The sequence below is a fragment of the Mesorhizobium sp. WSM4848 genome (assembly GCF_055811375.1).
The window spans coordinates 115,344-173,014 of sequence record NZ_JBVVPX010000008.1; the positions used below are offsets into that span (position 1 = coordinate 115,344).

Annotated in this window: 44 protein-coding genes and 14 pseudogenes (1 of these 58 only partly in view); 25 read left to right on the forward strand and 33 right to left on the reverse strand. The window is 60.9% G+C overall.

What is annotated here, in order from left to right:
* Window positions 1-386: 386 nt before the first annotated feature.
* From AC0L16_RS10710 to AC0L16_RS10720, 3 genes are all read right to left on the reverse strand, one after another.
* Window positions 387-1,340 carry a GDP-L-fucose synthase family protein gene (locus AC0L16_RS10710; protein ID WP_473495403.1) on the reverse strand — a complete coding sequence of 318 codons (954 nt, stop codon included), beginning with the start codon at window positions 1,338-1,340 and terminating at the stop codon, window positions 387-389.
* Between the two features lie 91 nt (window positions 1,341-1,431).
* Window positions 1,432-2,529: a GDP-mannose 4,6-dehydratase gene (gene gmd, locus AC0L16_RS10715; RefSeq protein ID WP_473495404.1), complete on the reverse strand. Its 1,098-nt coding sequence runs from the start codon at window positions 2,527-2,529 to the stop codon at window positions 1,432-1,434.
* Window positions 2,530-2,671: 142 nt separating this feature from the next.
* A complete protein-coding gene (locus tag AC0L16_RS10720; RefSeq protein ID WP_473525493.1) occupies window positions 2,672-3,661 on the reverse strand; it encodes a nodulation protein NodZ in 990 nt (329 codons plus the stop codon).
* A 469-nt stretch (window positions 3,662-4,130) separates the two neighbouring features.
* Between AC0L16_RS10720 and AC0L16_RS10725 the strand changes: the two are divergent.
* Window positions 4,131-4,921 (forward strand): annotated as a pseudogene (locus AC0L16_RS10725) (nicotinate-nucleotide diphosphorylase); the annotation flags it as partial.
* Window positions 4,922-4,931: 10 nt separating this feature from the next.
* On the opposite strand, the gene AC0L16_RS10730 reads toward AC0L16_RS10725, so the two are convergent.
* The 10 genes and pseudogenes from AC0L16_RS10730 to AC0L16_RS10775 form a co-directional block, all read right to left on the reverse strand.
* Complete coding sequence (locus AC0L16_RS10730) at window positions 4,932-5,522, reverse strand: NodA family N-acyltransferase (RefSeq protein WP_473495431.1); 591 nt, start codon at window positions 5,520-5,522, stop codon at window positions 4,932-4,934.
* Between the two features lie 474 nt (window positions 5,523-5,996).
* Complete coding sequence (gene fabG, locus AC0L16_RS10735; RefSeq protein ID WP_473620655.1) at window positions 5,997-6,734, reverse strand: 3-oxoacyl-[acyl-carrier-protein] reductase; 738 nt, start codon at window positions 6,732-6,734, stop codon at window positions 5,997-5,999.
* A 231-nt stretch (window positions 6,735-6,965) separates the two neighbouring features.
* A complete protein-coding gene (locus AC0L16_RS10740; protein WP_473620657.1) occupies window positions 6,966-8,174 on the reverse strand; it encodes a beta-ketoacyl-[acyl-carrier-protein] synthase family protein in 1,209 nt (402 codons plus the stop codon).
* Window positions 8,175-8,456 (reverse strand): acyl carrier protein, encoded by a 282-nt coding sequence (locus AC0L16_RS10745; protein ID WP_473525048.1) that lies wholly within the window; start codon window positions 8,454-8,456, stop codon window positions 8,175-8,177.
* A 1,519-nt stretch (window positions 8,457-9,975) separates the two neighbouring features.
* A pseudogene (locus AC0L16_RS10750) lies at window positions 9,976-10,261 on the reverse strand (ATP-binding protein); the annotation flags it as partial.
* 20 nt (window positions 10,262-10,281) lie between these two features.
* Window positions 10,282-10,755: pseudogene (locus tag AC0L16_RS10755) on the reverse strand (ISL3 family transposase); the annotation flags it as partial.
* 194 nt (window positions 10,756-10,949) lie between these two features.
* Window positions 10,950-12,866 (reverse strand): acyltransferase family protein, encoded by a 1,917-nt coding sequence (locus AC0L16_RS10760; protein WP_473525047.1) that lies wholly within the window; start codon window positions 12,864-12,866, stop codon window positions 10,950-10,952.
* 382 nt (window positions 12,867-13,248) lie between these two features.
* Window positions 13,249-13,605, reverse strand: coding sequence for a TolC family protein (locus AC0L16_RS10765; RefSeq protein ID WP_473620693.1), 357 nt, complete (start codon window positions 13,603-13,605; stop codon window positions 13,249-13,251).
* The gene (locus tag AC0L16_RS10770) at window positions 13,518-13,892 is read right to left on the reverse strand and encodes a hypothetical protein (protein WP_473620658.1); all 375 of its coding nucleotides are present in this window, start codon (window positions 13,890-13,892) and stop codon (window positions 13,518-13,520) included. Before AC0L16_RS10770 ends, AC0L16_RS10765 begins: the two co-directional genes overlap by 88 nt.
* Window positions 13,893-14,436: 544 nt before the next feature.
* A complete protein-coding gene (locus AC0L16_RS10775) occupies window positions 14,437-14,865 on the reverse strand; it encodes an antitoxin Xre-like helix-turn-helix domain-containing protein (RefSeq protein WP_473620659.1) in 429 nt (142 codons plus the stop codon).
* Window positions 14,866-15,610: 745 nt separating this feature from the next.
* Here AC0L16_RS10775 and AC0L16_RS10780 point away from each other — a divergent pair.
* From AC0L16_RS10780 to AC0L16_RS10830, 11 genes and pseudogenes are all read left to right on the forward strand, one after another.
* Complete coding sequence (locus AC0L16_RS10780; RefSeq protein WP_473620661.1) at window positions 15,611-16,744, forward strand: cytochrome P450 family protein; 1,134 nt, start codon at window positions 15,611-15,613, stop codon at window positions 16,742-16,744.
* Window positions 16,745-16,753: 9 nt separating this feature from the next.
* Complete coding sequence (locus tag AC0L16_RS10785) at window positions 16,754-17,956, forward strand: cytochrome P450 (RefSeq protein WP_473525044.1); 1,203 nt, start codon at window positions 16,754-16,756, stop codon at window positions 17,954-17,956.
* A gap of 94 nt (window positions 17,957-18,050) precedes the next feature.
* Complete coding sequence (locus AC0L16_RS10790; RefSeq protein ID WP_473620662.1) at window positions 18,051-19,340, forward strand: cytochrome P450; 1,290 nt, start codon at window positions 18,051-18,053, stop codon at window positions 19,338-19,340.
* 1 nt (window position 19,341) lies between these two features.
* On the forward strand, window positions 19,342-19,650 hold the full coding sequence (locus AC0L16_RS10795; RefSeq protein WP_473620694.1) for a ferredoxin: 309 nt from the start codon (window positions 19,342-19,344) through the stop codon (window positions 19,648-19,650).
* The gene (locus AC0L16_RS10800) at window positions 19,637-20,476 is read left to right on the forward strand and encodes an SDR family oxidoreductase (RefSeq protein ID WP_473620663.1); all 840 of its coding nucleotides are present in this window, start codon (window positions 19,637-19,639) and stop codon (window positions 20,474-20,476) included. The genes AC0L16_RS10795 and AC0L16_RS10800 overlap by 14 nt, the downstream gene beginning before the upstream one ends.
* The gene (locus AC0L16_RS10805) at window positions 20,476-21,819 is read left to right on the forward strand and encodes a cytochrome P450 (RefSeq protein WP_473498262.1); all 1,344 of its coding nucleotides are present in this window, start codon (window positions 20,476-20,478) and stop codon (window positions 21,817-21,819) included. Before AC0L16_RS10800 ends, AC0L16_RS10805 begins: the two co-directional genes overlap by 1 nt.
* Window positions 21,820-21,970: 151 nt before the next feature.
* On the forward strand, window positions 21,971-22,969 hold the full coding sequence (locus tag AC0L16_RS10810) for a polyprenyl synthetase family protein (RefSeq protein ID WP_473498283.1): 999 nt from the start codon (window positions 21,971-21,973) through the stop codon (window positions 22,967-22,969).
* A gap of 304 nt (window positions 22,970-23,273) precedes the next feature.
* Window positions 23,274-24,824, forward strand: coding sequence for a hypothetical protein (locus tag AC0L16_RS10815; RefSeq protein ID WP_473498264.1), 1,551 nt, complete (start codon window positions 23,274-23,276; stop codon window positions 24,822-24,824).
* The gene (locus AC0L16_RS10820) at window positions 24,821-25,708 is read left to right on the forward strand and encodes a terpene synthase family protein (protein WP_473498266.1); all 888 of its coding nucleotides are present in this window, start codon (window positions 24,821-24,823) and stop codon (window positions 25,706-25,708) included. The genes AC0L16_RS10815 and AC0L16_RS10820 overlap by 4 nt, the downstream gene beginning before the upstream one ends.
* A 100-nt stretch (window positions 25,709-25,808) precedes the next feature.
* On the forward strand, window positions 25,809-26,858 hold the full coding sequence (gene fni / locus AC0L16_RS10825; RefSeq protein ID WP_473498268.1) for a type 2 isopentenyl-diphosphate Delta-isomerase: 1,050 nt from the start codon (window positions 25,809-25,811) through the stop codon (window positions 26,856-26,858).
* Between the two features lie 97 nt (window positions 26,859-26,955).
* Window positions 26,956-27,081: pseudogene (locus tag AC0L16_RS10830) on the forward strand (IS5/IS1182 family transposase); the annotation flags it as partial.
* A 186-nt stretch (window positions 27,082-27,267) separates the two neighbouring features.
* Here the strand turns inward: AC0L16_RS10830 and AC0L16_RS10835 are convergent.
* The 7 genes and pseudogenes from AC0L16_RS10835 to AC0L16_RS10865 all read right to left on the reverse strand — a co-directional run bounded on the left by AC0L16_RS10835 (window position 27,268) and on the right by AC0L16_RS10865 (window position 32,729).
* Window positions 27,268-27,510 carry an NAD(P)H-dependent oxidoreductase gene (locus AC0L16_RS10835; RefSeq protein WP_473498270.1) on the reverse strand — a complete coding sequence of 81 codons (243 nt, stop codon included), beginning with the start codon at window positions 27,508-27,510 and terminating at the stop codon, window positions 27,268-27,270.
* A 136-nt stretch (window positions 27,511-27,646) separates the two neighbouring features.
* Window positions 27,647-27,776 (reverse strand): annotated as a pseudogene (locus AC0L16_RS10840) (DNA-binding response regulator); the annotation flags it as partial.
* A 37-nt stretch (window positions 27,777-27,813) separates the two neighbouring features.
* The gene (locus tag AC0L16_RS10845; protein ID WP_473498271.1) at window positions 27,814-28,443 is read right to left on the reverse strand and encodes a 3-oxoacid CoA-transferase subunit B; all 630 of its coding nucleotides are present in this window, start codon (window positions 28,441-28,443) and stop codon (window positions 27,814-27,816) included.
* A gap of 13 nt (window positions 28,444-28,456) precedes the next feature.
* Window positions 28,457-29,155, reverse strand: a complete 699-nt coding sequence (locus AC0L16_RS10850) for a CoA transferase subunit A (RefSeq protein ID WP_473498273.1) — start codon at window positions 29,153-29,155, stop codon at window positions 28,457-28,459.
* A 186-nt stretch (window positions 29,156-29,341) separates the two neighbouring features.
* Entirely contained in the window at window positions 29,342-30,094 is a 753-nt protein-coding gene (locus tag AC0L16_RS10855; RefSeq protein ID WP_473498275.1) for an acetoacetate decarboxylase, read from the reverse strand.
* Between the two features lie 488 nt (window positions 30,095-30,582).
* Entirely contained in the window at window positions 30,583-31,575 is a 993-nt protein-coding gene (gene ligD, locus AC0L16_RS10860; RefSeq protein ID WP_473620665.1) for a non-homologous end-joining DNA ligase, read from the reverse strand.
* 551 nt (window positions 31,576-32,126) lie between these two features.
* Window positions 32,127-32,729: a cold-shock protein gene (locus tag AC0L16_RS10865; protein WP_473498279.1), complete on the reverse strand. Its 603-nt coding sequence runs from the start codon at window positions 32,727-32,729 to the stop codon at window positions 32,127-32,129.
* 151 nt (window positions 32,730-32,880) lie between these two features.
* Here AC0L16_RS10865 and msrA point away from each other — a divergent pair, with 151 nt between their 5' ends.
* On the forward strand, window positions 32,881-33,399 hold the full coding sequence (gene msrA, locus AC0L16_RS10870; RefSeq protein ID WP_473498281.1) for a peptide-methionine (S)-S-oxide reductase MsrA: 519 nt from the start codon (window positions 32,881-32,883) through the stop codon (window positions 33,397-33,399).
* A gap of 274 nt (window positions 33,400-33,673) precedes the next feature.
* Here the strand turns inward: msrA and AC0L16_RS10875 are convergent.
* The 10 genes and pseudogenes from AC0L16_RS10875 to AC0L16_RS10920 all read right to left on the reverse strand — a co-directional run.
* Window positions 33,674-35,302, reverse strand: a pseudogene (locus AC0L16_RS10875) (ISL3 family transposase).
* 297 nt (window positions 35,303-35,599) lie between these two features.
* Window positions 35,600-35,803 (reverse strand): ribbon-helix-helix domain-containing protein, encoded by a 204-nt coding sequence (locus AC0L16_RS10880; RefSeq protein ID WP_473498207.1) that lies wholly within the window; start codon window positions 35,801-35,803, stop codon window positions 35,600-35,602.
* Window positions 35,804-35,813: 10 nt separating this feature from the next.
* Complete coding sequence (locus AC0L16_RS10885; RefSeq protein ID WP_473498183.1) at window positions 35,814-36,620, reverse strand: AcrVA2 family anti-CRISPR protein; 807 nt, start codon at window positions 36,618-36,620, stop codon at window positions 35,814-35,816.
* Window positions 36,621-36,693: 73 nt separating this feature from the next.
* On the reverse strand, window positions 36,694-37,095 hold the full coding sequence (locus AC0L16_RS10890) for a hypothetical protein (RefSeq protein WP_473498184.1): 402 nt from the start codon (window positions 37,093-37,095) through the stop codon (window positions 36,694-36,696).
* A complete protein-coding gene (locus AC0L16_RS10895; RefSeq protein ID WP_473620696.1) occupies window positions 37,092-37,511 on the reverse strand; it encodes an SDR family NAD(P)-dependent oxidoreductase in 420 nt (139 codons plus the stop codon). Before AC0L16_RS10895 ends, AC0L16_RS10890 begins: the two co-directional genes overlap by 4 nt.
* Window positions 37,483-37,599, reverse strand: a pseudogene (locus tag AC0L16_RS10900) (dihydrodipicolinate synthase family protein); the annotation flags it as partial. The gene AC0L16_RS10895 and the pseudogene AC0L16_RS10900, both read right to left, overlap by 29 nt.
* 15 nt (window positions 37,600-37,614) lie before the next feature.
* Window positions 37,615-38,415 carry a YggS family pyridoxal phosphate-dependent enzyme gene (locus AC0L16_RS10905; RefSeq protein WP_473498186.1) on the reverse strand — a complete coding sequence of 267 codons (801 nt, stop codon included), beginning with the start codon at window positions 38,413-38,415 and terminating at the stop codon, window positions 37,615-37,617.
* Window positions 38,416-39,191: 776 nt separating this feature from the next.
* The gene (locus AC0L16_RS10910) at window positions 39,192-41,051 is read right to left on the reverse strand and encodes an ABC transporter ATP-binding protein (protein WP_473620666.1); all 1,860 of its coding nucleotides are present in this window, start codon (window positions 41,049-41,051) and stop codon (window positions 39,192-39,194) included.
* 892 nt (window positions 41,052-41,943) lie between these two features.
* Window positions 41,944-42,066, reverse strand: a pseudogene (locus tag AC0L16_RS10915) (phenazine biosynthesis protein PhzF); the annotation flags it as partial.
* 120 nt (window positions 42,067-42,186) lie between these two features.
* A pseudogene (locus tag AC0L16_RS10920) lies at window positions 42,187-42,428 on the reverse strand (Tn3 family transposase); the annotation flags it as partial.
* Between the two features lie 549 nt (window positions 42,429-42,977).
* On the opposite strand from AC0L16_RS10920, the gene AC0L16_RS10925 reads away from it, so the two are divergent.
* Entirely contained in the window at window positions 42,978-43,220 is a 243-nt protein-coding gene (locus AC0L16_RS10925) for a hypothetical protein (RefSeq protein WP_473620667.1), read from the forward strand.
* Here the strand turns inward: AC0L16_RS10925 and AC0L16_RS10930 are convergent.
* Window positions 43,217-44,143 (reverse strand): LysR family transcriptional regulator, encoded by a 927-nt coding sequence (locus tag AC0L16_RS10930; RefSeq protein ID WP_473620669.1) that lies wholly within the window; start codon window positions 44,141-44,143, stop codon window positions 43,217-43,219. The genes AC0L16_RS10925 and AC0L16_RS10930 overlap by 4 nt on opposite strands.
* Before the next feature lie 116 nt (window positions 44,144-44,259).
* Here AC0L16_RS10930 and AC0L16_RS10935 point away from each other — a divergent pair, with 116 nt between their 5' ends.
* The 7 genes and pseudogenes from AC0L16_RS10935 (at window position 44,260) to AC0L16_RS10965 (ending at window position 50,760) form a co-directional block, all read left to right on the forward strand.
* Window positions 44,260-45,246, forward strand: a complete 987-nt coding sequence (locus AC0L16_RS10935; protein WP_473620671.1) for an NAD(P)H-dependent flavin oxidoreductase — start codon at window positions 44,260-44,262, stop codon at window positions 45,244-45,246.
* 60 nt (window positions 45,247-45,306) lie between these two features.
* Window positions 45,307-46,662: an MFS transporter gene (locus tag AC0L16_RS10940; RefSeq protein ID WP_473458550.1), complete on the forward strand. Its 1,356-nt coding sequence runs from the start codon at window positions 45,307-45,309 to the stop codon at window positions 46,660-46,662.
* Window positions 46,663-46,721: 59 nt separating this feature from the next.
* Window positions 46,722-47,120 (forward strand): tautomerase family protein, encoded by a 399-nt coding sequence (locus AC0L16_RS10945; RefSeq protein ID WP_473620673.1) that lies wholly within the window; start codon window positions 46,722-46,724, stop codon window positions 47,118-47,120.
* 104 nt (window positions 47,121-47,224) lie between these two features.
* Window positions 47,225-48,121 carry an alpha/beta hydrolase family protein gene (locus AC0L16_RS10950; protein ID WP_473620675.1) on the forward strand — a complete coding sequence of 299 codons (897 nt, stop codon included), beginning with the start codon at window positions 47,225-47,227 and terminating at the stop codon, window positions 48,119-48,121.
* Between the two features lie 720 nt (window positions 48,122-48,841).
* Window positions 48,842-48,985 (forward strand): annotated as a pseudogene (locus AC0L16_RS10955) (IS6 family transposase); the annotation flags it as partial.
* A pseudogene (locus AC0L16_RS10960) lies at window positions 48,970-49,517 on the forward strand (transposase); the annotation flags it as partial. The pseudogenes AC0L16_RS10955 and AC0L16_RS10960, both read left to right, overlap by 16 nt.
* Before the next feature lie 430 nt (window positions 49,518-49,947).
* Window positions 49,948-50,760 carry a TIM barrel protein gene (locus AC0L16_RS10965; protein WP_473620676.1) on the forward strand — a complete coding sequence of 271 codons (813 nt, stop codon included), beginning with the start codon at window positions 49,948-49,950 and terminating at the stop codon, window positions 50,758-50,760.
* Window positions 50,761-50,773: 13 nt separating this feature from the next.
* Here AC0L16_RS10965 and AC0L16_RS10970 read toward each other — a convergent pair.
* Both AC0L16_RS10970 and AC0L16_RS10975 read right to left on the reverse strand, forming a co-directional pair.
* A pseudogene (locus AC0L16_RS10970) lies at window positions 50,774-51,102 on the reverse strand (type 2 periplasmic-binding domain-containing protein); the annotation flags it as partial.
* Window positions 51,103-51,579: 477 nt separating this feature from the next.
* On the reverse strand, window positions 51,580-53,739 hold the full coding sequence (locus tag AC0L16_RS10975; RefSeq protein ID WP_473620678.1) for a S46 family peptidase: 2,160 nt from the start codon (window positions 53,737-53,739) through the stop codon (window positions 51,580-51,582).
* Between the two features lie 635 nt (window positions 53,740-54,374).
* Here AC0L16_RS10975 and AC0L16_RS10980 point away from each other — a divergent pair.
* From AC0L16_RS10980 to AC0L16_RS10995, 4 genes and pseudogenes are all read left to right on the forward strand, one after another.
* Window positions 54,375-54,710: pseudogene (locus AC0L16_RS10980) on the forward strand (helix-turn-helix domain-containing protein); the annotation flags it as partial.
* 625 nt (window positions 54,711-55,335) lie between these two features.
* The gene (locus tag AC0L16_RS10985; protein ID WP_473620680.1) at window positions 55,336-56,721 is read left to right on the forward strand and encodes a TolC family outer membrane protein; all 1,386 of its coding nucleotides are present in this window, start codon (window positions 55,336-55,338) and stop codon (window positions 56,719-56,721) included.
* A gap of 294 nt (window positions 56,722-57,015) precedes the next feature.
* Window positions 57,016-57,474: an NUDIX hydrolase gene (locus AC0L16_RS10990; protein ID WP_473620682.1), complete on the forward strand. Its 459-nt coding sequence runs from the start codon at window positions 57,016-57,018 to the stop codon at window positions 57,472-57,474.
* A 170-nt stretch (window positions 57,475-57,644) separates the two neighbouring features.
* Window positions 57,645-57,671: pseudogene (locus AC0L16_RS10995) on the forward strand (IS6 family transposase); its annotated part runs 511 nt beyond the window's last position; the annotation flags it as partial.

Genomic DNA, 57,671 nt, shown 5'->3' on the forward strand with positions numbered 1-57,671 from the left:
TGAAAAGCATACGTCCACGTCCGCCATTACCGCATGCACCGCCTTGGATAAGGCCTGCCCCGAGGCATGGCGGGGCCCCGGTTGGCGTTCGTATCGACGGCAGGTTCCTAAGCAGCGACTCCCGTGAGGTCGAGCAGTTCTAACTGGCGGCTTGAGTCGACGGCGCTCACGCACAGCCGTTCCAGGTGCAGCCCGTTATGCGGCCCTGGGCAAGCTTTTGGGTGGTCCTCAGCACCGCCGGTCGCAGAGAGGTCCGGTTTGCACCGTTAGCACAGGCCAATATTGCGGCCGCCTCGGATGTATGCGTCCCTCTCTTCTGTTTGGCCTGACTGAACAAACTTGCACCCGGTCGGACACGCAGTCCAACCAGGATGCGCGCATCCACATCAAGCCCCATGAAGGCGAAGAAAATCCTCATACGTCGCTTTCAACCCGGCACCAAGAGACGTTTTGGCTTTCCAGCCAAGCTTACGCAAGCGCGTTACGTCCAGTAACTTGCGCGGAGTACCGTCTGGCTTCGTCGTGTCGAATACCAGATTGCCCTCCCAGCAGATCGCCGCCTTGACGAGTTCCGCCACCTCTCGAATTGTGACATCCTCGCCAACGCCAACATTAATCAGGGGCGCAGTGTCGGCGGCTGTCAAGGCGTCAAAATCCGAATCTGGCAGGCCAAGCAGGAACGCAATGGCATCGCCTACATCCGACGAATACATAAACTCTCGCCGAGGGTTTCCGGATCCCCAGACCCCCACCGAGGAGTCGCCGTTTATTTTAGCTTGATGAAAACGGCGTATCAGAGCAGGCAAAACGTGGCATTTTTCGGGGTGATAATTGTCGCCGGGACCATATAAGCTGGTCGGCATCAACGCGAGATAGCGCGTCTGGTACTGCCGGTTAAAAGACCAGCATGATTCGACTCCTGCGATTTTTGCCAAAGCGAAGGGACGATTCGTCGCTTCAAGCGGACCGGTCAGAAGGTATTCCTCCCGTATCGGCTGCGGACAGTCGCGTGGATAGATACATGAGGAGCCAAGAAAAATCATCCGTTCGACGCCGGAAGCGTAAGCGGCATCAAAAACACTGAGTTGGATCGCGAGGTTGTTATGAAGGAAATCGACAGGAGAGCTAGCGTTCGCCAGTATACCACCAACCGTTGCGGCGCACATAATGACGTAATCGGGCCGCTGCGACATGAAGAACCTGCGCGTCTCGGTCCGGTCAAATAGATCCAGTTGGTCGTGAGTACGTGTTATTATCTCATACGATCCTAACGCCTCGAGGGCACTCATTGTGGCGGATCCAACAAGGCCGCGATGGCCTGCCACATAGACTTTCTTCATCTTTTTGTTTCCCATGTGATAACGCTATGGACGCTCCATAAGAAGGCCACCGTAACGCGGACAACAATCCAGCATGGCGCCGCCGTTGTCATCATAACTCTCGTGGACTGTATGAATAATAACCCTGCGTCATCAGCACTGCGTCACGCTCTGCCATGCGCAAGTCTTCCCGAACCATCTCCCTAATCAATTCAATGAAGGAGATTTTTGGCTCCCACCCAAGTTTTTCTTTGGCCTTGCGGGCATCGCCGAGAAGTGTCTCGACTTCTGCAGGACGAAAATAACGGGGATCTACTTTTACGATCAAAGCTCCCGTCTTTGCATCGTATCCCTCTTCATCGACCCCTTCCCCAACCCAACGAACACCAATGCCGAGTTCAGCGGCCGCGACGGTGACAAATTCGCGCACCGAATGTTGCTCACCGCTAGCGATCACAAAGTCTTCAGCTTGCTCCTGCTGCAGCATCAACCACTGCATCTGGACGTAGTCTCGAGCGTGCCCCCAATCGCGACGAGCATCAAGGTTGCCCAAGAATAGAGTCGGCTGCATTCCAAGCTTAATCCGAGCCAGGGCGCGTGTGATTTTACGCGTTACAAATGTTTCTCCGCGCGCGGGTGACTCATGATTAAATAAAATGCCGTTACATGCGTACAAATTGTAAGCTTCTCGATAATTTACGGTGATCCAGTGAGCATACAATTTGGCAACAGCGTAGGGTGATCGGGGGTAGAACGGTGTCGTCTCGGTCTGTGGCGTTTCCTGCACCAGCCCGTAGAGCTCAGACGTCGAGGCTTGGTAGTAGCGCGTATGCTCGACGAGCCCCAGGATCCGAATTGCCTCGAGGATACGCAGCGCACCCAACGCGTCCGAGTTCGCGGTGTATTCTGGTTGTTCAAAGGAGACTGCAACGTGGCTCTGAGCTGCCAGATTGTAAATTTCGTCCGGCTGAACCAGTTGGATGACGCGCGTAAGGCTGGACGAGTCTGTCAAGTCCCCGTGATGAAGTGTAAGATCAACGCCACTTTCATGAGGATCATGATAGAGATGGTCTATACGGCCCGTATTGAAAAGGGACGATCGTCTTTTTATCCCATGCACAGAATAGCCCTTTTCCAAAAGCAATTCTGCGAGGTAGGAACCGTCTTGCCCCGTGACCCCGGTGATTAAAGCGACTTTTTTCTTTGACAAGCTTGAATCCTTTTGATTTTTACGCGCCGAAGAAAATGCTCGCCTGCGGCGGGATTGCGTGGCGAGAAAGGGGCGCATTGGGCAGGGCGAACGGGGCCTCTGCGCGAAGGCAAGGGAGAGTTCGAGCGGGATGCCAACCCCTTCATGGGGCCGGGGAACGGTCGAAAGAGTTATCAATCAAGATCAAACGACGCGGGTCATTCAGATCGAATTCGACAATTCGTGGCACGAAGAGGCGGGCATAGCGGGAGAAGGCGCTAGTCGGAGGAAAGCGAATTACAGTATCGCATCTACCAAGGAGATACATCTCAACGAGAGCGGAAATACCCCCGTCAGTGCCCAGTGCTGCACTGTTTAAAGGGCCGGCCTGATCCGCTTGGAAGCGTTTTGGGACGGTGAAAAGTTCGGGAAATACGCCCGACAAGTGATCAACAACCTGGGCGCTGTCTGTACACAAGAACACCCTTACAGGCCTTGGATGCGGTTGCGCTTTGGCCATACGAATGGCAGTGCATACCTGCTCTAAGGCAACCTTTGGATCAGCCCAGTAAGGTGCGTGATCCATAATATCTCCGCCGTTGCCGTGGCGGACATGGACCCCGATTATGCTGTGCCCGGCAAAGTGTTCCTGGTAGAGCGCTTCAATCCGATCCTCAATTTCGACCCTCGGTCTGATGCTCCGAAATATCGTTCGCTCGGCTTGCTCATCGCAGCGCCACATCAAGCAAGCATCACACACTACCGTGTTGGCTTCACAATCATCCTGGGCTTGGAAAAGATCGTCAAGCTCGTCACGTTCTTGGAAAATCTGTTCATCCGGACGGTACACGCAGTCGATGGATGGCTTGTTCCACCACGACGGGAAGAAGGGACCGGGGAATGAGACGTGGTTGATCTCGTCATCGCAAATGACCCGTACACCACCGATCTCTTCAATTGGCTTGAAGAAAGCCGGAAAGGCATTCGCAAACGGGTTGTCGAGGTAACAAGAGCCGCGCCAATCTATTGCTAAAGCCCGTCCCGTCCGATGTGCGTAGTCCCATGCCGACGCGAGAGACCACAGGCAATCACCGAGACCCTCGCGCCGTCGAGAAACAACGAACCGATCTATCCTTGAGCCATCAACAAGCATTTAAATTGCCTCTTTCCAAAACACCACAAACCTCAGCTTTGCTGCTGCCTTTGAGGCAAGCGCCTGCGCAATTCGGGGGAGCTTGTCGTGCTGCGCCAATGCGATGTAGCTTGCGTCGATCGCGGAAGTGCCTCGCCGCGATGGACACGCGCCTAGGCTGGTATTCGGCGCACGCCAGAAAATGCTCTTCAGAGCCAACGCAAACATCAACGACTTTCCCTAAAGGCTTACATCCTTTGAATTCATTCTATGCAACGTGCCGCAACATCCGTAAAATCGTCTGTTTCGATGAAACGCATCCACGTGATGGATGGCTAGTGGACATGGGTTCCAGGGCGTTGACCTGAACCCTCTCGTTGTGCGTCACTGCTAATCCCAGCGGAACCTTACGGCGGCAGCACGCAGCATGACCCAAGTCAGCCGGCCATGAGCGCGACTGCAACGACGCCATCCGAACGGAGCCGTTGACATGACTTCACTTGCACACTTCCTCAGATCATCATGGAGCCCATCGTGCGCCCCCTGCCGCCCTGCTGGAAGACCTGGGCAGAGCCGGCGATATCACGAGCGATGCAATTATCGCCGCCGATGCAAAGCCACCCTTTCGCTTAACGCGCGCCAAGCGCGGGTGGGTGCGGGGCTCGACCTGTGGCGTTTTCTTTCTTGCTCGGCGATCCAGCAATCGATGTGCAAATCCGGCGGCCGGACGGCAGCGATGTCGAGCAGGTCAAACCAATACGATCGTAAACGGGCCGGCGCGCAGCCTGCTGACGGCCGAGCGGACCGCGCTCAATTTTCTGTGCGGTCTGAGCGGCATTGCTACGGCTACGGCCGCGTTTGTCGAAGCGATATGCGGTCAGGCGCCAATCACCGCTTCGCGCTCGACGACGCGGTGCTCATCAAGGACAACCACATCGCCATTGCCGGCGACATCCGCACCGCAATCGAGCGGGCGCGTAGCGCCACAGGCCACATCGTCAAGATCGAGGTAGAGGTGGACAGGCTGGACCAGTTGGAGAGAGCCCTTACAGTGGGCGTCGACGCCTTGCTCCTCGACAACATGTCGGTCGAGGAGCTTGCGCAGGCTGTGCCTATGTCGGGCGCCGCGCGATCACCGAGGCCTCGGGGCCCGAGTAGCGCGGGCGAGCGCCCCGGCAATTGCGGCGACCGGCGTGGACCTCATATCGTGGCTGGCTTACCCGCAGCGCGCCCATTCTCGACATCGGTCTCGTGCTCGGCGCCGGCGCCATCACCCGGCACTTCAAGATGTTCATAGCTCCGGACCGTTCCGAACGATCAGGGTGCCGGATGGCCACTCGCTCATCGAGCGTCCAATCGGCACAACCACGACGAGCACGTCCTCGACGCGCGTGGGCGGCAGGTCGAGATACACATCTGCGAGAGTGGACCGCACGCGAACGCCCGACACAATCGCCGCCAGGCCGCCTCTGCAGAACCTTTCCATATGGTTCCGCATCGCGTGCCGAACGGTGCCGAAAGCGAATGGAACCCCAAGCTGCTGCATTACTGGATATAGAACGCTCATTGAATGACTGATCCCTTGTCCCTCAAGATCCGGACGCACCCCGTACAACCCCAGGTCGGCCACTAGGAGCTCGACCTCGTCAACCTTGATGAAGCGACGTAGTATCCCGATATGAGCCGCTACGCCGTGCGCGTCGTAGCTGATTGCGCGGAGCTCCGGCCTCGCACCGGCCCAGCTACGGCCGCCTTCGAATGGCTCTGAGTTGAAGGCCCCAGTCGGTCCGTAGGTCTTTCGGAAAAACTCGGAGAGTTCGACATGGTCGGCCTGTTGCAACTCATTTTCCCAGCACAACCTCCACCGCACGTCAGAGCACATGGAAAACCTCATCTTTTGTTGCTATTTTGTTGGGGAAGCGCCTAGCAGGGGGACGCTTGTCGAATCGAGCCGGCTCGATGTAGCTGGCGCACCGAAGAAACTAGCCGCAATGAACATGCGGCCCCGTTGTGTTCCGAGCACACCGGAAGGCGCACACCAGAATAATACTGCTCTGAACCAATGCAAAAATTCGATGACTACCTTTTGGCTTACATCTTTGAAATCTTACTATGCGACGTTCTGCGAAATTGGCAAAATCGTTTCTTTGGATTAATGCATCCAAGCTATAGATAGGAAAAGACACGCGTTTCAAAGAACTTGATCTAAATCTCCGCCCGGCCTTGATCAGGAGGCTTCGACCCGGCCAGTTGCCCGACCGACCCGCTCGTCAGTTGCCAGACCAACCGACTGCTTTGGGTGCGAACCTTCCCCCACTGTTGATAGCCGTCATCGGGCCGCACTGAACTTTTCACGCTAAATCATCGCCATGCCGCCATTGACGTGAATGGTCTGGCCGGTGACATAGGCGGCTTCGTTGGAAGCGAGGTAGGCGACGGCGGAGGCGACTTCGGCGCTGGTGCCCATGCGCCGTGTCGGAATCGCCGCCATGATCGCCTCTTTCTGCTTGTCGTTGAGCTTGTCGGTCATCGCCGATTCGATGAAGCCCGGGGCGACGCAGTTGACGGTGATGTTGCGCGTGGCGATCTCCTGCGCCAGCGACTTGGAAAAGCCGACCATGCCGGCCTTGGAGGCGCAGTAGTTGGTTTGGCCAGGATTGCCGGTGACGGCTACCACAGAGGTGATGTTGATGATGCGGCCATGCCGGCGCCGCATCATCGGATGGGTGAGTTCGCGGGTCAGCCGGAACACGGCGGTCAGATTGACCTCGAGCACCGAATCCCAGTCGGCGTCCGCCATGCGCACGAACAGCCCGTCCTTGGTGATGCCGGCATTGTTGACGAGAATGTCGACGCCTTCGAGATCGGCCTCGACCTTCTGGCCGAGCGCCTTGACCTCGTCGCGATTGGAAAGGTTCGCCGGGAACAGCTTGACCCGGTCGCCGAGCTCGGCCGCCAGCGTTTCCAGCTTCTCGACGCGGGTGCCGTGCAGGCCGACGACAGCGCCTTGCGCATGCAGCACCCTGGCGATAGCCTCGCCGATGCCTCCCGATGCGCCTGTGACGAGCGCCTTGCGGCCGGTCAGATCGAACATTTATCGATTCCCTTTCTAAGACCGGCTTCGCACGGAAGCGGTCACTGGCGCCCTGCGCCTTCCAGACATTATCGGGTACATCTTTGGACAGGTCCTCGAGCCGAACTCGAAGGGTCTCGCTTAACCTTCCGGGTAGCGGTACTGTCCAAGTCGCTTCAACAGTTGAGAATTTTGCAAAAAACGGACCCCGGATACCAGAGATAGAGTTCCTGGAGGCATCTCGTATGGCTTCTACACCTGCTTGAACGCTAGAACTGCATTCATACCGCCCATAGCAAACGCGTTGCTCATCGCCACACGCACCTTACGCTCGCGCGGCACGTTGGGCGTGACATCGAGATCGCAAACGGGATCTGGCTCGCGATAATTGGCGGTCGGCGGCACGATGCCCTCTTGGATCGCCATCACGCAGGCGATCATTTCAAGCGCGCTCGCTGCACCGAGGCAATGCGCGTGGGTGGACTTGGTGGAGGAGATTGACATCGAGTAAGCATGGTGGCCGAAGACGCGCTTGATCGCCGCCGTTTCGGTTTCGTCGTTGGCCTTGGTGCCGGTGCCGTGCGCGTTCAGGTAGTCCACGTCCTCGGGATTCAGCCCGGCATCGGCAAGACAGGCGCGTATCGCTGTTTCCGGGCCTTCGATAGATGGCGCGACTATGTGAAAAGCATCGCCGGAAAAACCGATGCCCGCGACCTCGGCAAGGATCGTAGCGCCGCGCGCGCTTGCGTGCTCATAGCTCTCCAGCACGGCCATCCCCGCGCCCTCGCCCAGCACCACGCCCTTCCTGTCGCCGGAGAAGGGGCGGCAAGTGTCCGGGGCGAGTACGCGCAGTGCTTCCCAGCCCTTCATCACGAGCCAGACGAGTGGCGCGTCACTGCCTCCGGCAACCATAACGTCGGCCCGGCCGAGCTTGATCTGATCCACTGCAGAAGCGATTGCGTGGTTGGCCGACGCGCATGCTGATGCCAAGCCAAAGACCGGACCACGCAGGCCGAGGTTCATGCTGACTTGGCTGGCAGCGGCGCTCGGTAGCACCTTAGGTGCAGTGAGGATGGGAGCACGTCTGCCGTTGTTGAAGTCCAGGACACGATAGCTCCCTTCCATGGCTCCCCAGCCCCAGCCGCAGACGCCCACTGCCGTGCCGAAGCGATGAGCGTTATCTTCATAGAAGGAAAGTCCGGCTTGCCGCATCGCTTCGCGCGCTGCAAGCACCGCGAGCAGGCTGAATCGGTCCATCGAGACGGACTGGCTGCGTTCGATGTCATGGGCGGGTAGCTCCTTGATCTCGGCACCTATATGGCCCTCAAGCCCATGAAGCTCGGGAGTCACGATCGGGCCGATGGCGGAGCGCCCTTCACGCATTCCTGTCCAGATGGAGGCGGCATCAGTGCCCAGGCCGCACAGCCCGCCCAGTCCGGTGATGACGACACGCCGATCCATTCAAGCCGCCCTGCTTAGCAAGCCGCGGACGGCTTCCACCATGTCGCCGACACTTTGGAGATTCGACCACGCCTCGGCCGAATTCATTTCGATCTTGATGCCGTAGGCCTGCTCCACATCCCAGAGGAGATCCGCCAGACCCAGCGAATCGACTCCCAGCGAGGTCAGTTCCGTGGCAGTCGTTATTTCGCCGATGATGGACACACTCTCTCCCTCGCCGCTCTCCGATTCGAGGCGGTTCTTGATCGTGGCAATGATTTCCGTTGTGAGTTGGTCAGCCATTCTGTTCCTTTCATAATAATGCCTTTTGACGTGGGTGCGGCGCCATGCCTCTGCCAGTCACCTCGCGAAAATCGTCCCTGACCAGGCTTGTGCCACTCACCAACAGCAATCGGAGCACGTCTGAGCTCATGGAAAAACTTCTCCTTTCGGGCTCTTTTTTCGCTGTCGTCACACGATATGGGAAGCGGGCGATCAGGGCGTGTGAGGTGCTGTCAATGCGAGATTCCGGAAGATTGATAAAATCGTTTGTTTCGATGAGATGCATCCACCCTGTGGATAGAGAGCCGCGACCGAACTGTGCTGGTAGACACCAAGTCTCATACCGGAAAGGGAGCTCGGCTCCAGTATGTCATTGGCGCGCTCTCGATAAGAGACTATCGCTTCTCCATGGCGCAAGGCCACGTCGTTCCCAGAGGAGCCGGTGGAAAGCAATATGCATCTGATCTTTCGGCTACAAAGCGCGTCATCGCGGCCTCATCCGCCTTGCCGATTTCACCATTCGGACCATAGAATTTGATGCCGTTGCGATCGGCTGGAATGTGCGACCGGTGACCATAAGAGCCGCCGTGCCGTGTCTGCGTGCATATAGTGCCAGGGCAGGCGTAGGTATGGCGCCGCGATCGATCGGCTGGAAACATTTGCGGCCAACGCCGCCATGCAATTGTTGACTATCGCCTGACTGCTGTCAGGTAGGTCGCGGCCTATGAAGACCGAACTATTCGGCTGAACCCGGCTCGAAATTAAACGCCAAGCGAAAGCTTCGGTATAAAGTCCGCTGGCCTTGCCGACCAATTCCGAATCCAAACCTCGAACGCCGCTTGACCCGAATTTCATGACTTCGCTTTGCTGGTGGACAGGCAGGGTGGGTAATGTTGCAGTGGGCTAGTGCTTCTATTGAAAGCGCCATAGTTCTCAGCCACCTGCTGTTCAGATATGTGGTCTCTACAACACGGTAACGGCCGATCAAATTTGCAGAATGATCCAAACAGGAGCTCAGAACGGAAGTTTCTCGCCCACCCAAGGCTGCCAGATTGTAGCGGCCCATATAGCTCGCTCTATCACGAGAGTCGTAAGGCCGCTTCTGAGTTCCGCCGAACAGCAGGGCCTCCACTTGAAGCGCCGGCGTATGTCGCGCAACGCCGCGATTATGGAGACCACGTCGACGCTGGCCGACAATGACGACCGCCTGATCGGTTAGTCACTCGCTGGGTACAGCAGCGATCGGGTAGTTCTGGCGTTTTGACTCACTAGTCTAGATATACTGCATCCGGTCGGAACACATAACCGATCGGCTTTCTGCGCTAAGCTCCAAGCGTGGTCATTAGCGATATCAGCTTGATGGAGATGGCCACGCGCTGCTGAACGGCTGAGGTGAGGCAATCGCGACCTCCAGCATCACCTTGGGCTGTGTCTGCTGCTGGGAAACGGCAAAGCTGATCTCCACGGGCGGAATAGAGCGCGAACGGTGGTTGCCAATGCGACTTGCCTCGAGAACCGACCGACAACAATGCCGTTTGAATTACCCGAGCTCGTGGATCATCACGTCGGGAAGGACCGCCTTGGCGATGTCGCATAAGTGCTGATGATGAGTGATGTAGATGACTTGGCCCACACCGGCCATTTCGCCGAACAGGCGGAGAACTCCTCCGACCTGAGATGGTCGAAGGTTTCCATGATGTCGTCGGCGATGAACGGAACAGCGGGCCTGAGCTTGGCAACTCATAGTATCCGGCCAGGCGTAGAGCGAGGTAGAGCTGGAAACGCGCGCCTTTCGAAAGAGCGTCTGCGACCTTCGATTGGCCATCCTGCTGCGTTGCGATGAGGACCCTTCGGCCTGTCCGTTGCTCCAGGGCAGCTCGATGGCGTTCTTGACGGCATCGATGTCTCTGCGCAAAACACGGGCGATCGGAATGATGTCGGAGTCGATTGCATCGTCGATCCAGGGGTCCAGTGTTTCCGGCCTCTTGCTGCGAAGGATGCCGTTGAAGCGCATCGCCAGGCGTCGCATCTCGGCGAATGCGTCAGATCCCTGCTTCAGGGCATCGACTTTCCTTGCCTGTCGAGGCGTCAGCAGGCCTCTTGGCTTTATGCACAGCGCCGCGGCAACAACTGGCGAAATCGCGTGGCCGGTATCCGGATCTCGAACGGGTCCCAAGCTGAGCGCCATGGAAGGAACGTCATCGACGCGCTCTCTTTCGGCCCGCCGCCAGGCTCCCAGCAGGCGCTCCAGATTGGAGAAGCTGCCGGTGTAGCCGCGCTGCTTGACATCATGAAAAAGATGCCGTCCGCAGCGGCTTCCAGCAGAGAAGCCCGTCGGCGCCGCATCGCCATCGAGCGCGAGAGGCGCCGTGCGGGAACGCGTTCCGCTTGGCAGCCTTGCGGGCCGTCGCCTCGTGATTTCAGGTCGGCGCGGCGGGCGTCCGATTCCTCATGCGCTTTTCATTGCGAGCCACGCGAAAGTGCTCGCGGTTCACTCCGCCTAAAAAATTCGCTCTAACGAGCAGCCCTGATCAGCCTCTCAGCAAGTCTTGTCTTTCGAGCGATGATTTCTGATCCTTCATAGGAAAGATGGCCGCTGTCCCGGTAGAGGAATTTGCCATCGATCTCGGTTCTGCATTTTGTGTCGTCGCAGAGAAAGTCGTGATAAGAGACAACCTCTACGTCAGCTTTCACAGCCACCTGGTTCAAGAGCTCAAGAGTGCGGGATCGCATCCGGCGGTAATCGGTGACATAAATTTCGCAATCACTGTGCCGCCCGAGCATAAGATTTCCCCTCACCTTTCGCTCAAGGCAATCGCCGATATCGAAGCCTGCGACTGGCGGGGGAGCAACTACGACCACTCGCCTGCCCAAAGCGCGAACGGCGTCGACGAGGGACTTGATACCCTCAACGGCTCCATCTACCGAAGTTTCAACTTCCGTGAATGTCCCGTCACGCCTCTTAAGCAGCATGAAGTCTTTTGAATCAGGGGCGTCAAATGGGCTCGAAATGACAACGGTCCTTATCCCCGGCCGATTTTTCAGGATACCCAAAACGCTGTCATTGAAGCGAACACAGTCCTCGGCGAAGGAGGGAGACGCTGCGCGCTTGGAGAAGGCAGCAACGCCGATGGCGGGGAAGCACCCGCTCATTGTGAGCTGAGCCAGGCCGGCCTCTCCGATCGTTTTGGCCAAGCCGGGAACCAGCGCCATGGCAAATGAATCGCCCCAAACCAGCAATTCGGGCCTGCCCGTCGTCTGACAGGCCTCGGGAATGCCCTGGGGAGGCGATCCAGATGTGAGATCACATGCCCTTCCCAGGCCGTAATTGATCCGTCGGCTCTCGGAAAAGCCAACCCTACTTTCGGCTGCGCCAATGTCGACTGACCGTGCGAAGCCAAGAAGAACCGTTGCGGCAACGAGTGCTGAGGCCATCCATCCACGAGATGCGACGAATCCCTGCCGGAACGGCTTTTCCACGAGCCGGTGAAGAACTAAGCTGGCTACAACTGAGAAGGCAACTGCCGCATAGATCGCAAGCGCGGGAGGCTCTGCCAGCCAAGCAGCCCGCACATATACAAGCACCGGCCAATGGACCAGATAGAGCGAGTACGAGATATCCCCGATCCTTGCCATGCTTCGAACCGCCACATTATCCCTGCTGGGCGACAGCAGGAGGATCAGGGTTGCCAAACAAACCAAAGCGGCATCCACGATCGGGTTCTGCGAACTAAGTCCAATGGGAATAAGGAGGACAAGCACGAACGCCGGGACGCGCAGCGCCGCAAACTTGGCCGCCACGCGAGCGCTTGCGGGAAGCAATGCCCCGAGCGAACCAATCGCTATTTCCCAAAAGCGGGTCGGCAAAAGATAAAATGCAGCGTATGGGTGACGAATGGCCACGTAGAGACACAGTGCCAGGCTGGCAATCAGGAGCAAACTAACCGCTGTGAGCCGCCATCTCTTGGGAGCCAAGGCCAAGAAAGCAGGAAGCAGCAGATAACACTGTTCTTCGACAGCGAGCGACCAGAAATGCAGGAGAGGCTTCGTTTCGGCGGATTCGCCGAAATAGTCCGCCTGAGACCAGAGAACGATGTTGCCGGTGAATGTGAGCGCCCCGAGGACCTGACTTCGGAAGTCCCGCAGGCCCACATCCGACAGGAAAAAGGGTGCAGCGATCGTCGTGAGCGCAATGACCACATAGGCCGCGGGCAACAGGCGCTTCGCACGACGATAATAGAATTCCCAATAGCTGAACCGTGACTGCTCAAGCTGGGTCGTGATGAGGCCGGTGATCAGAAAGCCCGAAATTACGAAGAAAATATCAACGCCGAGATAACCAAACGGCGCGATTTGGGTATGATAAAGGACAACCAGCAGGACAGATAGACCCCGCAAGGCCTGGACATCGGCTCGAAAGTCTCGCGTCATAGAAGACCTGATGAAATTCCCGGTTTAATTGGATGAACTGAGGCCTCGCACCATCGATGTGAAAATGGTGCCCTTCTAGAATCATCCGCTGGATCGAATTCGGCCGATCTGCCGCACTCGCCCATAACATAAGTAAGAAAGTTTCCGGCAGCAGGTGTCGGCGTACTTGCTTTCAGTCAATTGTTGTTCTTCTAATGGAGCATGCCCGCTAATTCGTAAAATTGATTAGTTGAATGCCATACATCCAGGCTATGGATCTTTTGCACACGCTCTGATGGCATTCGGCGAGATTGCCGACTGCTTGCCGTCACCGTAAGTTTTTGCCCTCCCACAAAACGTCGAGCCAAAGGCGCCCGCCACGCGCGTTCGCCATAAGACTTCATCACGCTGCATCTGGCTTCCAGTTCGAATGCACGGCTTTGAAGTAGGCGCGGTGGTTGCGCGCCGCGACACTGGCGTCGCGTCGCGTTCTGTTGATCCGCACGAGTGCGGTCTCGACTTCGGCGACCGCGTCCAGCACAGCTGATTTGTAGGCGGCCACCGCCACCTTATATGCGGCTGCCGCGCTGCCCACTGCCGCCCGGCGCGAGCCACCGTCAAAAAGCGGGATCGAGACGGCCGGGCCGAAGGACCAGGGCAGAGAGGTTCCCATCAGCGATGAACTGTCGATCTTGACCGAGCCGCCGAGGCTGAGGCTCGGATAGAGATCGGCTTTTGCCCGCCGATCTCGGCGAGCGATGCAGCGACGTCGAACTCAAGGGCGTCGATGTCGGGGCGCTGCCGTAAGGCGTCGGCAGGCACAGCGGATAGCTTGAGGGTCCTCGGCGTGGGTAACCCGTGCTTGCCCATCGCCAGAATATCGCGGACGTGAGGCTCATCACCGCCGATAAGGCGGGCGAGCGACTTGACGAGAATCTCGCATTCGGCACGCTGGGCGGCCCGTGCCGAGGCCGAGGTAGCAGCACTCGCCCGGCCCAACGCAAGGCCGGCGCTCGACTTAAAGCCGGAGGTTGCGGCCATCTCCATTGCCCGGATCGTCTCGCGCTGCGAGGCTCTCTCGGCCGCGAGATCGAGCTCTGGCCGGCCCTTAGTTGATCCCGACTACCGCCCCAACAGCGTCGACCATCTCTTCGAGCGGTCCTGGGGTCTCGCGATTCCGCTACCGAGGCGCAGCAGCTCGGAGGACCGGTTTACCGGCTGGGCTGCCGCGCCGGCGGCGGCATCGTTCACATGAGGAGTTTCTTGGCGCGCCTGGCGCCCATCGGCAAGGAATAGCGCGAGGCAAGCCGTCGGTGGATGCGCGCCTGCCAAGACCGTACCAGACCAAAAACTCCGCCGTGCGGAGGCGCTCGATGCGCTGGATTCGGTGCTGCCATTCGACCGGCGCGATTATCGAGCGAAAATCCTCACCGCGACGATAGCGCCACACTGCGCCATCTCGCCAAAGAAGGCATCGGCGAGAATTCCCTGCGCGCCCTCGCCTCAGATCTCGGTTACCTCGAACCATGATCTCTGGCTGCGGCGGGCTCATCCCTGCCGGCCGATGCCGGAGGTACATCTTCATCGCCCATCACCTGTGGGATCGCAAAGCGTGAGATCGACGTTTCGCACGGTCGGAAGACGAGACCGCGGCGTTGAGGTCGGCCAAACTGTTTCGTGTCGATGGACCGCACGCGCCGAACACCGTACGCCGGCGTCTGTCCAACTGGTCGACGCTGACCAAATGGCGCGCTCCCGCCGGGACGCGCGCGACGCGGGCCAATCGTGTGCCCTCGTCCGACGAGAGGCGATGTACCGCCTTGCGCCGCTCATAGATCGCCTTGGGGATCAGCCGATATTTGAACTGAGCATCGCCAGGCGCCAGAAGACGCGCAACGCGCTCAAGTGCGCCAATGGGAAGTCCATCCTCGATCAGGGAGATCAGCCCGAAAGGCGACCGCGCCGCCACCTCTTTGACGGGCAGCCCCAACACGTCGGCGACATATCCGAGCGCTAGCATATCGCTCTCCATTCGATTGCATCCGAGTTGAATCCGGACTTCGATCCTGGCGTGGCATGAGATGATGGGCGAGAGATGATGACACTGAAGGAGCCGGGGGAGCTTACGGCGTCAATTTCTATCTCTGCGCCTATGTCTGATGACAGAAGTCTCCATGTTCTTGAGGCTGCTCCGAACCGACTGGACCGACGATGACGTCGGCACCCTCGACATGATCCGGCAGACCGGCAAGTCCAAGAGCTGCATATGGCGTTGGCAGAGCGCTTCGCCGCCGAAGGCGTTAAGGGCTGTTGCGACAAGACGCGGCCCTCGCGTATTGCGGCTCTCGGGCCCGAAGCCCTGCCGAGTGCGGTTCTGATACGCCGTGAGAGGAATCGGATGACGTGCCAGAATTGTGAAATATATTGCGGAAATATGTAATTTTAGAAATCTCAGTAACAAATAAAATTAACATTCTTTTCACTTGAATTTTGGGGTTTGTTATTCAATTAATTAGGGCGCCCGAACCCGGCAAGATCAAGAGGGTTAGTCGAAATCCAATTTTTCTGGTGCTTGTTGAGGGATGAGACGCTACGCATTCGCGCGAAGCTGCAATGATTTTGTAGCTTTATTACATAATGGTTCTTTATGGAGTTGTTTGCATGCGCGTAGAAAACGATCATTGCGATGTGATCGGTGTGTCGGTCGCTCCCACGCAACTTAATAGTCTGTCTGCTGCGATTCTGCAGCAGGGGGGATGGCGCGAGTGTCGCTGCCAGGCAATGTGGTGACCTGGGCGGCAGGCCGTCCCCAGACGCTCAGGCGGATGTTTTCCGACCAGCGTTTCAACAGGGACTGGCGACAGTGGCGGGCGCTGCAGGACGGCGAGTTTCCCGAGGATCATCCGCTGATCGGGATGTGCAAAGTGGACAACATGGTCACGGCGCATGGCGCCGATCACCGGCGCTTGCGCGGCCTGCTGTCCAGGAGCTTCGCGCCCAATCGTATCGCCTTGCTGGCGCCACGGATCGAACAATGCGTCGATCGACTCCTGGCCGAGATGGCGCAGCGCGGCGGCAGTGCCGATCTGATGTGCGAGTTCGCCGTTCCGCTGCCCACCAACGTGATCGCCGAACTGTTCGGTTTGCCGGACGAACAGCGCGAGGAGATCGTCGCGCTCACCTACAGCCGGGCCAACACCTCCGCCACAGCCGCAGAGGTGCGACAGACGCGGCAGCGCATCCCGGAGTTCTTCCGTCGCCTGATCGCGCTCAAGCGGGGCCAGCTCGGCGACGATCTGGCTTCGGCCCTGATCGTCGCGCGCGACAACGGCGAGCTCGTTTCCGACAGCGAGCTCATCGACATGCTGTTCATGGTGCTCTCTGCGGGCTTCGTGACCACCACCGGCGTCATCGACAATGGCGTGCTGGCATTGCTGACGCATCCGCAGCAACTGCACCTGGTGCGCAGCGGCCAAGTTCCGTGGTCACAGGCGATCGAGGAGATCCTGCGCTGGGGCAGCGCAGTGGCCAATCTGCCGTTCCGCTATGCCACCCAGGACGTGGAGATCGACGGATGCATGGTCCGCGGCGGCGACGCCGTCCTGATGGCGTTCCATGCGGCGAACCGGGACGAAAGGCCTTCGGTCCCGGCGCCGACAGGTTCGATGTCACCCGGCGGCACAACCCGCACCTCTCGTTCGGCGAGGGGCCGCATTCCTGCCTGGTCGCTGAGCTGGCGCGCCTGGAATTGCGCTGCGCCTTCCCCGCGCTGTTCGGGCGGCTGGAGGATCTGGCGCTTACCATCGCCGCGGAGGACGTCGTCTACATGCCGTCTTACGTCATTCGCTGCCCGCAGCGTCTGCCGGTCACCTTCCGCCCGTCCATCGCTTAGAGAGTGAAGTGCCACCATGTCCGAACAACCCCTGCCGAAGCTGCCGATGTGGCGCGTCGATCACATCGAGCCCTCGCCCGAGATGTTGGCGCTATGCGCCAATGGTCCGATCCACCGCGTGCGGTTCCCGTCCGGGCACGAAGGCTGGTGGGTGACAGGCTACGACGAGGCCAAGGCGGTACTGTCCGACGCGGCATTCCGGCCCGCGGGAATGCCGCCGGCGGCATTCACCCCGGATTCGGTGATTCTCGGTTCGCCGGGGTGGCTGGTCTCGCACGAGGGGGGCGAGCATGCCCGGTTACGCACGATCGTGGCGCCGGCTTTCAGCAACCGCAGGGTGAAGCTGCTCGCGCAGCAGGTCGAGGCGATCGCCGCGCAGTTGTTCGAGACGCTGGCGGCCCAGCCCCAGCCCGCCGACCTGCGGCGCCACCTCTCCTTTCCGCTTCCAGCCATGGTCACCAGCGCGCTGATGGGCGTGCTCTACGAGGATCACGCCTTTTTCGCCGGGCTGTCCGACAAGGTGATGACACACCAGCATGAAAGCGGCCCGCGCACCGCGTCGCGCCTGGCCTGGGAAGAACTGCGCGCCTACATTCGCGGCAAGATGCGGGACAAGCGCCAGGATCCGGGCGACAACCTGCTGACGGATCTGCTCGCAGCGGTCGACCAAGGCAAGGCAACCGAGGAAGAGGCGATCGGCCTGGCGGCGGGCATACTGGTGGCGGGGCACGAGAGCACTGTCGCGCAGATCGAATTCGGCCTGCTGGCCATTTTCCGCCATCCGCAACAGCGCAAACGTCTGGTCGGCGATCCGTCCCTGGTGGACAAGGCGGTGGAGGAAATCCTGCGCATGTACCCGCCGGGCGCGGGCTGGGACGGCGTCATGCGCTATCCGAGGATCGACGTGACCATCGCGGGCGTGCATATTCCCGCGGAGAGCAAGGTGCTTGTAGGCCTGCCGGCGACGTCGTTCGATCCGCGCCATTTCGACGACCCGGAAATCTTCGACATCGGACGCGACGAAAACCCGCACCTGGCGTTCTCCTACGGGCCGCACAACTGCGTCGGGGCGGCGCTGGCCCGGCTGGAACTCAAGGTGGTGTTCGGTTCGATCTTCCGGCGCTTTCCCGCGCTACGCCTGGCCGTGGCGCCCGAAGAACTGAAGTTGCGCAAGGAGATCATCACGGGCGGGTTCGACGAGTTCCCGGTGCTCTGGTGATGCGCGGACGCCGCCGGGGATCGCGATCTTCTCCGCAATTTGCCGGCGCGCCTGGCGCGCGCCGGTCTGATCAGGCAGCCAACAGGTAACCAGGATGGACGTGCAAGAAACCACAGCAGCATGCCGGGACGCCTTCGCCGAACTGGCGTCGCCAGCGTGCATCCACGACCCGTATCCGTTCATGCGGTGGTTGCGCGAGCACGATCCGGTGCATCGCGCGGCGTCGGGCCTCTTTCTGTTGAGCCGCCACGTCGACATTTACTGGGCGCTCAAGGCCACGGGCGATGCGTTTCGGGGACCGGCGCCGGGCGAACTGGCGCGCTATTTCCCGCGTGCGGCGACCAGCCTGTCACTCAATCTGCTGGCATCCACGCTAGCGATGAAGGACCCCCCGACGCATACGCGTCTGCGCCGGCTGATCTCGCGCGATTTCACCATGCGCCAGATCGACGACCTGCGGCCGAGCATCGCGCGCATCGTCGCAGCGCGCCTGGACGGCATGGCGCCCGCGCTGGAGCGCGGGGAGGCGGTGGACCTGCATCGGGAATTCGCGCTGGCCTTGCCCATGCTGGTCTTCGCCGAACTGTTCGGCATGCCCCAGGACGACGTGTTCGGGCTCGCCGCCGGCATCGGCACCATTCTGGAAGGCCTGAGTCCGCACGCCAGCGATCCCCAGCTCGCCGCCTCGGACGAGGCCAGCGCCAAGGTGCAGGCCTACTTCGGCGACCTCATACAGCGCAGGCGCACCGATCCCCGCCACGACATCGTGTCGATGCTGGTCGGCGCACACGACGACGATACCGACACGCTGTCGGATGCGGAGTTGATCAGCATGCTGTGGGGCATGCTGCTGGGCGGCTTCGCCACCACTGCTGCGAGCATCGACCATGCGGTCCTGGCGATGCTGGCGTATCCCGAACAGCGACACTGGCTGCAGGGGGACGCCGTGGGGGTGAAGGCATTCGTGGAAGAAGTCCTGCGCTGGGATGCGCCCGCCATGTTCAGCTCCATTCCGCGTATCGCCCAGCGCGACATTGAACTGGGCGGCGTGGTGATTCCGAAGAACGCGGACGTGCGCGTGCTGATCGCGGCCGGCAATCGCGACCCGGACGCCTTCGCGGATCCCGACCGCTTCGATCCCGCGCGGTTCTACGGCACCAGTCCTGGCATGTCGAGCGACGGGAAGATCATGCTGAGCTTCGGCCACGGCATCCACTTCTGCCTCGGTGCGCAACTGGCCCGGGTGCAGTTGGCCGAGAGCCTGCCGCGGATCCACGCGCGCTTCCCAACGCTGGCATTGGCCGAGCAGCCGACCCGGGAGCCCTCCGCGTTCCTTAGGACGTTCCGCGCGCTGCCGGTGCGGCTGCATGCGCAGGGGGGCTGAGATGCGCGTCGTGGTCGACCAGGATCTGTGCGGAACCACCGGGCAGTGCGTGCTGACGCTGCCGGGCACCTTTCGCCAGCGCGAACCGGACGGCGTGGCCGAAGTGTGTGTGGCGACGGTCCCGCAGGCGCTGCACGCCGCCGTGCGGCTCGCGGCCAGCCAGTGCCCGGTCGCCGCCATTCGGGTCATTGAAACCGACGCTGGCGATGACGAGCGCGCCAGCGCCGACCCTACGCCTTTTCCGGCGGAGGCCGAGCGGCTTGCCGCGGAAGACCACCGCAATCCAGGAGGACACGATGGGACGGTTTGAAGGCAAGGTGGCCGTTGTGACCGGCGCCGGCGCCGGCATTGGCAAGGCATGCGCCCTCGCCATCGCGCGCGAGGGCGGCAGAGTGGTGGTGGCCGACATTGATGGCTCGGCGGCCATCGCCTGCACCGTGCAGATCGCGGCCGAAGCGCGCCACGCGCTGGCACTGGCCATGGACATCTCCGATGCGCAGGCGGTGGCAGCGCTGTTCGAGACGGCGGAGCGGCACTTCGGTGGGGTCGACCTGCTGGTGAACAACGCGAGCGCCATGCATCTGACCCCGCGCGACAGGGCGATCCTCGACCTGGACCTGGCGGTCTGGGATCAGACCATGGCGACCAATCTGCGCGGCACGCTGCTCTGCTGCCGGCAGGCGATCCCACGGATGATCGCCCGCGGCGGTGGCGCCATCGTCAACATGTCGTCGTGCCAGGGGCTCAGCGGTGACACCGCGCAGACGTCCTACGCCGCGTCGAAGGCGGCGATGAACATGCTGTCGGCCTCGCTCGCCACCCAGTACGGTCACGCGCAGATCCGCTGCAACGCGGTTGCGCCGGGTCTCATCATGACCGAGCGTCTCCTCGCCAAGCTGGACGAGTGCATGCAACGGCATCTGCGCCGGCACCAGCTCCTGCCGCGCGTCGGCCGCCCCGAGGACGTGGCCGCGCTGGTGGCGTTCCTGCTCTCCGACGATGCTGCGTTCATCACCGGCCAGGTCGTGTGCATTGACGGCGGCATGCTCGCGCATGTGCCGACCTACGCCGACGGTGGCAACAGCCGCACCGCGCGGCCTGCCGGTGCCGAAGCGGCCGCGGCACCGCGCTGCTGATGGACATGCTGCTCAACCCGCTGAACCGTCGGCACCGGCTGCGGTACGACATCCCGGTCGTGCCCGGCGCTTTCCCTCTGGTCGGGCATCTTCCCGCCATCGTCTGCGACCTGCCGCGCCTGCTGCGGCGCGCGGAACGGACGCTGGGCAGCCACTTCTGGCTTGATTTCGGCCCTGCCGGACACCTGATGACCTGCGTGGATCCAGACGCGTTCGCACTACTCCGGCACAAGGACGTGTCCTCGGCGCTGATCGAAGAGATCGCGCCCGAATTGCTTGGCGGAACGTTGGTCGCCCAGGACGGCGTCGCGCACCGGCAGGCGCGCGATGCGATCAAGGCGGCGTTCCTGCCCAAGGGGCTGACCCAGGCCGGCATCGGCGACCTGTTCGCGCCCATCATCCTGGCGCGGGTTCAGGCGTGGCGCGACCGCGGCGACGTAACCATCCTGCGCGAAACCGGCGATCTGACGCTCAAGCTCATCTTCAGCCTCATGGGAATCCCCGCGAACGACCTGCCGGGATGGCATCGCAAGTACCGGCAACTGCTGCAGTTGATCGTCGCGCCCCCGATCGACCTGCCCGGACTGCCCTTGCGGCGCGGCCGCGCCGCCCGCGACTGGATCGACGTGCAGTTGCACCAGTTCGTCCGCGACGCGCGCGCGCATGCCGCGCGAACGGGGTTGATCAACGACATGGTGAGCGCCTTCGATCGCAGCGATGATGCGCTCTCCGATGACGTCCTGGTCGCCAATATCCGCCTGCTGCTGCTTGGCGGTCACGACACCACCGCCTCGACGATGGCCTGGATGGTGATCGAGCTGGCGCGGCAGCCTGTGCTGTGGGACGCCCTGGTCGAGGAGGCGCAACGCGTGGGCGCGGTGCCGACCCGACACGCGGACCTGGCGCAGTGTCCGGTCGCCGAGGCGCTGTTCCGCGAGACGCTGCGCGTGCATCCGGCGACTACGCTCCTGCCGCGTCGCGCGCTGCAGGAATTGCAACTCGGCCAACGGCGCATTCCCGCCGGCACCCATCTGTGCATCCCGCTGCTGCATTTCTCGACCTCGGCGCTGCTGCACGAGGCGCCTGATCAGTTCCGCCTGGCGCGGTGGCTGCAACGCACGGAGCCGATTCGGCCGGTGGACATGCTGCAGTTCGGTACCGGGCCACACGTCTGCATCGGCTACCACCTGGTATGGCTGGAACTGGTGCAGTTCTCCATCGCCTTGGCGCTGACCATGCACAAGGCCGGGGTGCGGCCGCGGTTGCTGAGCGGCGTCGAAAAAGGCCGGCGCTATTACCCGACCGCACATCCGTCCATGACAATCCGCATCGGATTCTCATGAGCTGGCATCGCACGCCCCGTGTGGCGAGGCAGCGGCGCCGACGCGCGGCATTGCTGCACTCGGCGCGCTCGCTCGGTGCGACGCCAGCAACACCGCGGCGGCTCGCCGCTCGCCGTGGCGGTCTCCTGTCAGGTACAAGGACATGAACGACATGCAGACCGGTTCCACGCTACACGACGACCGAACTGGCGTTTCCTCGCTCGGCGGATTGGGCGCGCAGGCGCGCGGCGCGTCCGGCAGGCTGCTGCCGGAGATCTGGATGCAGGACGGTGCAAAGCGGGTCGAACAGGCGCTGGCGCGTCTTCTCTGCGCCGAAGACGACGGTGAGACCGAGCTGATGACGGCGATGCGCTATGCCACCTTGCATGGCGGGAAGCGCACCCGCGCCTTGCTCTGTCTGGCTGCCGGCGCACTGGCCGACACGCCGGCGCACATGCTCGACGACGTCGGCGCCGCCATCGAGATGATGCACGCCTGTACCCTGGTCCACGACGACCTGCCCGCGATGGACGATGACGTGCTTCGCCGCGGCCTTCCGACCGTGCACGTCAAGTTCGGCGAAGCCACTGCGATCCTGGTCGGCGATGCGCTGCAGGCGCACGCCTTCCTGACCCTGGCGAGCCTGGATGCGCCGGGCCACAACCGTATCGCGCTCGTGCGCGAACTGGCGCAGGCGGTGTCCGCCGAGGGTGCCGCAGGCGGGCAGGCCATGGATCTGTCGCTGGTCGGAAAGCACGTCGAGCTGGACAGGATCGTGGCGATGCACCGGATGAAGAGCGGAGCGCTAGTGCGCGCGTCCGTTCGCATGGGCGCGCTAGGCGCCATCTCGGAGGATGCCGCGCACGCTGCGCTGTACTGTGCGCTCGATCGCTACAGCGCCTGTTTCGGCCTGGCGCTGCAGGTGGTCGACGACATTCTCGACGCGACAGTCGATACCGCGACGCTGGGCAAGACCGCCGGCAAGGACGCGGCGGCGCAGAAGCCGACCTGCGCGTCGATCATGGGGCTGCAGGCAGCGCGCCAGTTCGCGCTGGATCTGTTGCGCGACGCCGGGGAGGCCATCGCCCCGCTGGGGCCGCGTGCGGAACGATTGGCGCAGATGCTGCAGCGGGCCAACGCGTATCTGTTCAAGCACGCGCCCTGCGCATGAGCGCGCCCGTCCGCATGGAGCCGCCCTGTGCCGCTGCGATCGGCTGGCGGCAGCGGTGCATGCTGCACTGTGTTCCGAGGCGGCGGCGCCGATCGCAGCGGTTGCCCAGCACGGCCGCGGCGCACGCGGCGCCTGCGCGCAAGCCTATGCGGCGGACCGGCGCCGGCATCGGGGCGCGTCGCCGCGCCGGAGCAGGGCGGCCGTCCGGCGCTGCCGTGCGCCGGGCCGCAACCGGCCTGTGGCGACGAGCGCGGCCTCTGCTTGTCCTGGTTCTCGTCGACCGTCTGCAGAAGGAACATCCCGCGTGAACGCGCTGTCCGAACAGATCCTTTACGAATTGCGCCACCTGCTGAGCGAGATGAGCGACGGCGGCAGCGTCGGTCCGTCCGTCTACGACACGGCGCGAGCTCTGCAGTTCCACGGCACCGTCACCGGTCGGCAGGACGCATACGCGTGGCTCCTCGCGCAGCAACAGGCCGATGGCGGATGGGGAAGCGCGGACTTCCCGCTGTTCCGCCATGCGCCCACGTGGGCGGCGTTGATCGCATTGCAGCGTGCCGATCCTCTTCCCGGCGCTGCCGACGCAGTCCAGGCTGCAACCCGGTTCCTCGAGCGCCAGCCCGATCCCTACGCGCAAGCGGTGCCGGAAGACGCGCCGATCGGCGCGGAGCTGATCCTGCCGCAGTTGTGCGTCGAGGCCGCATCCTTGCTCGGCGGCGTGGCGTTTCCGCGCCACCCGGCGCTGTTGCCATTGCGGCAAGCGTGCCTGGTCAAGCTAGGGGCGGTGGCGACCTTGCCAAGCGGCCATCCGTTGCTGCACTCCTGGGAAGCCTGGGGGACGTCGCCGACCACCGCATGCCCGGATGACGACGGCAGCATCGGCATCAGTCCGGCGGCCACCGCCGCGTGGCGTGCGCACGCCGTGACACGGGGGAGCATGTCGCAGGTCGGGCGCGCCGACGCGTATCTGCAGGCGGCATCGCGTGCGACGCGTAGCGGCATCGAAGGTGTCGTTCCCAACGTCTGGCCGATTAATGTGTTCGAGCCATGCTGGTCGCTGTACACCCTGCATCTGGCCGGGCTGTTCGCGCATCCCGCGCTCGCCGAGGCGGTGCGCGTGATCGTCGCGCAGCTCGACGCCCACCTGGACGTGCGCGGTCTGGGCCCGGCCTTGCACTTCGCGGCCGATGCGGACGACACCGCCGTTGCGTTGTGCGTCCTGCGCCTTGCAGGCCGCGACCCGGCGGTCGATGCGTTGCGTCATTTCGAAATCGACGAGCTCTTCGTCACCTTCCCCGGCGAGCGCAATGCCTCGGTGTCGACCAACATCCATGCCCTGCATGCGTTGCGACTGTTGGGAAACCCCGCCGCCCGGACCAGCGCCTACGTCGAGGCCAATCGCAACCCGCACGGTTTGTGGGACAACGAAAAATGGCACGTTTCTTGGCTGTATCCCACCGCGCATGCGGTCGCTGCGCTGGCGCAAGGCAAGCCCCAGTGGCGCGACGAGCGCGCGCTGGCGGCGCTGCTGCAGGCGCAGCGCGACGACGGCGGCTGGGGCGCCGGTCGCGCGTCCACATTCGAGGAAACCGCCTATGCGCTGTTCGCGTTGCACGTGATGGACGGGACCGAAGAGCCGGCAGGGCGCCGGCGCATCGCGCAGGCGGTGGCGCGTGCGCTGGAGTGGATGCTCGCCCGCCATGCGGCGCATACATTGCCGCAGACGCCGCTGTGGATCGGCAAGGAACTGTATTGCCCCACCCGGGTCGTGCGCGTGGCCGAACTCGCCGGGTTGTGGCTGGCGCTTGGTTGGGGGCGGCGCGTCCTGGCCCAGGGAGCAGGAGCGGCGCCATGATCCAGACCGAACGCGCGCTGCAGCAGGTGCTGGAGTGGGGGCGTTCCCTGAGCGGGTTCGCCGACGAGCATGCGGTGGAAGCGGTCAGGGGCGGCCAGTACATCCTGCAGCGCATCCACCCGAGCCTGCGTGACACCAGCGCCCGCACCGGCCGCGATCCACAGGACGAAACGCTGATCGTGGCGTTCTATCGCGAACTGGCGCTGCTGTTCTGGCTCGACGATTGCAACGACCTTGGCCTGATCGCGCCGGAGCAGCTCGCCGCGGTGGAGCAGGCGCTGGCGCAGGGCGTGCCGTGCGCGCTCCCCGGGTTCGAGGGCTGCGCTGTGCTGCGCGCTTCGCTGGCCGCGCTCGCCTACGATCGTCGCGACTATGCTCGGCTTCTCGAAGATACCCGGTGCTACTGCGCGGCGCTGCGCGCCGGACACGCGCAGGCGGCAGGGGCGGAACGCTGGTCCTACGCCGAGTACCTGCACAACGGCATCGATTCGATCGCCTACACGAACGTGTTCTGTTGCCTGTCGTTGCTGTGGGGCCTGGACATGGCGGCGTTGCGCGCGCGTCCGGCGTTTCGCCAGGCCCTGCGGCTCATCTCCGCGATAGGGCGCCTGCAGAACGATCTGCATGGACGCGACGAGGACAGGTCGGCCGGCGAGGCCGACAACGCGGCGATCCTGCTGCTGCAGCGCTATCCGGCTATGCCTGTGGTGGAGTTCCTCAACGAGGAGCTGGCCGGCCATACGCGCATGCTGCACCGGGTGATGGGGGAAGAACGCTTTCCCGCGCCGTGGGGACTGTTGATCGAGGCCATGGCGGCCATCCGCGCGCAGTACTATCAGACCTCGACCAGCCGCTACCGCAGGGACGCTGCGGGGCGAGGCTAGCGTGCGCCGGCCTGAACGCGCGGGAGGCGGCTGCGTGCGCGCGCGGCCGTCGGTCCGATCCGACGCAACGCCGTCGCCCGATGCGACAGATGGAGCGAGCATGAGCGACACCGCCCTGAGCCGGCGCAAGGACGACCATCTGGACATCGTACTGGATCGGCGAACGGCGCCGGCCACGGTCGCCGCCGGCTGGGAATACATCCGTTTCGAACACTGCGCATTGCCCGAGTTGGACCTGACGCAGATCGACCTGCGGGCCTCGCTGCTGGGCAAGACCATGCGCGCGCCGCTGCTGATCAGCTCCATGACCGGCGGCATGCCACGCGCCGCGGCCGTCAACCGGCATCTGAGCGAGGCAGCGCAAGCCTTGGGGATCGCCATGTGCGTTGGTTCGCAGCGCGTGAGCCTGCAATCCCGCAACTCCCAGGGGCTGACGCGCGCGCTGCGCCGCCTGGCTCCAGACATCCCGTTGCTGGCCAATATCGGCGGCGCGCAACTGCGCGAGGCCGACGGCCTGGACCTGGCGCACCGGGCGGTGGATGCGCTGGAGGCCGATGGACTCATCGTTCATCTCAATCCGCTGCAGGAAGCGGTACAGCCGGAGGGCGACCGCGACTGGCGCGGCGTCCTGGCGCAGGTCGCTCGCGCCGCGCGCAGCCTGGGCGTGCCGATTGTAGCCAAGGAAGTGGGGGCGGGCCTGTCCGCCTCGGTGGCCTGTGCGCTCGTCGAGGCGGGCGTAGCGGTGATCGATGTCGCCGGCGCCGGCGGCACCAGTTGGGCCGCGGTGGAGGGCGAGCGCGCCCGCGATGCCGCCGACCGTGCAGTGGCGATGGCGTTCGCCGATTGGGGGATTCCGACCCCGGACAGCGTGCAGGCGGTACGTCGGGCGCTGCCAACGGTGAAGCTGATCGCGTCGGGCGGGATCCGCGACGGCGTCGACGTGGCCAAGGCCATCCGCCTGGGCGCGGACATCGCCGGGCAGGCGGCCGGCGTGCTGCACGCGGCGACGGTGTCCACCGAGGCGGTTGTCGCGCATTTCGAGATCGTCATCCGCCAGTTGGCCGTCGCCTGCTTCTGCACCGGCTCGGCTGATCTGGCGGCGTTGCGTCAGGCGCGCTTGTTGCCCTCGGCGCATCTGCCCGCCGGTTGATGCCGGCGTGGCCCGCACGTGGCGGCGGGCGCCTAGCCGGCTGCTGAAATGCCTACGCCAAACATAGACTACTGATCCACCTTGGCGAAGCGGTTCGATGCGCGGGAGCGATGTGTTCATGGAGCAGCTGTTCACGATGAAGCGGTTGGAGGATTTCGTTCCAGCCGATCATCCACTGCGCCCGATCCGGCTGATGGTCAATGAAGCGCTGGTGCGGCTAGACAGACGCGAGGAATGACAGAAACTCTCCGTAGGACTTCGACAGGTTCAGGCCATTGAAGCTCGTTATTGAGTACCAACCAGGCGGTGCCGGAATTGATTGCAGATAGGGTTGCCGGAGTTGATGTTCGAGCACCAGGCCATGGTATGGGGGTGCCACAGGTCGCCGCGAGCAGCACGGTCTTGCCCGTCAGCGCACGATAATCGACGACATCGAACAGGTGTTTGAGGCACCGGTGTAGGATGCTCGATAGACAGGCGTTCCGACCACGAGCAGATCGGCCTTCTCGACGCGCTGGATGATCCCTTCTCCGGATGCACCGAGTGCGTCGCGGGATAGCCCGGCGAAAAGCGAGGGTGTCGCCTCGGTAATCTCGATCGGACCGGTGTCCGCCGGCACGCGCAACGCGACCGCCTTGACAAGCGCGTTCACCACCGCGGTGGTGCGGGGTGGCGTGTGTTTACGCCGCCCGATATTCCGAGAACCGACGTCCCTGGGAAAGACGGGCTGTTAGCCGCGTGGCAACGGGGCAAGCTTCAAAGCGCACGCAGATTCGCGCGACGAGCTAGTTCGTACCGACCGGCTCGGTGACATAATCGTCGGCGCCGAGTTCGAGGCCCGAGACGATACCAGCCTCGTCGGTGCGGCAGGAGAGGATGAACATCGGAATATCGAAGCCCGCCGTGGCGCCATTTTCGGTTTTGTGGGCTTGAACGTGCCTTCTGGGACCGCCGATCAGTTGACGATCGTCGCCTCCGTTGCGTTGCGCAGTTCGCTTTCGGTTACGCCATTGGCCACCTCCACCAGCCTCAGGCCTCCTTCAACGACATCTAAAACGCCAAGGTTCGTGATGATTCTGTTGACAACCGATTTGCCGGTCAGTGGCAGAGTGCACGCCTTCAACACTTTGGAGTTCCCCGGCTTGTTGGTGTGGTCCATGACCACGACGACGCGCTTGACCCCGGCGACCAGATCCATTGCTCCACCCATGCCCTTCACCAGCTTTCCGGGGATCATCCAATTCGCTAAGTCACCGTTCTCGGCTACTTCCATGGCGCCGAGGATAGCCATGGCGATCTTGCCGCCGCGGATCATTGCAAAGCTCTGCGCCGAGTCGAAGAAGGCGGAATCTGGCAGTGCGGTCACCGTTTGTTTGCCGGCATTGATAAGATCGGCGTCGATCTCCTCCTCGGTCGGGAATGGACCAATACCAAGCAGGCCGTTCTCCGACTGCAGCGTTACATGGATGCCGTCCGGAATGTAATTGGCGACCAACGTGGGAATGCCGATGCCGAGATTGACGTAGGTGCCGTCTTCAAGTTCTCGTGCAGCCCGCGCCGCCATTTGGTTTCTGTCCCAGGCCATTTTTTCTCTCCCCTCAAGCCGCCGCACGCGTCGTGCGTTGTTCGATCCGTTTCTCATGCTCGCCCTGGACCAAGCGATGCACGTAGATCCCCGGCAGGTGGATCTGATCGGGATCGAGGCCGCCAACAGGAACGATCTCCTCGACCTCCGCGACGCAGATGTTGCCGCAGGTCGCCGCCGGAGGATTGAAGTTGCGAGTTGTCTTGCGGAATACGAGATTGCCGGACGTGTCAGCCTTCCAGGCCTTGACTATCGAGAGATCCGCGACGATGGCGGTCTCGAGCACATACGTTTCGCCTTTGAAGGTCTTATGCTCCTTGCCGTCGGCTACAACCGTGCCGACACCTGTCTTCGTGTAGAACCCTGCGATACCGGCACCACCGGCACGCATTCGTTCGGCGAGCGTTCCCTGCGGGTTGAACTCAAGCTCCAGCTCTTCGCTCAGATACTGGCGCATAAGCTCGGCGTTCTCGCCGACATAAGACGAGATCATCTTCTTGACTTGCCTCCTCCTCAACAGGACACCAAGCCCGAAGTCGTCGATGCCGCAGTTGTTCGAGGCTATCGTAAGGTCCTTGGTACCAGCTTGCATAACAGCGCTGATCAAAAGCTCGGGAATACCACAAAGGCCAAAGCCGCCAGCCGCTATGCACATTCCATCGAACAAAAGCCCTTCAAGTGCCGAAGCAGGGCTGCTAAATACTTTTTGCACGTCATCACTCCGATCCAGCTTTACCAGGTGGGCTCACCGTCATCGCAACAGTCGTCGCACGGCCAACCCGTCCGCGAAGGGCACATGGAAAACTTTCCGCAACGGCTTGATGCTGCTTCGTGAGAGCCACTTTCTTTGTTGCCCGACCTACATGCTGGTCGTTTTCTGATCACCTTGACTTCGGGTTCACGCCGCCTGCGGCTCCGCCAGATAGTCGTGAACAACTGTCCCGAGGCCGAGTGTCAGATCCGCGATGAAATGGGCGGCTGAAACGACCTCCAGAACCGGCAGTTCTGCAATCGGCGCGAGTGCATGCGACCGTAAGTCCAAGCCTGCGGGAGCACCCCATGCGCCCTTCAATGTCACGTCCTCCATCTTAAGGCGTACCAACTCGCAGACGCGCAGGCTGCCATCGACATGCGGAATAATCTTCAGGAGGAATGTCGGCTGACACAGCGAGGCCAGCACCTCGCTGTGGTCGAGCGCCCAATGTTTAAAGCCCATGGTGCCTGTTGCGATCCGGACCGGGCCGTAGTCGAGGGTGCCGACCAGTGTGTCTCCATAGACCTCTAACGCAGGATGTGCATATTTCTTCGGGAATCCCCACAACTCACGGCCACCCAAAATTGGCGGTCCGTCGTCCAAATACATGGCATGCGAATAGCCGCCGATCACGTCGTTAAATCTAACGGGAATGACCTGGCCGGACTCAATATAGCTCCCGAAACCCGCAGAGTCGGGCATTCGAATGAACTCAAACTTTACCAAGGGGTCATCGAATTCGAGTGGCTGAGGGACTAGGGCGCGTAGCCGGTCGGGGTCCGTCCGGTAGGTGATGATAAGGTACTCGCGGTCCACGAAGCGATATGGCCCCGTCGGGTAGGCGGGGCTTGTCAGCGGCATGGAATAGGCTTGGGCACGCACATCTTTGGATTTCAAGGCTTGTACCTCCCCGGTGAGCGCTGCATCCCGGATAAGGACGCTTCACTGCTAAGATCTGCATGAACCTCGCAAGGAGAATGCCACGCCGGTAATACCTTGATTAATTGATATCTTTTCAGGTTTGCTACAACGGCCGCTCAGCTATTAGGTCTTGATATGTCCTTTTTTGTAAGCATCCTGCCATTGCGCCATCGGCGACACAGGCATCGCCCATGGCTTGTGTATATGCGCGAGTTTACCGAGGCTTCGAAATAAGCACCGACCGGCTCGAGCACCTCTGGGCACCATTCCTGTCCAGATTTATCCCGTTCCACGGGGGCGCATCAATGCCAGTTGAGCGAATTACAAACAGGTTCGACGCAAACAAGCATTCACCGGCGGTGCGGAGTCACCAGTAGGGAGTCGCTGATCAAGGCCATTGCCCCCCCGGCACACTGCAGGTAGTGCAAGTCGGGTGACTTGAAACAAAACGGCGCCCGAGTTGATCAGGGATGGGGCAGGGAACGCACCACCTGCCGGGCCGGCTTGTCCTGCCGCTCACCCTGATACGAGACCTGGCGCAGGCGATTGTCTTCCGTCCAGGTGAGATAGGTGACCTCGACCACCACTTCAGGCCTGACCCAATGCACGCGCGACAGCTCAAGCGGCGAGCCAAACCGGCTCTCGCGCGGCGGCGCGACGTCGAGGGGCATTCGAGCTGTCTGAAGTGGCCCAAGCCGGCGAGCCAATCGCTTGAGCTCTGCAACCGTGATGCCCGTGCCGACGCGGCCCGCGTACAACAGACGACCATCATCGGTGTAGTAGCCTAGGAGCAGCGAGCCGATATGTGGCCGGCTTCCAGTCGGATCGGTCCAGCCGACGACGATGAATTCCTCTCTGTTGAGACACTTTGACTTGACCCATAGGCCGCGATTGCCGGATGCATAGGCGCTGTCGATCCGCTTTGAGATAGCGCCCTCGAGTGCAAGCCGGCAGGCGTGCTTGCGGAACGCAGGCCCGTCGCCGATCACGTGATCGCTGAAGCGCAGGCCGGGCATGTCGGTCGAAAACAGGCCTTCCAGTCGCGCCTTGCGGTCGATGAGCGGCAGCTTCGCAATGCTTTCTCCGTTCAGGAACAGAAGATCGAAAGCAAAGAAGGCAAGATCGCCCGTGCGGCCCTCATCCATAGCGGCCTGCAGACGGCTGAAGGAGGTGACGCCGTCTGCCCGAACGGCGCACAGCTCCCCGTCGAGATATGCCTCTTTCACCGGGAGCGCGCGGAGGGCCGCTATCGTCGCTTGATAGCGATGCGACCAATCGAGGCCGGTGCGGGTGAGCAAGCGGATGTCGCTGCCGTCGATCCGCGCGTGCATGCGGTATCCGTCGTACTTGATTTCGTGAAGCCAACCGGGGCCGTCGGGCGCTTCGTTGACCAGGCGCGTCAGTTGAGGCTCGATCCATTTCGGCGGATGCGTTCTATTCGGCTTTGCCGGATTCACCGTCTTCCACGCCAATTCAGATGAAGCGTCGCCATGCGGGCCAGACTACCACATGATGACGGTACATCAGTTGCAGCTTCTATCGGAAATCGCGGCTCTTCACCTTGATGCTGCCGATGCTCGTAGGGATCTTATCCCGAGCCGGCAACTATGCCGATTAAGCTGCCTGAACCACGGGATTTTTGATAAGAACGGCCGCGCTCGCTCGGCATAGTATTCTGCCTCCTTGCAACAACACAAAGGAGCGCAAAATGACCAACACCATTAATCTCTAAAGCCGCCAGCTGTTGGGTGGATCTTTCGAGACAATGTCGATGGTTTTACCCAGGAAACGCCTTCGCAATTGCGATATGAAATTTGTGCATTGCAATATCTGCGGCGATCGATATGATCATGTTGTCGGCCATCTACTCCTCCCAGATGCGATGCTGGCGCTGAGTGCGGCGCACCTCCTCCCGCGCTGCATTTCAAATCGGGCCCACTGCCACCTCCTCCCGGCAGTGGGCTTTTTCTTTGTATGAGCGGCAATTTGGCGGCCAACGTATTGGCTTCTAGGCGAGGCGAATGCTCCGGACTTCCAGGCCTTTCTTGCCCTGCCCGCATTCGACAAACACTTTCTGTCCCTCCACCAACACGCTGAGCCCTGAGCGGTTCAACGCGGTGGCATGAACGAAAACGTCCTTCTCACTGTTATCGGGAGCAATGAAGCCGAAGCCTTTTTCGGGATTGTACCACTTGACCGCGCCCTCGCTCTCCAGCTGCGCACCACCCTTCCCGGCGATGGACCCCTCAGCAAGGCGCGCATCTGCCGGCGTTTTCACGATCTGATCGCTGATCTCCAGCACGTGCACGACCTGACGACCTCTTGGACTTTCTTCAAACGCGACCTTGAGACGTGTCCCCTCGGCAACAGCGCGGCTTCCGGCAGCCTCCAACACTCGGATGTGGAGATAAGCCTCCGTGCCATCGGACAGTTTGACGAAGCCGAAACCCTTGCTGGTATTGAACCAGATCACCTCGACGTCGACGGGCTCTGCCGTTACGGTCGCCGGGCGTTGAAAGTAGCTCGGTTCGGAAGTCCGTTCCGAAAAGGAAACCGGGTCATCGTCATACCGACGCCTGCGTGGCTCGCGTTGGTCTCTATACTTGCCCATGATCGTCTCGACTGAAATGGCGCGCGCACTGCGCTAGCTGTTCAGGATAATCTCCATCGGGCGACGCCTTTGTGTCAAATGGCCTGCGACTGAAAAAAGATGCAACAATGCCTATATTGGCGATGAACCCAAACTCAGGAGGTCAGAGACCATGACGACCGAACGCGCTGTGCTTGCAGGCGGCTGCTTCTGGGGTATGCAGGATCTGATCCGCCGCTACCCCGGCGTGATTTCCACCCGCGTCGGCTACACCGGCGGTGAGGTGCCTAACGCTACCTATCGCAATCATGGCAGCCACGCCGAGGCGATCGAGATCGTGTTCGATCCAGACACGATCAGCTATCGCGATCTGCTGGAATTCTTCTTCCAGATCCATGATCCAACGACGCGCAACCGCCAGGGCAACGATGTCGGCGCGAGCTACCGCTCGGCGATCTTCTATACAGACGACGAGCAAAAGCGCGTTGCGGAAGACACCATCGCCGATGTCGAAGCATCCCGGCTTTGGCCCGGTAAGGTCGTGACCGAGGTGGTGCCGGTCAGCGATTTCTGGGAGGCCGAGCCGGAGCATCAGGACTATCTCGAGCGGTATCCCAATGGCTACACCTGTCATTTCCCAAGACCAAACTGGAAGCTTCCGGCGCGAGAGGAAGTTCGCCGCGCGGGGTAGGCCGCCACACTTTCCAACTCCTTCTCGGCCAGTTCGCCGAATCCGTCGGGGACAGATCGCGGACCGTCCAGCGCTGTGGCGGCATAGCCCACCGCGTCACGTCCAAAGCGGTCGCGATTAATTCACTGACGCTGCCGAGAACATGATAGCCCAAGCCCGCAGGTCGAGAGTCTCGTCTCAAATGCAGTTAATTTGAGAATCAGATCACCTGGATTCTCACAATTAAATGCCAAGGCTCAACCAAATCGCCGCATCCACAATTAGCGGTTCTTCCTCAAATTGTGTGGCGCGGTGGCAGCATTTGTGCTCTCAGCAGTTCGGGGCCTGCCCTGCCGTACATTGCGCGCTTGAGGGTCTTGAGGCGGTTGATCTGACCTTCGGCCTGTCCGTTGCTCCAGGGCAGCTCGATGGCGTTGTTGACGGCATCGATGTCTCTGCGCAAAACACGGGCGAATCGCATGATCGGAATGATGTCGGAGTCGATTGCATCGTCGATCCAGGGGTCCAGTGTTTCCGACCTCTTGCTCCGAAGGATACCGTTGAAGCGCATTGCCAGGCGTCGCATCTCGGCGAATGCGTCAGATCCCTGCTTCAGGGCGTCGACTTTCCTTGCTTGTCGAGGCGTCAGCAGGCCTCTTGGCTTAATGCACAGCGCCGCGGCAACAACTGGCGAAATCGCGTGGCCGGTATCCGAACCTCGAACGGGTCCCAAGCTGATCGCCACCGAAGGAACATCATCGGCGCGCACTCTTTTCGGCCCACCGCCAAGCTTCCAGCAGTCGCTCCAGATTGGAGAAGCTGCCGGTGTAGCCGCGCTGCTTGACATCATGAAAAAGATGCCGTCCGCAGCGGTTCCCTTCCTTCCAGCATTGGGCAATGAACGTTTCAAAGCACCATGGTGATGTGGGGTTCAAATGCTGCTCGCCGCCTATCTGGCGGAGCCTTGAACTTGAGCCACTTCGCTACGCTGCGAACTCATCGCCGGTCCGTCGGGCGATCGCGCTGTAGGATAGACCCTCCTGGTGTAAGGCGTGGAGCATCTCGAATATCTCCTGGCGAGACTGCCTATGCCCGAGACGGGCACGCCGGAGATGTGTCGCAGCGTCGACAATAGCGTCCTCGGACAGGATGGATCTTCCTGAAGCACGTCCACTAAGGCTCATCTGTTCCTCGATTGCCGTACAAAGATTCTGGACCACATGAAACCGGTCGGCCGCCTGGTGAGCCTGCGGTGCGCCTTCACGGACGGCCCTGCGCATATAGGCCGCAGCGGTCTCGGCTGACGATACCTCGACGGAGGGATGATCCGCAGCCACCTGGCTGCGCTATCGACACTCCGATCATCGAGAATGTCGACGACCGAGTGACGCTCGAGATCAACCATGATAGTGCCGTATCGCGTCGCTCGCCGCCAGCTCCAGTCATCGATGCCAACCATCCGAATCTCGGAGGCGCGGTGAGTAACCGCGGCATCCCGCTTCAGTTGCCGCAGGATGGTGTCGTCACTGACCGGCATGCCGAGCCGTTGCATGAGGCGTTAGCCAGGACGTCCATCCGTGCTATGGCCGAGCAAGCCGACAATCTCCACGACCCTCGTCGTCCTGCGCGCATAAGGGGAAGCAAACGTCGGGAGTCGATCAGTGAACGTTTGTCGCTCACATTTCTGATGTGCACATCGCCAGCGGCTCAGCGGGAGCTTCACCGTCACGGGCTTGCCCTGGACCGGCAGATCCTGAAGGCTGCGGTTGGACCAGCCATGCCGACTTCGGCTTCGCCGGCCGCAATCGGGGCAAATGCCGATCGCTGGTCCGGCAGCGGAAACAACCCAACTGTGATCATCAGTGAGCCCGACACCCAGAATTCTGACGCCTGGGCCGGGCGACCATTTCGATTCCGTTCGCATGCCCGCCCATAGCGATAGCTTCGCTAACAGCGGATGAACCACACAAATTGAGAAAGACCCGATTAACTGCCAAGCGACAAAAGCCTTTAATCCGAGCGTGGCGCAGACTGGGGACGCCGAGTTCGTATGCGAAGCGGGGCGAACCGGCAGCCGGATAACTGGCAATTTGGGCGTAGGCACGTTCGAGCTGCTCGACCAGGCTGATAGCGACCCGTCGGCCAGCTGTTTCGAGATAGTCTTCAACGGCCTTGTCAACGTCCTCGCGCACTTGCTCACGCGGAATAACCAGCTTCGCCGTCACGCTTTAGCGCGGCTTTGAATGCGATCGCGCAGGTTTTCGAAGTAGCGGTCGTCGATCGGCTCGGTCGGCGGCGATGATGCACCGTCCATGAGCAGGCCGCGCAACTGTTCGCGATCCCGATCACGCCGGATCAATTCGCGAACGTACTCGCTGCTTGTGCCGTATCCTCGTTCGGAGACCTGTTGGTCAATGGCAAGAATGACGTAGCCGTTACACCTTCACCACATATTCCGGCTTGAGCGGCGGGATGTCGCCTTCGACATTCACCCAACAAGGAGCGACGGGGATCACGCGGCCGTCTGCCAGGGTCCGCAGGTGACTTCGCCGCCAGTGAGGGGCAACGGTCCAGCCGGTGGAGCCCCGGGGTTGCGACTTGGCAACATGGCTTGCACGCACGTCAATGACGATCATGGGCGCGATCGGGACCTTTCCTTTTTGCTCGCGCTGCTTGTTGAGCCGAACCGGAGCAGGTTCTTCGCGGCGTATTGCCTGCGGCGTGGAGAGGGCACCGAGAAGGGCGGCGACGACGCCGAAACCGTTGTCCGTCAGAAGGGCGCCGGTATCGGTATCGGCGTGGCTGATCAGGACACGCTTGTGATCGCCGATGATCTTGTGACCCGACTGGTTGACGAAAACGAGACTGGAGCGGTTTTTCGTTTCGAACATCACACGTGTGGAGAGCGCGATGACTTTGCCGTCGAGTTCGCTCGTGACGCGCTCGCAGAAAGCAGCCAAATGGACGGTTTCATCGAGAATTTTTTGGCACCAGGAGACCCAAAAGAAGGCGTGCGGGATCGGAGCTATCTCCGCGTCCCATAGCTGGTTCGAGAAGTCGATGAAGACCTGCAGGGTGTCGTCGGCCGTGTCGGGATCGATGAAGCTGAAAGAAAATTCGACGGTCTCTGTCGAATGTTTCTCGATGAAATGGGCGAGCTGCGCCGGCTCGTCGGCGGGCCATGGTTCGAGTGAGCGGAACTTCCCGCCGCGAAAGTATTCAAGTGCCGTGTGTAGTCGCATCGTGCAGCATAGGGGTTTGAGAAGATCGAGAGGGAGATGGCGGGAGTGCTCAAGGATCCAATGTTGGAGCCTTTTACCAGTTTCCTTCGGCGTTCTCTTGGTAAATGTCGAGCGGCCGGATTTCGAAGACAGGCCCGATCTCGCGCATCCGGGGGAGCGCTTTTTCTTTCGCAGCCTTGTATTCGTCGGTGTCCATGCCGAAGGCCTCGACGACAAGGTTCACGGGCTCATAGTTGCCGTAGGTTGTCTCGAGCACGAAGTCCGGGCGGCAGAGCCCCGAAGGCGTTTCCCGTGCAAACAGCGGTTTGGTGATCTTGATGCGCAATTGCGGCGCGGCTTCGAAGAGCGAGCGCTGCAACCAGAATAGCATCTGCGAAAACGTCGCGTTCGAAGCCGGATTCGACGGGAAACAGAGTGTCGCCGTTGTAAACGGGCTGCGAATAGGCCTGAATTGCCCTGGTCGGGCCTTGGTCATTCTCCTGAAAATCGGCATTGAGGATCGTGAGAAACGGACCGCGGCTGGCCGGATCGCCGCGCAGCGGCTGGCGCACTTTGGAGTTGACTTCGATCTTGCGCGCGTTCGAGGCGGGCGAGACGGCTCTGGCCGAGACGGTCGACCGCCAGTCCGGCGACGTCTTCCGGCGATCCGACCCGCCCCAGGGGGATGCGGCCCGCATGCCTTGCTTCGGTTTCCTCCTTCGGGCGGCCGTGCATGGGCGTGTCGATGATGCCGGGGGCGACGCAATTCACGTTGACGCCGAGGGGCGCGCATTCATAGGCGAGAAGTCTTGTGAGATGGTGGACGGCGGCCTTGGAGAAGCAGTAGTCGGCCCCGCCCGCCTGATAGTTGAATGCGGCGCCCTCCGAGCAGGCCGATGGAATCGACCTCAGCCGCGATCAGCCGGCTGACCAGTTTCCGTAGCGCGTTAACGTCGACCCGGCCGGAACGATCGGCGGGGGTGATCGGAAAAGCAGACAGGCCGTTTGCGAAAAATCATGGTTCAATTCCTCGATCGGTGGGGGCGAAACCCGGCCAGTAGTGGCCGTCAGGCGTCGGCCGCTTGCCAAAGATGGCCTGACCGACGCGCACGACAGTGGCGCCTTCCTCGATGGCTTCCTCGAAGTCTCCGGTCATACCCATGGAGAGCCCGGTGAGCGCGGCGTTGTGCTTCACGGCTTTGTCCCGCAGCCGGCGCAGCAGAATGAAGCAAGGCCGCACCTTGGCCATGTCGGAGGAAAACAGCGCAAGTGTCATCAACCCGCATGGCCGGAGACGGGGAAACTGATCAAGGGTCTCCACGAAGCGCAGCAGTGCGTTCGGATGAAGGCCGAACTTGCTGTCCTCGCCAGACGTGTTGACCTGCACATAGACGTCGAGGAAGCGATCTTCGCGGTCCAGCCTCGTGTTCAGAAGGTCGGCGAGCCGCAGGCTGTCGAGCGCATGAAACTCACGCGCGAAGCGGGCCAGATATTTGGCCTTGTTGGTCTGCAGATGTCCGACGATGCTCCAGTCGATGGCGAGATCGTGAAGCGCCTCGCTCTTTGTCATTGCCTCCTGGATCTTGTTCTCGCCGAAGGTGCTGATGCCGACGTCGAAGGCATATCGCAGGATATGGGCCGGCACCGTCTTGGTGATCGGCAGCAACCGCACGGAGGCACGGTCGCGCCCGGCCCGTGCGCAAGCAAGCGTGATGCGCTCTTCAACCGACGCCAGATTGGTGCGGAAGGTGGTAAGGGGATCAGGCCCGAAGCGTTCGACGTCCTCGGGCGAAAGCGGCAGATTGTTCGTGCCCATTGTGATCTGCCCCTGTCGTAGACAAGCTCGTTGGCCTTGAGCCGCGTGTAGCCGATGCCACTAAGAAACACGAGGCTCTTGTCGGGCGCTGCATAGATGGTCCGATCCGCCGCCGTAGCGGCGGCAGACAATGTGCAGACGGTGGCGAAAGCAAGAATTGCAACTGATGATGTGCAGCGATTCATGGGGCGGCTTCCTTGGCCCCCCAGGGATCGGGATAGCCCGTTTGTGATTTTCCGTTAAACGTCGGCGGCTCTCAGCGCCTGTACGCGGGGAGTTGTTTGTCGCGTCGACCATTCCTGGGCATTGGTGCAAAGACGTTGAACTCCGATGCGATGTCGAGGACGGCTTTGGTCATTGCCCTTTGTCTGGTGCGCACCGCGCTCGTTGCCCGTTCTACATGGGTGGCGGTAGGCTGCCTTGAGCTGGATCAGTTTTAGGGCGAACGGCCTGGTTGAACTCCGGCTCGCGACCCCGTTGCGGGGCCAATTGCAGTGGCGTCGGCAAACGATGAGGATGTGGAACGGTCGGAGACGAAGTCGAGCGATCACCACTGCTTAAGACTCGGCGGTACCAGCATCGGCACGGCCGCGGGCGGTCAGCTTCTCGCGATAGAACCGAAGAGCTCTTGTGGCAATCTCGTCGCCCATTCCCACACATTTGCGACGGAGGCGGCGAAAGCCGAGATTTGTCTAACGCGAACATGCCCGCTCTCTACGACAACAGCCAAGCATTGCGAGCAGCGCGGAGCCGTGACGAACGACCTTCCAGTCGGCTTATCTCTCCTCGGAACTGTCGGCAATGTGGCCGCCGGTCTGCCGCCGCCACAGGCGGGCATACAGGCTGTCGCGTTTGAGTAGCTCCGAGGGGGAGCCCTCCTCAACGATGCGCCCTTTGTCGAGCACGACGATCCTGTCCATGCTGGCAATCGTCGACAGGCGGTGGGCAATGGCGATCACCGTCTTGCCCTCCATTATAAGCTCGAGTTTTTCTTGGACCGCCGCCTCGGCTTCACTGTCCAGGGCAGAAGTCGCCTCGTCTAGAAGGAGGATTGGCGCGTCCTTAAGCAGCACCCGAGCGATGGCGACCCGCTGACGCTGGCCGCCAGAAAGCTTCACCCCGCGGTCACCGACGAAAGCATCGTAGCCGGTGCGGTTTTCGCTGTCCTTGAGATCGGCCACGAAACAGTCCGCATCGGCCAGCATTGCGGCGCGTTCGACCTCCTCCGGCGAGGCATCCGGCCGGCCGTAACGGATATTGTCCCCGACAGAGCGATGGAGCAACGAGACATCCTGGGTCACGACCCCGATATTCTGACGCAGGCTTGCCTGCGTCACCGAACGAATATCCTGGCCGTCGACGACGATTGCGCCATCGTTTACGTCGAAGAACCGCAGAAGCAGGCTGACAAGCGTTGACTTGCCGGACCCCGACATGCCGACGAGCCCGACCTTCTCGCCGGCGCGGACCCTGAGCGATAGATTCTCGATTACCCCTTTTCCTTGCCGGTATTCGAACCGGATATCTCTGAACTCGACCGCGCCGGCGACAACGGCCAGCGGCCTGGCTCCGGAGACATCGGTTACCGTTGAAGGCGTGGTGATGACCGGCATCGCGTCGCGTATCGTGCCCACAGCCTGGAATATCTGCTGTCCTAGCTGGAGAAAGGCCAGGGAGTTGGCGTTGAGCCGCTGAACGAGTGCGATTGAAGCAACAAATTGGCCGGTGGTGACAAAACCGGCCACGAGTCCCCAGAGCCCGACGGCGATGTTGGTCAGCGAAAGAAGTACGTTCAGCAGGACGACGCTGGTGTCGCTTGTTAAGTGGATGCGCCGTTCAAGCTGTTGCGTCTCAATGGCATCTCCCATGATGGTGCGCATTGCGTCCGCCTCGCTGTCTTCGGCCGCAAACAGCTTGACCACGTGGATGTTGCTGTAGAGGTCGGTCATGGCGCCGACGACGAGGCTGCGAGCGCGGGCAGAGTGGCGGGACCGCACGGCAAAATATGGCACTGCCACAACCGCGACTGTGACGTTCGCCACGATCCAAAAAAAGACCGGAAGCGCCAGCGGCCAGGACAGCGTGGCAAGCAGCGAAAGCGAACCGAGAAACTGCACGAGAAAATACGGTATGCTGGAAGACGCTACGACGATCTGCTGCTGCACGGCGGCGGCGAGTTGCGAAATGCGCGACGCCACCTGGCCGGCGAAGAGATCGTGGAAGAATGCAAGGTCCTGACGTTCGACCGCCTTGTAGCCATGCCATTGCATAGCCGCGGGCATGCATACGGACACTGCCTGGGACCCCAATGTCTTGGCGATGAACATCAGCAGCGGTTGCACGGGGAACATCAGCAGGCCGAGGAACGTGAGCATAGGCCAAGCTTCCTCAAGGAAAACCGCCGCACCGTTCGTGCTCACCCCGTCCACAATGATATACATGCCCCAGATCACCGCGAGGTTGATTCCCTCGACCGCCATCATGAAGACGGCGATGGCCGCCAGCACGCCACGGAACATGCGTGCGAAATGCAGAAGCAGCGCAAACGGACCTGTTGCCGGCAAAGGCGCGTAGGGGATATCCAGCGGGCGGATAAGCGTCTCAAAGGGGCGATAGATGAAATGCGAAGGCGACATGGCGGGTCAAACCGGCTGATCAGAAGAATGGGTGGGCGCATCGGAGGAGTGCGAGAGCGCGCGCCCCCTTAACTGCCAAGCGCACGTTCCTCGTCTACACACAATGCGTTCCCGGCGCGCTTCGAGCGGACCACGCAAGGCTGAGGGGCGCACTTGAATGAACATGCGCGCTGTGGCCACGTTCGAGAGCTGCATGGCCCTCGTAGTGCTGGTGGACGGCTTGGCTGAAGGAGGCGCGATCTATGAGGAGGTGCCGCGGCTGGCTATAGCGGCCCAGCTCCCCAGGTGTGGCTGGGTTCATCGTCCTGTTCTGGCCGTCTCATTGCGGGCATCGAGCACGCTCCTGGTTGATTTCTCGGTCCTCCACGACGCCCTGCCGACGTCTCACTTACGAGATCAGCGCAATTTCCGTGCCGGATTTGCGCTCCGTTTCGTTCCACCGCTTGCTCGCCAGCCGGTGCCTGGCTGTAACGGCCAGCGGGTGGGGCTCCGACACTCTTGTTCAGTTTCGGACACAAAAAAGTCGCTATAGACATGCTCGGGAAGACCGGATGGAACATCGAGCATGTAATCGTCGCACCCGAGCCGAATTTCATCCTCACCGGCTCCCGACCAGGGCGCTTGCTGAAAAGAGCGCTTGCTGCGCCAGCCATGAGTTCGCGGTAACCGCCGCAACCTTTTTCTGATATCGACCTGCGGGTTCACGGAAGAAGCCGATCCCGCGCGTCGCGCGATCGAGCGACTGCCGATCATCTGCGGGGAGGGCATTCCCTCACGACCTGATCTTTGAATCGGACATTTCGGTCGAACGAGTGCAGGAGCTACTCCATGACGGCGTTTAGAAGCCGGGGTCGCCAGGCTGTCGCTGAAGATCGACCACGTTGCGAAAGAGCGGCAGTTTCGCCAGATCGAACTCGTCGAAGGTCGGGCCGTCGTGCTTGCTCACCGCGCGACGCACCGGTCCGATATTCTCCTCCAGCACGAAGATGCCGGTCGCCTCGCCAGGGAGTTCAGCACCACTGCACTGATGCGACTGCAGTTAAAATGAAGAATCCGAGCTACGCCATTCTCGCAATAAACTGCTAAACCTGACTGAACGACTGCGTTCTCACTATTAACTGCCAAGCGACACTTCGTGGATTTCGCGCCGGAAGGCTTCCGAGCCGAGATAGCGGTGAGAAAAATGGTCTTGATTGCCTTGCCGAGTTGGGCCAGCGCCCTGTAGCTTGGGCGCTGCACGCTCGCCCGCGCAAAGCGGCGCAGGATCGATTCCGCATCGGCCGTGCGGTGCTGCAGGGCCGCCGCATATTTGATCAACTCGTCATACTGCTGCTCGATGAGGTTCCAGTCGATCGCCCGTGTCAAGATCGGCAGAAGGCTCGCGCGCCATTTCGGTGTCGGGCACCCCGCACTTCATCGGCAAGAGAACGGGCGACGGTTCCGGCCACGGTCGCCAACCATCTGGTGGCGCACCGCGACGGTCCGGCTCTTATGCCAGGGCGAACTGGGGAGCACATGCGCCCCCTGCCATGACGCACGCATCCAGAAGGAAGAGGTGAGAGGTTACGCGAAAGGGTGTGATGGAGTGGGAGGCGCATCGCGTTCGACCATCCGTGGATTCGGCAGCCTTGATTAAGGTCTGCGACGTCTGACCAAGGCCATCCATGGCGGAGTGCTCTCGCTGAGGTTAAAGGCAGCCTCTTCGGCTTCGTACCGGGTCAGCCCGGTGAGCGGCCGACCGTATCTCTCGGCGGGAAGCCCTGTCAGGCTATCGATCACAGACCACAGCCCTGGTTCCGACGGCAGAATCTTGTAGCGCCTCATCGAGCCCTCGCTTGCTAGAAGCACAGAGAACTCCCGCTTTACCGCAAAGTTCCGCAGTGCAGCATCAAAATGTTGCGACGCACTATGAGGGATGCAGTTCATATGACGGGCGGGGTCCTTTTGGCGCGCTGCCCGGCTGCCGGGTGCTGGTCGCCGGCCCGGCCGGCCTTGATAGGGCAGCTCTGGGGCTTCGACGTGTCACGCAACTCGGCGTTCCGGCTCGAGCGGCACGGCCAGCTCGTGTATGCGCGCATTGGGGCAAACCCGCCGGGCGATATCGCAAAGATGCTGGTGATGCGTCAGATAGATCTGACTGACCCCTTGTTTTTGCTCCATCTTTCTTAAGCCCGCTGCAGTTGTCGGGCCGGCTCTGGTCCTGCCGGCTGAGGCCGTGAATGCGCCTCAGACGCCACCGCCATGAAAGCCTGAAGTGCCGCAGAGAGATACTCGTCGCTCCGCGTCACAAATACAGTCGGCGCCGACCGCAGATTGTCAGGTAGCTGGTGTATGATGACCTGTCCGTCGGCTGCCGCATCCTGAACGACCCCCCGAGGTAGCATGGCCATCCCTACCCCGGCGGCGACGCAGCCGATGATCCCGTCCATTGTTCCGAGTTCCATCCAGCGGACATGCGTTACCCCACACGCCGCCAGGAACGTGTCCATGCGCCGGCGATAGGAACAGCCCGATCGAAAAGCGAGGACCTTCAGAGCCGGCGATGCGGCCAAGGCCTTCAGATCCGAAAGCTCGCGAAACCGCGGCGAGGAGACCACAACGAGCTCCTCTTCGACGATCGATAGGCTTTTGAGTTCGGGATGAGCGATGGGGCCGGAGACGAACGCGCCATCCAGTTTGCGTGCGACGACCTCGCTGACGAGCTGTTCCGTCGGGGCAGCCTCCACCAGTACGTCGACCTCTGGATATTCTGCAGCATAGCGGATCAGGATCGGCGGAAGGCGAAGCGCTGCAGTGGTCTCCATCGAGCCGATCCTGAGTAAGCCGCACGGCGTACCGCGGTCTGTGACGACGCGCTTGGCTTCGTCCAGAAGCTCTCCGACGCGCTCGGCATAGGGAACGAGCTGAATGCCGGTGGCTGTCAGTGTAACCCCTCGCCTGGAGCGATGAAAAAGCGGAGCACCGATTTCCTCCTCAAGCGATTTTATTCTCGCGGTGACGTTGGATTGCACCGTGTTGAGCACACCGGCAGCCCCTCCGATACTGTTTGCTCTCACCACCGCCTGGAAAAACCTGAGGTCGGCGCTGTTCATCGGCCATCTCCTTTTCAGATGAAAAACATCTGATCTAATCGTTTGTCTTAAGTCAAGTGTCGCAATAGCGTCAAAGAAAAATTTCCGGGAACTTCCTCAAGCTGGGAGAAGTATTGATGACGATACGAACGCGTCTGACAGAATTTTTCGAAATCGAGCATCCCATCATCCTTGCCCCGATGACCCCGGCCGCGGGTGGCGCGCTTGCGTCCGCCGTCGCCGACGCCGGCGGTCTGGGCCTGTTGGGTGGGGGATATGCTGATCGTCAATGGTACGAAACAGAGTCGTCGCTGATTGCCAATGAACGCGTTGGCTGCGGGTTCATCGCCTGGGCAGTCGAAGCCGACCTTGATCTGTTTGACCGCGCACTTGCGGAGCGTCCGTCCGCGATGATGCTTTCGTTTTCGGATCCGGCGAAGCTCGCGGCACGGGTCAAGCAGGCGGGTGTTCCGCTGATTTGCATGATCCACACACTCGAACATGCCCGGCGCGCAATCGACGTTGGCGCCGACGTTCTTATTGTTCAGGGGACCGAGGCCGGCGGCCATGGCCTGGTCGCGCGGTCAACCATGCCCTTCGTTCCCGCAGTCGTGGATCTGGTGGCAAAGATTTCGCCTTCTGTCATTGTCGTGGCGGCAGGCGGCATTGCCGACGGTAGGGGCCTGGCCGCTTCGCTGATGCTCGGAGCAGACGGGGTCCTGATGGGAACCAGGTTCTGGGCTACGCGCGAGTCGCTCATCCATCCGGCAGCCAAGGACAAGGTAGTCGCGGCCTCTGGCGACGAGACAATCCGGACTTCCGTCTACGATATCGTCCGTCAGAAGGCCTGGCCCGCTGGCTATACCGGCCGACTGCTCAAAAACGGCTTCATCGACAAGTGGCACGGGCGGGAAGAAGAGCTGCGCACGCTGCATTCCGAAGAATTGTCGAAGGTCGAGGCGGCATGGGCCTCCGGCGACTATGACACGGCCAACGTGACTGTCGGTGAGGCGGTGGGCCTCATCAACGATCTGCCGTCGGCGAAGGACATCGTTCGCCGAACGGTGCGCGAGGCAGACGAAAGACTTGGGGTCTACGCATTCGATCAGCGCATCGCGAGCTGACTTACCACGGCCCTGAAGAGAGGGCCGACTGCTTTCAAAACATAAAAGGGGAACTGCAGCATGCAACAGCTACAGGAAAGGGGCGACTCCGTCCGCAAACCAGGTATCTGGACCGTCGTCCTTGCATCAAGCGCCGGCACGGTCATCGAATGGTACGACTTCTATCTTTACGGAAGTCTGGCGATTTTCTTCTCAACGCTCTTCTACCCTGCCAATGAACCGACGGCAGCTGTTCTGATCAGCGTCGCAACCTTTGCCACAGGCTTCCTCGTGCGCCCATTGGGAGCCCTGCTGTTCGGCAGCATCGGCGACCGCGTCGGACGCAAGAGCACGTTCTTGATGACGCTCCTTCTGATGGGCATTGCGACCGCGCTCGTCGGCGTCTTGCCAACCTTTGAGACCGCGGGATATTTCGCACCGATCGCTCTTGTGGTCCTTCGGCTGATCCAGGGATTGGCGATAGGCGGCGAATACGGCGGCGCCGCCGTTTACGTTGCAGAACACGCACCGGCGAACCGGCGCGGGTTCTTCACGAGCTTTATCCAGACAACGGCAACCGTCGGCTTTTTTCTGGCGATTGTCGTCGTGCTTACGTGTCGGCTGTCGCTCGGCGAAGAACTCTTCAAGCAATGGGGTTGGAGAATTCCGTTCCTGCTATCATCGGTTTTGATCGTGCTGTCCCTTTATCTGCGCCTCAAGCTGAGCGAATCCCCGGTCTTCGAGGAGCTTCGCAAAGGCGGGAAGACCGCAAAGAGCCCAATCCGTGAGAGTTTCGCCACCGGTGATGGCGTGCGTTATGCAGCCTTTGCACTGTTCGGGGCGACCGCCGGCCTGGGGTGCGTTTGGTATACAGGCCAGTTCTACGCACTGTATTTCTTGCAAAGCGTGCTGAAGCTTGACTTCCTGACAGCGAACATTTGCCTTGCTGCTGCTTTGGTGATCGGAACGCCCCTCATCGTTTTCTTCGGCGCCTTGTCCGACCGGATCGGCCGTCGCAAGTTGATTGTCACCGGTTTCATTCTGGCAGCCGTGTTCTATGTTCCAATCTATCAGGGCATCGCCGCCGCCGTCGCTGCCCAGAACTTCGTTTTGGTAACAGCGCTGATCGTCGCCCAACTCGTTTTCGTCGGATTGGTCTATGGCCCTATGGCAGCTTTCCTCGTCGAGCTCTTCCCGGCGAAATTGCGCTACACCTCGCTCTCGCTGCCCTATCACATCGGAACAGGCGTGTTTGGCGGCTTTGTTCCCCTCATCAACCTGTCGCTGGTTGCCTACACGGGCAACATCTATGCGGGCCTGGCCTATCCCATTGCGATCGCGATCATGAGCGCAGTCGTAAATGTTCTCTGGTTCCCCTGCGCGCTGGCTGGGGAGCCCGAGGCTGCCCCAACCGGCCTACCTGCGAGGGCAATCTGAATCTTCACCGGGACGCCGAGTGCGCGTCCCCGCCCTCTTCCTATTTCCGAGGACGACCCATGCCGCTGATAAAAATTAACCTTCTGAAGGGCCGATCGCCTGGGGAGCAGGACAAGATCCTCGACTGCATCCATGAGGCGGTGGTCAGGGCTTTCCATGTACCGCCAGCCGATCGCTATCAGATCCTGATCCAACACGAGAGATCGCATGTGCGCGCGGAGGATACCGGTCTTGGTCTTTTTCGCAGTGACAGGCTGATCATTATCGAGGTGATCTCGCGAGCGCGGTCAACTGACGACAAACAGGCCTTCTATCGTTTCGTTGCAACAGGGCTTTTGGATGTGTGTGCGATCGACCCTGCAGATGTTGTGGTCAGTATCGTAGAAAATGGTGACGCGGATTGGTCCTTCGGCCTTGGTCGAGCTCAATTCATAACCGGCGAACTTCGCGGAAATTAGGCATCGCGGCGGTGAGACACGTCAATGTCTAATGCCAGTCCGATACGGCCGCGCCATCAGCTTTGACCGGCCGCGCAAATTCAAACAACAAGGAGAGAGCAGCTATGAAACAGCTACACCAAACCGTTGCAGCGTCACTGGGAATGCTGATGACAACTTTTTTAGTTTCGGCGCAAGCCAAGGAGGCCACCATCAAGTTCCAAGTCGAAGGCCAGACAATCGTAGGCACGATGGTCACGCCGGATGATGTCGCGAATCCTCCCGTCATCCTGATGCTTCACGGTTTCACCGGCAGCCGCAACGAATGGAGTTCGGAGGCGGTGAAGGAAGGCCTGTTCGGGCGTGCCGCGCCGGTGCTCGCAAAGAATGGCATCGCTTCGCTTCGGATCGATTTTCGCGGCAGCGGCGCGAGCGACGGCAAATTCGAAGACATGACCGTCGAAACCGAGATAACGGACGCACAAGCGGCGCTCGACTTCCTATCGACGAATGACAGCGTCGACGGCAAACGTATTTCGTTGATGGGAATGAGCCTGGGCGGTGCGGTCACGACAGCAGTTGCCGGCCGGACGAAAACGCCTTTAAAGTCTGTCGTGCTCTGGAACCCCGGCATCAATCTTCCGGCAGCGTTCATCTCCATTTTTGGCGAGAAGCAGATGGCGGAAGCTGTGACAGCGGGCGATAAAGTCTATCCGGCCAAGCGCGTCGGAGATGGGAAGGAAATTCCCTTGAAAGGCCGCTTCTTCGAGAGCCTATACGCGGTGCAGCCTGCCGGCGAAATCTCGCGCTACAAGGGGCCGCTGTTCCTCGCGGTCGGCACGCGCGACAGCATCGTCTTTCCCCAACCCGTTCTCGCCAAGTCGTTGCTGGCTTATCACGACGGTCCGGAAGAACTGTGGGCTGAACCCGTTGATCATGGTTTCGGCGTTGAACAGAGTGCCAAGACCGTGGACAAGCTGATCTTAGCGACGGTCGCCTTTCTAAAGTCCAATGGCGAATAATTTGCGCGTCGAACGGCGCTCGCTCGGCCGCCAATGCCGCCGGAATTGGCGGCGTCTTAGCGAAAGCGGTAACGCTCGCCTGTCAGTTATCCTTCATGCAGGATGCCCGCCCGCGTGAACCTGCCCGGTTCCCGAGTACATCCGCCCCGTGACGACCGGAAGAAAAATTCGAGCTGATCGTAGGCCGCTCGCTGGCTGAAGACGGCGCGGCTATGATCGCGAACTGCAACGGCGTACTCTCGACCAAGAAGCACCCAATCAGGATATTACCTTTCGTACCGGCAGTTGGGAAGAAGTCCCGTCGCACGCGGAAATGATCGCAGGCGAGCGAGCATGTCCTCGACTGGTTCCATATCCCCATGCGCAATGGAAGCCGCTTCCTTCCGCGGCTAACCCGCTCCTGCCCCGTAACTGCGCGCAGGATTGCTGGCCGGCGTCGCCATCGTCGAGCGCGCCGGGCCTGCGATGCTCGAGATGCTTCACGCCCGTACGAGGGGAGCATGAGGATTTGTGGGGCGGTCAAGCCGCGCGGACCATTTCGCCGTTCTCGTGATTGTCGTTCGCCATGCCGGGATACCATTTGCCGGAAGGTCGACCGCAGGGAGCCATCGAGGGTCTGCGTGCGGGTTTTCAGCAGAAGATGTGTGCGAGGCTGTGTTGCAAAGTCTTCGGTAACCAGGCGCATGGCACGGCCTCTGGTAGTTTCGCCGGAGAGTTCAGATGTTCAAGGGCCGCCATTTCGACCAGTCCGTCATTCTGCTTTGCGTTCGCTGGTATCTGGCCTACGGCTTGAGCCTTCGCGATTTGAAGGAAATGATGGCCGAGCGCAGCATCAGTATCGATAGGCGCCGGTTATGGCCATGGTGCAGCGACCGACCGACGTCACGACCGGCGCTCCGGCCGGTGACGCGCGTGCCGCGGTCGTGACCGGTCTCTCAGCGCGAGCAAGCGACGCGTCATTAAAGCGCAGATCGAGTCGAGAGCTCATTTGATGAGCGACGAGTGGAAAGCATTCATGGCCATTGGTGAGAAGCTTTGCCAAGCAGGAGACCGTGAAGCATTCCAGTGGTGAGTATGTTCGCGATGCCGTCCACGTCAATTCGGTAGAGGGCTTCAACTCCCGCGTCCGCCGTACCATCGCCGGCGTCTTTCATCATATCAGCCAGCAGCATGCCGACCTTTCCACGAGGTTGGCTTCCGATGGTCACAGCGCGTGGTATCCGGGAGCGCCGTTCGGAAAACCCGGCATGGTCTAGAAGTCTTGAGGACCATCTGGCCGCGCGTGCCGCCGGCGCTGCAGCTACTGAGCGTTTTTCGCGTCGCCACGGGGCGTCAGATGCGCCGAAGCCTGGGTGGAGAAATCATCATCAAATCAACCGTAGCTGCCTTTGGTTGATAAATGCCTCGTACGATTTTGAGCAGTTCTTGTTCCGACCCCATCATGCGAAGATCGTGTGACTCTCCAAGTTTTGGCAAAACGAGAGGCATCCCACAGATGGGGCACTCGGCTGCTGCGGGTCACCTTCGACGACAGTCACACTTACTGATCTCGATTTGATTGTTGAACCTCGGTCTTAAGAGCAGCAGTGCTGACCTCGAAATGAGTTTGGCCGCATGGCACGCGCAAGCGGAGCACCCTGGCCAGCCATTGTGCTCCAATCCGTGCTGTTTGCTCTCACAACCGCCTGGAAAAACCGGAGGTCGGCGCTGTTCATCAGCCATCTCCTTTTCAGATGAAAAACATCTGATCTAATCGTTTGTCTTAAGTCGAGTGTCGCAATAGCGTCAAAGAAAGATTTCCCGGAACATTGAAGGAAAGCCAAGCCATGCGCCAAGCAGCGCCCCGCTTTGCACTCGACCACATGGCGACGTCCGGACTCGACGTCCGGGCACTTTTCGCTTTTGCCCGTGACCAGGGCCTGACCGATGTCCAGGTCCGCAGCCAACAGCGCAGCAATGCTATTGCACGCGGCATGCCGGCGGCGGACGTCCGGTCTGCCGCCGCCGAAGCAGGCGTTGGGATTATTTCCATCAATGCCTTGCAGCGCTTCAATGAGTGGACACCCGCCCGCAAGGCCGAAGCGAGCAAGCTCGCCGATTATGCGGCGGCCTGCGGCGCCAAGACGCTCATGCTGGTGCCGGTCAACGATGGCTCCTGGCCCGCCAATGGCGAGCGCCGGGGCGATCTCCGCTTTGCCTTGAAGGCGCTCAAGCCGATCCTCCAGTCGCGCGGCCTGATCGGTCTCATCGAGCCGCTGGGCTTCCAGACCTGCTCGCTTCGATCGAAGAACGAAGCGGCTAAGGCCATTGCCGCCATTGATGGCCAGTCCGTCTTCCGCCTCGTGCACGACACGTTTCATCACACGCTCGCCGGGGAGCCGTTCTTCTCCTGCGACCTGACCGGTCTCGTGCACATTTCAAGCGTGAACGATCCAATCCACTGGATTTACCCGGATCGCGTCCTAGCAGGTTCCGACAATGGCAGCCAGATCCAGGCGCTGCTTGATGGCGGTTATGAGGGCCCCTTCTCCTTCGCACCGTTTGTCGACGCAGCCCACGCGCTGGACGACGTCGCAGGCGCACTTGCCGCGAGTATCGATCTCGTCCGACAAGGGCTATTGACGCGAATGGCGGCGTGAGACGCGGGAGTAATTAGGGGTGCCTGGGACGGCTTTTGGCGTCCCGCGGAGAAGTCATTCGAGACGCCTCCTGTAACACTATCTCTCGCATCCAGATGCTTGCCGCATCACTGTTGTGAAAGGCGGGCCATTGGAGGGCCTCGGTAAATGCGGGAAGCGGCAGCGGAAGTTCGATGATCCGCAGCGGGAAGGTTTTCTTGAAATGCTCAATCAGCCGGAAGGGCATGGTCGCTATACGAGCTGTGCCTGAGACCATCGGCGGGATCATGCTAAACGCCTGCACGATAACCTCGACACGTCTCTTGAGGCCATGCTCAAGAAAAACCGCTCCTCGATGGAGGGCTTCAGCTCGGACCCTGAGTAGTGCGATTAATGAACGTCACTTCGCTGGTCGAACGGGTGAACCGCTTCTATCGAGTCGTCGCCCGTGGCGCTTCCATTCCCTATGCTGCCTTCATTTCGCGGTCCTCGCCAAACTGTTCAGACAAATCAAGCCAGCTCTCCCGAGGACAGACGCCGGCAAGCTGTGCGTGGACTTAGCGAAACAGCCGTCCGCAATTTAGCCCTGTCCAGAGTTCGCGAAACACGCAAAAAAGATGAAAGTGCGATGTTCAGGCGCATCGGTGCGACTGCACAGATTAAGTCATTTGAAGTTATGCCAAGGGGGAAACGGTATTGGGCAACGGCTCAGGCGCTGGCGAACCTTGAATGTTGCGCATGCATTGGAGCGCCGGCCGATTCGAGCACGATCAACGATCGCTGTGGCAAGCTCACGTCAATGTCCCCGAATTGCATTTCCCTGCCACCAGACTACCCCGCTCAGGAGCGCGACGCCGGCAGCACTCCCATCTCCTTGAGCAACCGGCCAGCGCCGTCAATCTTGTCCATGATCCAGAGCATGAAGCGACTGTCGACATGGATGCTGCGATTGCGGTCTGCGGCATATGCCCAATCGGAGATCACTCCATCAAGCGTGCCATCGAAGGCGAGGCCGACGAACTCGCCGCGCCCATTCAGCGTGGCCGAGCCGCTATTGCCGTTGGTGATGTCGGCGGTGGACAGGAAGTCGACTGGAAGCGTGCCCAGCGCCGGCGCGACATAGGGGCCATAATCCTTGGCTCGGATCGCTGCGATAGCCGCATCTGGAGCATCGAACTCACCCTTGCCCGTTTCTTTGGCCAGAAGTCCCTCCGCCGTGGTAAAGGGCATCCAGATCTGCCCGTCGCGTGTTCGCCCCGACACCTTGCCCCAAGTGGTGCGCAGCGAGCCATTCGCGTCGGGATACATCGGCCGGCCGATTGCCTGCCGATAGGCACGCTGGCCGTGCATGTAGATGGCGCGAGCCGCCTGGCTGCGTCCAGCGCGGTCCTTCGCAGCGTGCTCCGCAGCTAAGTCGCCGGGGTAAAGAGCGAGCGCCAGCTTAATGAAAGGGTCCTCCGACGCCTCGAAGGCAGCAGCGGGCTTGTCAAGCCAGCCGAGCCGCATTGCCGTGTCTGCGAGTTTGGTGTCTGCATAAAGTCGGTCAAGGCCAATTTGACCCAAAGCGCTTTCGAAAGCAGTATCCCGATCCTTTGCGTCCAGCCGGCGATATTCGTCGAGTGCGGCCTCGAAAAGCTTTCGATCGATGTCTGGCAAATAGCGGCGTTCGATCTGCGTCAGCTGATCCGAGATTTCTTTACGGTCACGATCCTGAAAGCCGCTTTCACGGTCTTCATCGGGCTTCTCGTGCTCCTTTGTCCAGCGATAGAGAGTGCGTGCCGATGACAGTAGTTGCGCGCGATTGAGCAACGCCTGGCGCAGCCTCGCCAGCGAAGCCCGGCTATTCTCGCCCACCATCGCGTCCAGTTCGCGGATTGCGGCGTCAAAGCGCGTCTGCCGCACGGGATACTCAGCGACCCAGGCGCGAAAAGCTTCCTCCTCGGTAGCCTTGCGCGCGTCGAGGCCGATCGCGTCGGCGCCGGCTAGATCGCCCGCCAGCTTCTTCTTGTAGTTTTCCACGCCTTGTAGGATGGAGGCGTAGCGGATCTGCGCTTCGCGATTGCCTGCCGTGGCTTGGTTGATCTGAGCGGCATAATCCGAGAGCAAACGCTGGGACAGTGGTTCGTAGTCGGCGAAGTTGAACCGGACTTCATCGGCGGTGAGGAACCGCTGGGTTGCGCCGGGAAAGCCGGCGACCATCACGAAATCGCCTTCTTGGACGCCTTCACGGGCTATGGGCAGCCAACTCTTTGGCCGGTAAGGCACATTGTCACGCGCATAGGGCCGGGAGGAACCATCAGGAGCGACATAGGCGCGATAGAAGCCGAAATCGCCTGTGTGGCGCGGCCACATCCAATTGTCCGTTTCGCCGCCGAAGTTACTGATGCCGGGCGCGGGCGCGTAGACGAGGCGCACGTCCTCAATTTCGAGCTTCTGCTGGAGATGGGAGGAGGCGCCGCCATAATAGGGCATCACGTCGCAGCGGCGATTGGGCTGTTCTTCACACGCGGCGATCAGCGCCTTGCGGTTCGCTTCGAGCCGCTCATAGCGGGCAAAGCCGTTCAGCTTGTCCGAGACGCCCTTGAGCATGTCAGCGGTCACATCCCGCATATCCTCGATCACATAGATGCGGCTGCCGGGCGCCGCAGGCAATTCTTCACCCAGGCTCTTCGCCAGAAACCCGTTGGTGAGATAGTCTTGGCTCTCCTTGCTGTTGTACTGGATGGATTCCAGCACGCAGTGATGGTTGGTGGCGACCAGTCCTTGCGGACTGACGAATGAGGCGGAGCATCCGCCCAGTGAAACGATCGCGTTAAGCGGAGCAGCGTCCAGACGGCTCAGCTGCGCGGGATCGATCTGGAGCCCATCCGCGCGCATGGCCGCGCCGACTTCTGCACTCTGGGCCGGCATCCACATGCCTTCGTTCGCCGATGCAGCAGTGGCCGTCCACAGCAAGGCGATGGCACTTACCCAAGCAACCCTATCACATTCGCAGTTCATACTGGTGTCTCTCCCACTCTATCTACTGTCTCCGCCGACTGGATCGATGAGCTATCGGGCTGGCCGGCGACGCCAGCGCCTGCGCGGCTGCCACTGGGTGAAGACTAAGGGGACGGTCAACGCAAACATCTGAATGACGCTTCCCTCACATTGTATCGGTTCCGTGCAACGTTTGCGGATTATCCGTTGCACTAATCGTGCCAAATGAATAAAGCTTTCAACGACCCAAATGGTAAGCTGCCTTCCATGTCCGACCTCCGACATTTCGTCGTAGACCCGACACCCTCGTCCTCGCCAGCGACGAAGCCCGCTGCCGAACGGCCGTCGCTGGCCATTAATTGTGAGAGTGCGTTTCTTCACCTAGCCGTATACGCCGAAGACCATGCGGTATCCTGGGCATATCCTTGCTGGTGTTCGCCGGTCGGGAAGTGGAGCGACCCATCTGCGAACATCTGAATTATTATCGCCGCTTGAGGCGCCGGGCGGTTCAGGAACTGCTCAGCTCCCGTTCCGCTGTGCCAATTATGCGACTTTGACCTGTAGCAGCTAAGTTAAAATGTCCGGATCTGGCAAAGTAGGAATGTCGCTCCTGCCTTGCCAATCTGCCCGCATTCGAGAGCGCGGGAGATTGCAGATTGGGACTGGTTCTGATGAGCGAACGCGAGCTGCGGCGTATCGAGGTTTTGTCGAAGATTGTTGAGCGGCGAATGACGAGCGTTGCGGCGGCAAGTTTGCTCGGCGTTTCAGTTCGTCAGATCCAGCGGCTGTTGAAGACGTTCCAGGCGGATGGCGCTGGGGCTCTCCGGCACAAGGCGCGTGGCCGGCGTTCCAACAATCGCATTGTCGATGGTGTTCGCGACTTCGTGCTAGAGCTGATCCGCGAACACTACATCGACTTCGGTCCGACGCTTGCCCGCGAGAAGCTGATCGAACGGCATCAGCTGGCGGTCAGCAAGGAGACGCTGCCTTCGCCAACAAGGTTTTAGCACGCCTGATCTTCCTCGATGAGACGTCGACCAATACCAAGCTGACCAAAGACACCGGCTGGGTAGCGAAGGGCGAGCGCTTCAGGACGCATGCGCCGCCATTCGGCCAATGGCAGACGCAGACCTTCATCGCTGGGCTGCGATGCCACGGTCTTGTCGCACCGTTGATCATCAACGCGCCGATGAACGCCGCCATCTCCGAACGCTACGTCGAAACTCTCAAATCGCTCCCGAACTGATGCCCGGCGAGGTGCCGCTGTCAATCTCGAAACGAGATGACGGTCGCTGGGGTCGCAATCGAATGAGCTTGATCCGGGGCCCGCCCTTTTTGCGTGCGAATGTCTGGTCCAATGGTTATCAGGCAGGGAGCAGTTGTATCCATCATTTGGATGCATCGATCCAAACAATCTATTTGTTCAATTTATCACTCTTCGCAAAAAGCTTTCCGCGGTCCGAAGCGTGGCTGCGCCGACCCGCACCCAGGAGGCGCATGAGGTACCCACAGCGTCCTAGTTGCGGGCCCGAGTATCTGGGCGCGTTCAACGCGGGGCCCGTGCGTTGATTGGTAGCTGCTGTGCGGCCGGGATTATCCAGCGTTCAGAATGGGGAAATGAATTTGCGATCACGTAAGAGACTGGCGGGACTGGCATTGTTGATTGTAGCGACTGCACCGCTATCTTCGAACGCCGCCTCCGCCGAGAGCATTTTGGAAGCCCTATCGGAGGCATACCAGAACAATTCTTCTCTAAATTCGTCCCGCGCCAAGGTCCGCGTTACCGATGAGAGCGTAGCCATCGCCAAGTCAGGGTGGCGCCCGACGATCGAGGGTTCCGCGAACGTCGGTCAGTCCAGCAGCCATGTTAACGGGAGCAATAAAAACGCGCGAAAGACGACCGGCGAATATGGCGTCAAGATTAAGCAGACGCTGTTCGACGGTTTTCAGACTAGGAACAACGTCGCCGCCGCCGAATCGCAGGTCAGAGCTTCGGTCGAAAGCATGCGCAACACCGAAGAGAACATCCTGTTCAAATCAGCCCAGGCGTATATGAACGTCGTTCGCGACCGGCAGGTAGCGGTGCTGACGCAGCAAAACGTGCGGTTCCTGACCGAGCAGGCGCGAGCTGCGCGTTCGCGCTTCGAGGTTGGCGAGGTTACGCGTACCGACGTCGCTCAAGCCGACGCTTCGCGCGCGTCTGCCGTGGCGGAATTGGCCGGCGCCCGTGAGCAGCTCCTAGTGAGTGCGGCGACCTATCGTCAGCTCGTCGGCCACGAGCCGGGGAGGCTCAGAGCCGCTTCGCCGCCATCGAAGCTGTTGCCGCCGAGTCTCGATGCGGCAATCGTGACTGCATCAAGCGAGCACCCCGCCATCCTGGCCTCGCAGCATCTGGTCGACGCGGCAGCGTTTTCGGTGAAATCGGCCGAAGGTGCGCTGCTGCCTCAACTCTCCGCTTCCGCTGGCGTCTCGAGCGCCTATCGCAACACCTCGCCTATAGCGAGCCAGCAGGACGGCACGACCAATTCGGCCAGCATCGGCGCGACATTGACCATACCGATGTATTCGGGTGGCCGCAGTTCGGCGCTTGTACGACGGAACAAGGAATCGCTTGGTCAGGCCCGGATCGAAACCGATGTCGGCCGCGATCTGGTGCGTCAGCAAGTGATTGCAGCATGGACCACGTACACCGCAGCCCGGCAAACTGTAGCCGCCAACAGGCAGGTGACTGCCGCTACGCAGCTTGCCTTGAACGGCGTCATCGAGGAGCGCGATGTCGGCCGACGCACCACGCTCGACGTTCTCAACGCACAGGCCGCAGTCATCTCCGGCAAGATCAATCAGGCCAAAGCCGAACACGACGTGGTGGTGGCGAGTTATGGCATCCTACAGGCGATCGGTCACCTTTCGGCCAAGCGTCTCAACCTGCAGGTGACAAAATACAGGCCGGACGACACTGTCAAGGACAAGTGGACCGGTCTACGCACGCCAGATTCGCGATAAACTGCCCGAGTTGAAGCTTCGCGTTCGATGACAAGTGGATGCATTTTCGCCTCCCACCAGCATGGGAGTGCCTGCCTCTCATGTTTGATACGTCTCTCTCGGCATACGGGTTGCCGGCGAAACGGACCGGCCCGCGATCATATCGGGCGCGCCGTCGCGCAGGGCTTTGAAGACGGCTTATTGGACACCTCCCGGCCAGGGGCGGAGTCGTCCAAGAACCCAGCTGTGGCTATCGCCAAAAGCTAGCCCGCTACCGACAATACGGGCTAAGGTTTTAGCGAGATGGATGGCCGGTTGAAGAAAAAGAAGCTGGAGAAGCGAGCGCGCCGTGGTAAGCCCATCGCACAGGTTGCCGCATTGCCTTATCGCCGCACTGCAGACGGAGACGATGAAATCTTGCTGCTAACATCTCGGCAAACGGGCCGCTTCATCTTGCCCAAGGGGTGGCCGATGAAGGGTCGACGAGACTGCGAGGCTGCAGCTCAAGAGGCGGGTGAGGAAGCGGGAGTAGTAGGCACTTTGCATGAGCAACCCGTTGGCAGCTTCCATTATTGGAAGCGATTGAAGGACACGTTTGTCCCGGTAACCGTTGAAGTATACCCGCTTCACGTGCAGCAGGAGCTGGATGAATGGAAGGAGCAGGAGTATCGAAGACGGGCCTGGCTTAAGCCCGATCAAGCAGCCCTCCTGGTCGACGAACCTGAGTTGGCTGCCCTACTGGAATCTATAGCGCCTGAACTGGCTTGTTTCTGAACGCTAGGATAAAACATGCTCAATTACCTGGCTCACCCGCGTCGCACTCAACGAGGCGCTCCGGCGAGCGCGAAAGCGACGGCCTTCCGCTGAACTGGCGGAACTGAATGATGGAGGCTCGGTGATTCTGTCGCAAACGGAATGGCAGCCATATCTGGCGCGCGCTTGTTATGTTCAAAGGCTGTCATTTCGACCGA

Bases quoted from the DNA above. Each gene is read 5' to 3' on its own strand.
- AC0L16_RS10710 (WP_473495403.1), bottom strand. From the start codon at position 1,340: ATGAAGAAAGTCTATGTGGCAGGCCATCGCGGCCTTGTTGGATCCGCC.
- AC0L16_RS10720 (WP_473525493.1), bottom strand. From the start codon at position 3,661: ATGCTTGTTGATGGCTCAAGGATAGATCGGTTCGTTGTTTCTCGACGG.
- AC0L16_RS10730 (WP_473495431.1), bottom strand. From the start codon at position 5,522: ATGTGCTCTGACGTGCGGTGGAGGTTGTGCTGGGAAAATGAGTTGCAA.
- fabG (WP_473620655.1), bottom strand. From the start codon at position 6,734: ATGTTCGATCTGACCGGCCGCAAGGCGCTCGTCACAGGCGCATCGGGA.
- AC0L16_RS10740 (WP_473620657.1), bottom strand. From the start codon at position 8,174: ATGGATCGGCGTGTCGTCATCACCGGACTGGGCGGGCTGTGCGGCCTG.
- AC0L16_RS10745 (WP_473525048.1), bottom strand. From the start codon at position 8,456: ATGGCTGACCAACTCACAACGGAAATCATTGCCACGATCAAGAACCGC.
- AC0L16_RS10760 (WP_473525047.1), bottom strand. From the start codon at position 12,866: ATGACGCGAGACTTTCGAGCCGATGTCCAGGCCTTGCGGGGTCTATCT.
- AC0L16_RS10770 (WP_473620658.1), bottom strand. From the start codon at position 13,892: ATGGAGATGGCCGCAACCTCCGGCTTTAAGTCGAGCGCCGGCCTTGCG.
- AC0L16_RS10775 (WP_473620659.1), bottom strand. From the start codon at position 14,865: ATGCTAGCGCTCGGATATGTCGCCGACGTGTTGGGGCTGCCCGTCAAA.
- AC0L16_RS10785 (WP_473525044.1), top strand. From the start codon at position 16,754: ATGTCCGAACAACCCCTGCCGAAGCTGCCGATGTGGCGCGTCGATCAC.
- AC0L16_RS10790 (WP_473620662.1), top strand. From the start codon at position 18,051: ATGGACGTGCAAGAAACCACAGCAGCATGCCGGGACGCCTTCGCCGAA.
- AC0L16_RS10795 (WP_473620694.1), top strand. From the start codon at position 19,342: ATGCGCGTCGTGGTCGACCAGGATCTGTGCGGAACCACCGGGCAGTGC.
- AC0L16_RS10800 (WP_473620663.1), top strand. From the start codon at position 19,637: ATGGGACGGTTTGAAGGCAAGGTGGCCGTTGTGACCGGCGCCGGCGCC.
- AC0L16_RS10805 (WP_473498262.1), top strand. From the start codon at position 20,476: ATGGACATGCTGCTCAACCCGCTGAACCGTCGGCACCGGCTGCGGTAC.
- AC0L16_RS10810 (WP_473498283.1), top strand. From the start codon at position 21,971: ATGCAGACCGGTTCCACGCTACACGACGACCGAACTGGCGTTTCCTCG.
- AC0L16_RS10820 (WP_473498266.1), top strand. From the start codon at position 24,821: ATGATCCAGACCGAACGCGCGCTGCAGCAGGTGCTGGAGTGGGGGCGT.
- fni (WP_473498268.1), top strand. From the start codon at position 25,809: ATGAGCGACACCGCCCTGAGCCGGCGCAAGGACGACCATCTGGACATC.
- AC0L16_RS10845 (WP_473498271.1), bottom strand. From the start codon at position 28,443: ATGGCCTGGGACAGAAACCAAATGGCGGCGCGGGCTGCACGAGAACTT.
- AC0L16_RS10865 (WP_473498279.1), bottom strand. From the start codon at position 32,729: ATGGGCAAGTATAGAGACCAACGCGAGCCACGCAGGCGTCGGTATGAC.
- msrA (WP_473498281.1), top strand. From the start codon at position 32,881: ATGACGACCGAACGCGCTGTGCTTGCAGGCGGCTGCTTCTGGGGTATG.
- AC0L16_RS10885 (WP_473498183.1), bottom strand. From the start codon at position 36,620: ATGCGACTACACACGGCACTTGAATACTTTCGCGGCGGGAAGTTCCGC.
- AC0L16_RS10890 (WP_473498184.1), bottom strand. From the start codon at position 37,095: ATGACCAAGGCCCGACCAGGGCAATTCAGGCCTATTCGCAGCCCGTTT.
- AC0L16_RS10905 (WP_473498186.1), bottom strand. From the start codon at position 38,415: ATGGGCACGAACAATCTGCCGCTTTCGCCCGAGGACGTCGAACGCTTC.
- AC0L16_RS10910 (WP_473620666.1), bottom strand. From the start codon at position 41,051: ATGTCGCCTTCGCATTTCATCTATCGCCCCTTTGAGACGCTTATCCGC.
- AC0L16_RS10925 (WP_473620667.1), top strand. From the start codon at position 42,978: ATGACGGGCGGGGTCCTTTTGGCGCGCTGCCCGGCTGCCGGGTGCTGG.
- AC0L16_RS10930 (WP_473620669.1), bottom strand. From the start codon at position 44,143: ATGAACAGCGCCGACCTCAGGTTTTTCCAGGCGGTGGTGAGAGCAAAC.
- AC0L16_RS10935 (WP_473620671.1), top strand. From the start codon at position 44,260: ATGACGATACGAACGCGTCTGACAGAATTTTTCGAAATCGAGCATCCC.
- AC0L16_RS10940 (WP_473458550.1), top strand. From the start codon at position 45,307: ATGCAACAGCTACAGGAAAGGGGCGACTCCGTCCGCAAACCAGGTATC.
- AC0L16_RS10945 (WP_473620673.1), top strand. From the start codon at position 46,722: ATGCCGCTGATAAAAATTAACCTTCTGAAGGGCCGATCGCCTGGGGAG.
- AC0L16_RS10950 (WP_473620675.1), top strand. From the start codon at position 47,225: ATGAAACAGCTACACCAAACCGTTGCAGCGTCACTGGGAATGCTGATG.
- AC0L16_RS10965 (WP_473620676.1), top strand. From the start codon at position 49,948: ATGCGCCAAGCAGCGCCCCGCTTTGCACTCGACCACATGGCGACGTCC.
- AC0L16_RS10975 (WP_473620678.1), bottom strand. From the start codon at position 53,739: ATGAACTGCGAATGTGATAGGGTTGCTTGGGTAAGTGCCATCGCCTTG.
- AC0L16_RS10985 (WP_473620680.1), top strand. From the start codon at position 55,336: ATGAATTTGCGATCACGTAAGAGACTGGCGGGACTGGCATTGTTGATT.